The following is a 56,346-nucleotide window of genomic DNA, read 5'->3' on the forward strand; positions in this document are numbered from 1 at the left end:
GCTTCAGCAGTTGCATCGACCCGGTGCGTGACGAGCTGCGACGGCGGAACATTCGCACGGTGCTGGTGGCGGGCATCGAGGCGCATGTGTGCGTGTTGCAGACATGTCTGGATTTGGCGAAGGCGGGTTACGTGTCGGCCGTGGTGGTGGACGCGGTCAGCTCGCGGCAGCCGATTGATCGGGACGTCGCGTTGCAGCGGATGGCGCAGGCGGGTGTGTTGCCGACGACGGTCGAGTCAGCCGTGCTGGAGATGGTTGGTGAGGCCGGCGGCGAGCGGTTCAAGGCCGTGCTTCCGATCGTAAAAAACCAGCCGATGCGGTAGTATTGGGTCGCCACGATGGCTTTGGAGGCACTGGAAGGCCATGTTTGCGACCATATTTCTGTATGTAGGTGTCCTTCTTGTTTTGGCGATAGCGATGGCGGTTGCGTCACGTCGCCGCGTCGTGCCCCACGTGATCGAAGTGGCCGAGGCTGAGGGGCCGTGGTGTGACGAATGTGGCTGCAGCCTGCGCAGCCTGTCCGTACTAGCCTGTCCTGAGTGTGGTTCCGCGGTGGATCAGCCGCAAAGCATTCGTCTTCCACCCAGCGAAGGTCGAAGACGACGGTGGCTGGCGACAGGGCTTGCCGTCGTCATTTTGGTGCCCGTGTGGTACGGGATGCCGACCATTCTGGTTCCGCAGGACTATTGGTTTCGCATTGACGAGGTATGGGAGGTTCCATCCAGCCAGGCATACGAGTCCATCCACTTTATGACTTTCCCTAGGCTGATTACTGCCCATTCATGGGTCGATCCTGCAACCGTCCTCGAGCCGCCGCGCGGCTTGGAAATTTACATCAGGACGTTTACGGGTGATGGCGTGGCATTGGAGCTTCAAGGGCACGAGTGGCGCATTCATCATCGGGACGAAGTGGTTGAAGACGTCGGTCCGGTGTCGGTCGAGGTAGCAGTTGCTCGCCTCTTCCAAATAGCATCGCTCACGAAACCCGAGCCAGATATTGAGGCGGAGATGCAGGAACTGCAACAGTATCTCAAGGCAGTATTGCAGGATCCCGCCGTCGCCTTGCAGCCCCGACAAGCTTCGCATTTTCAGGTAACGACCCGAACGCACATCATCGAAAACAACCGCAGCAGGCCCTTCGTCCTCGGCTTTTTCTGGCTGATCACGCTGCCGATGATGATCTTCATCGGACGCAACGCGTCCAGAGTCTGGCAGGGGGGCGAAGTCTTTCACGTCGGCCAGTTACCAAAAGGGATCACCATCGACCTCAAACAATCGCGATTACAGATGTCTGCACCCCACCAGTAGGCAATCGTTTCCTGAGCAAGCTATCATTTCCCGCATGCCTGACCCCAACCTGCTTGAGTGTTTCGAGAACCCGGCCCCGCAGCACGACTATGTCATTGAGCACTCTGCGGAAGAGTTCACCAGCGTCTGCCCGAAGACCGGCCACCCCGACTTCGGTACGGTGACGGTCCGCTTCGTGCCGGACAAAAAGTGCGTCGAACTCAAGAGCCTGAAGCTGTACTTGCAGGCGTTCCGCAACGAGGGCATTTTTTACGAGGCGGTGACGAACCGCATCGCGGATGACCTCGCGGAAGCGATGCAGCCGCGCTGGTTGATCGTGTACACGGACTGGAAGGGGCGTGGGGGGATTCGGTCGACGATTCGCGTCGATATCGGTGATGTGCCGGATCACGAGCGATAGTGTTCGTCGTGTCGCGCGGCGCCTCCTACGATCCGGCAGGAGGTGCATCATGTGGATGATCATCTTGCGGGCGGTCATTGCGGGGCTGGTTGTGACGACGGTGGTGGAACTGGCGGGGCGGTTGCCGCGGGTGGGGGCGTTGATTCTTACGCTGCCGATCGTCAGCATTATTGCTTTCATCTTTACATGGGCGGCGTATCGCGATGTGACGACGATCGCCCGGCTGTCACGCGAGACGCTGGTGCTCGTGCCATTGGGGTTGCCTTTCTTCGTGCCGCTGGCGTTTGCGGATCGGTTGGGGTGGAATTTCTGGGTGGCGTTTGTGGTGGGGGTGGCGTTGGCGGGGACGTGCATCGGGCTGTGGTTTCGATTCGGGCCGAGGCTGGTGTGAGCCGATTCGGTGCATCGGGGTGATCCCTGTATCATCGGTGAATCATGTTGATTGACCGGGGCAGGGAGACGGCTCATGTTCAAGCATGCGCGGATTTTGGCAGCGATGCTTTGCGTGCTGTTGAGTGGGGTGGCGGCGCCGGCAGAGCAGGTGACGCCGGGGCCGAGCACGTCGGGCGAGTTGGTGGTGGGGACGCGTGAGGTGCCGCCGTTTGCGATGCAGGATGGCAACGGGCAATGGCATGGGTTGGCGATCGAGTTGTGGGAACGCATCGCCGACGCACAGGGATTGCGTTACCGATACGAGTCCCGTGAGTTGGTCGGCCTGCTTGAAGGGCTGACGGACGGCTCGCTGGACGCGGTCGCGGCGGCGGTGACGGTGACGGCCGAGCGGGAGGCGGTGGTTGATTTTTCACATCCGTTTTTCACGACCGGGCTGGGCATCGCAGCGCGTTCGGAGCATCGCGGGCTGATGCGGGGCTTGCTTGCGTTGCTGTCGCTGGAGTTGATTGGCTTGGTGGCGTTGTTGGCGCTGGTGTTGATGGGGGTGGGTGCGTTGGCATGGCTGTTTGAGCGGAAGCGTAACGCTGAGCAATTCCGCGATGGCGCTGCGGGGCTGGGCGACGGCTTCTGGTGGTCGGCAGTGACGATGACCACGGTCGGCTACGGCGATAAAGCGCCAGCCACGGTGGGGGGCAAGCTGGTGGCGCTGGTCTGGATGTTTGCGAGCCTGGTGCTGATTTCGACGTTCACGGCGGCGATCGCGTCGGCCTTGACGGTCAGCCGTATGGAGTCGGTGGTGCAGGGGCCGGAGGATCTGCCGCGCGTGCGGGTGGCGACGGTGGCGGACTCGACGAGCGCGCTGTACCTGGACGATCGACGGATCGCCTATCGTGGGTACGCGACGGCAGAGGAGGCGATCGAGTCGCTCACGGCCGGCCGGGTGGACGCCGTGGTTTACGACCAGCCGATCCTGCAATACATCGTGCTGGAGACGGCGAAGGAGGAGGCCCACGTGCTGCCGAGCACGTTCGCACGGCAGTATTACGGCATCGGGCTACAGCTTGGCAGCGAGATCCGCCAGCCGTTAAACGTCCTGCTGCTGGAGACGTTGGGCTCGACGTGGTGGGCGGATCGGCGGTATCGGTACCTGGGGGAGGAATGAAGATCAGGGCAATGCAGCTTAAGCTGCATTGCCCTGGTGGGGCGTTATGCGGAAGGGGCTTCGGGTTCGCTGATCCAGACCAGGTCCCACGGCTTGTCGGTGGTGATGAACAGCACCACATCTTCGCCATCGCCGCACCAGGCCTGGTGCACCATACGCGCAGGGATGTAGTTGAAACTGCCCGGGCCGAGCGCAACGCGTTTGCCGTCGGGCTCTTCGACAATGAACGTACCCTGTACGACGGTGTGCGTTTCGTTGCCGGTATGCCAGTGGGGCGGTACGTGCATGCCGCGGGGGCAGCGGATGAACAGGCGGGTGGCACCGGTGTTCGGGTCGACGTGGACGATTTTAACCGCGGGCGACTGCTCGGGCGTATCGGGCTGAAACAGTTCCCATGCGATATCGCCGGCGGGAAGGTTGAGCATATGGTCCGCCGGGTCTGGCGGGGCCGGTGGCTGGGCAATGTGGGAGGCGGTGGAGTCGTCAGGGATGCGGTACGGTGTGGTGGTGGGGGGCACGGCCATGATCGGTCCCTCGCGGAGGGGAGTGCGGGCTGCGTTGCCGCGCCTCGCAGACGCGGCTGCGACGATGCGAAATTATATCGACCACCCTGTCGTGGGAAAATCCCCGCCGTGTCACTTTGTACGCCTCGCGATTGGTCGCTATCCTTCATGCACCATGAGCATCCTCATCGACAAAGACACGCGCGTGATCTGCCAGGGCATCACCGGCTCGGCAGGTTCTTTCCACACCAAGGGCTGCCTCGACTACGGCACACAGATGGTCGGCGGTGTCACGCCGGGCAAGGGCGGTCAGAAAGACCCCAACGGCCTGCCGATCTTCAATACGGTCAGTGAGGCGGTGGACGCGACGGGCGCCAACGCTTCGATGATCTTCGTGCCGCCGCCGTTTGCGGGTGACGCGATCCTCGAAGCCGCGGACGCGGGCATCACGCTCATCGTCGCGATCACCGAGGGCATCCCCGTGCTGGACATGATGAAGGTGAAGCAGACGCTGAGTCTGCCGAAGTATCGCAAGGTTCGGCTGATCGGGCCGAACTGTCCGGGTGTGATCACGCCGGGCGACAACGGTGTGGCGGGCACGGGCTGCAAGATCGGCATCATGCCCGGCTACATTCACAAGCCGCCGCACGACGCGGAAGCGAAGCGAAGCGTGGGCATTATCAGCCGATCGGGCACGCTCACCTATGAAGCCGTGTGGCAGACGTCGAGCCTAGGGATCGGACAGACAACGTGCGTGGGCATCGGCGGCGACCCGGTGCGTGGCATGGACTTCATTGACTGTCTCGTGCAGTTCAACGCCGACCCGGAAACGGACGGCATTGTGATGATCGGCGAGATCGGCGGTACGGACGAAGAGGCGGCCGGCGACTTCATCGCCCGCCACGTGACCAAGCCGGTGACGGCGTTCATCGCGGGTCGCACGGCCCCGCCCGGCCGACGGATGGGCCACGCCGGCGCGATCATCTCCGGTGGCGAAGGCGGCGCGGATACGAAGATCGAGGCCCTGCGGAAGGCCGGCTGTCACATCGCGGAGTCGCCCGCCGACCTTGGGCGCACGATGGCCGAGGCGCTGGGCATCTGACTACGCCGATTTGACACATCTGTTGCATAAAACACACGCTCACGCGGGTGGTGTGGATGCTGCCGTCCACTGCTACCGCGTGGCTGTTGCATGCCTTGGCGAACGTCGAGGTGGATCAACTCGACTCTGTCGATCGCCCTGCCCTATAATTGAACCACCGTGACTTCAGGGAAGCTGACGTTTCAGTTTGCCAGGTCGCTGGTCTCACGCGAAACCGCTTGCGTGGGGAATGTCTGGTCGGCTCCAGACGGTATACGTATTGGCCTTTCATGAGTAAGAAAACAGATCTTGTCGAATTGCAGCGCGAAGTATTAAAAGACTTGGAGGCGACGGACGTTCGAGACAGTTTGTCTCTATTGATCCCACCCGACAAATCATGGCAGCCGACTGACTACCTGCCAGACCTCACCGCCCCGGACTGGTATGAACAACTCTCAGCGTTTCGCGAGCCAGCCAAGGGGCTGTCGGACGAAGTGCTTGTCGTGCTCATCGGCGACATGGTCACCGAAGAGGCGCTGCCGAGCTACTCGGTCGCACTGAACAGCATCGCACAGGACTACGAGGGCACGAGCAGCGCTCCGTGGGCACGTTGGCTGCGTGGGTGGACTGCGGAGGAGAACCGGCACGGCGACCTGTTGAACGCCTTCCTCCGTCTCACCGGCCGAGTGGAGATGAAAGCGGTGGAACGGACTGTGCACCACCTGCTGAACAGTGGCTTCAATCCGCGTACACAAGAGGACCTTTACGCGGGTCTTGTTTACACGGCTTTCCAGGAACGCGCGACGAAAATATCGCATAACAACGTCGGCAAGCTCGCCGCCGCCGAGGGCAATGTGGCGTTGGGCAATATCTGCCGACGGATCGCGGGCGACGAGGCTCGGCACGAAGCGTTTTATACGCGCATGATGGATGCGGTCATGGCCCGCGATCCGGAGAACGGGACCATCACGGCGGGCAGCATGTTGCGACGGGTCATCGCCATGCCCGGCCGACTGATGTACGACGGCAAAGACCCTGACTTGTTTGACCACTTTGCGGTGGTCGCGCAACGGCTTGGCGTTTACACGGTTCGCGATTACGCCAGTATCGTTCGCCACCTTGTTGATACATGGAACATTGCCGACCGTGCGTTGACGGGTAAAGCGGCGCGGGCTCAGGAATTTCTCTGCAAGCATGCCGAACGGGTTGAGTCGGTGGCGGAGGACGTGGCGGCGCGGATCGACCAGGAGCCGCGTGTACAGTTCAGTTGGATTTATGACCGTGAGGCATGATGCTCGTCTTGCGATAGACGACACGGCCGACGTGAATGTTGAAGTTGCTGGACTCGTTGCTTACTGCATACGATGATCATCGGGTATTGACGAGGGGGTTGTTTCATGGACATAGCCGAACTGTTCGGCGACGTGGCGCTCGCGTTTCTGCTGCTTGGGTTTCTCATCCTCGCTGGCAAGATCGTGCGCGTCTGGGTGCCGGGGCTGCGGAAACTTTTCATGCCCGTGTCGCTGATTGCGGGGGCGATCGGCATGTTGCTCGGGCCGCAGGTACTCGGCGCGATGACAGGCGATGAGGGGTGGTTCGCGGACGGGCTGTTCCCCGAAAACGTGCGAGCGGTATGGGGCGAGTTGCCCGGTCTGCTGATCAGCGTGGTGTTCGCGGCGATGTTCATCGGCAAGCCGATTCCCTCGCTGGGGCTGATGTGGCAGCGATCGGGGCCGCAGGTGATGTTCGGCCACACGCTCGCGTGGGGGCAGTATGTCATCGGCATCTCGCTGGCGATGTTCGTGCTTTACCCGATCTGGGGCACGAGCCCGTTGGCGGGGGCGCTGCTGGAGATGAGTTTGGTCGGGGGGCACGGCACGGTCGCGGGCATGCAGGGCGCGTTTGAAGAGCTTGGCTTCCCGGAAGGCACGGACCTGGGCCTGGGGCTGGCGACGATCGGCATTCTGGCCGGCGTGATCATCGGGACGGTGCTTGTGAACTGGGCGGCGCGGACCGGGCGTGTGGACCTGTCGCCAGCCGATGAGCCGGGCGATGTGGAGCAGGAGAAACTCGCGGACTTCGATGAGAAGGAAGACGTGGAGCGGAGCATTCCCGAGCCCGAGGTACCGGGGGCCGAAGGCAAAAGCGAAGGCGAGGACAAGCCGGTCGACCCGCTGTCGGTGCATGTGGCGCTGCTGGGTTTGGCAGTGGGGATCGGTTGGGTTTTGCAGCAGGCGCTGTTGTGGGTCGAGAGCGTGGCGTGGGCGTCGTGGTGGGATCTCGATCTGTTCCGTTACCTGCCGCTGTTTCCGCTGGCGATGATCGGTGCGATGATTTTGCAGGTGGTGCTCGAATGGATCGGGTATGACGATCACGTCGACCGCCGACTGGTCAACCGCATCTCCGGCGCGTCGCTGGACATGATCATCGTTTCGGCGCTGGCGACGCTGTCGCTGGCTGCGCTGGGGGCGCATTGGGGGCCGTTGCTGGTGCTGGCGGTGGCGGGCATTACGTGGAACGTGGTGGGCTTTCTCGTGCTCGCTCCGCGGATGATTCCCAAACACTGGTTCGCACGCGGGGCGGGCGACTTCGGGCAGTCGATCGGCATGGCGGCGCTGGGGCTGCTGCTGATCCGGTTGGCGGACCCGCAGGACAAGGCCCGGGCGAGCGAGCGGTTCGGCTACAAGCAGGTGTTGTTCGAGCCGTTGGTCGGCGGCGGGTTGTTCACCGCCGCGAGCGTGCCGCTGCTGGCGCAGTTCGGCGCGGGACCGATGCTCATCGTGGTAACGGTGGTGACGCTTGGGTTCCTCGTCGGCGGGCTGTGGCTGTTCAAGGGTGAAGCCGAGCGATGAGGTAGAGCGGGTTCAACTCAAATGTCGCGTTTAGCCCCGCCGCCTACGGCGGCCCCCCGGAAGCGCCCCCGCGCGGCCGGGGGGCTAAACATGAAGCTTATTGTCGGTTGCCACATTTGGACTGCTTTAGCGACAGCCAGGCGGATCGCATGCGCCTATTCGTTGTCACTGTCACCGTTGTCGTCACTCTCGCCAGCGTTCTCGTCGTTGGCTTGTTCTTCTTCCGGCAGCTTTGCGACGGCCGGCTCTCGGTCGGCCTCCACCGCGTCGATCTTGGCTGAGAGGCGGTCGGGCAGTTCTTCCAGTTCCGGGTCTTCGTAGACGCTGTAGTCTTCCTGTTCCAGCAGCGATTGTGCTTCGCGCCAGTAGCGGACCGCGTCGTCCGGTCGGCCGAGCCGATAGAGCGCATCGCCGAGGTGGTCGACGATCACCGGGTAATCGCCGAAGTCCGCTGCACGTGAACGGCGTAGCCAGACCACGGCTTCCTCGAATCGACCCATCTTGTAGTAGACCCAGCCCAGCGAATCGAGGTACGCGGCGTTGTCCGGCTCGGCGTCCACCGCCCGCTGGATCATCGCCTTGGCCCGTTCGAGGTCGCGGTTCTGCACGGTCCATGTGTAGCCGAGCGCGTTGTTGGCTCGCGCGTGGTCCGGGTCGTGTTCGAGCACTTCCAGCAGCATCGCTTCGCTTGCCTGCTTGTCATCCAGCTGATCCGCGAGCATGGCTCGCTCATAGGTCAGATCCGTGTGATGCTCCGGCAGTTGTTCCGCCAACTCGGTGAGTCGACGGTCGGCGGCCTCGGCATCCTCGGCCTGCAACGCTGCCCGCCAGAGCACGCGAACCAGCGGCATCGGGTCGTCCAAACGATGCTCGGCCGCCAGAGCTTCTTCGATCACCGCCAGTGCACGCTCCGGCCGATCGGTCTGCATATACAGCGACGCGAGGTTACGGGCCCGCGCCTCGTCCGCCGGCTCCAGCGCGAGCAACTGCTCGACGACTTCCAGTACGCGATCGCGATCGCCGATCTGTTGGTAAAAGCGATGCGCCACGCTCAGCAGGCCGACGTCGTCCGGATGCGCTTCGAGCCTGGCTTCGACCAGTGCACGGGCTTCGTCTCGCCGATCGCTGCGAACGTACACTTCGAGCAATTGTTGTAACGCTTCGTGATCGCGCGGGTCTTCGTCGAGCAGTTGCTTCAGCAGCGACTCGGCTTCGCCGCGCTGCCCCTGCGCGTCGAGCAGTTGCGATCGCACGAGCCGGCCGATGCGGCTTTCGGGGATCGTGCCCAGCAGTCGACGCACCAGCCGCGTCCACTGTCGCTGCCAGTCGCCGATCTGTTCCGCCGACGGCGAGCCCGGCGAATACAGGTCGAACAACGCGACGTAGATCCGCTCTTCCTCCGGCCGAACGTTCAACGCATCGAGCAGCGTCCGCTCCGCCGCCCGCCCGTCGTCGGCCATCACCTGCAACTGCGCCTTCTGCAACACAAGATCCGTCGGCGGGCGACGCTGATCACGCATCACCTGCTCCAGCAGCGTCAATGCTTCGTCGGCCCGGTCCGTCTCGGCCAGCACACGCACCCGAAGTAGCACGGGCACGTTGTCCGTGCTGTCTTCCAGCGGCTCGAGCAAACGCGACGCGCGATCAAACTGCTCACGGCTGATCATCAGCTTCGCCAGTTGTAGCCGGGCGAGCATCAACTCATCGTCGCCCGTCATGGCTTGCTCGAACGCGGCTTCGGCTTCACGCGCCCGGCCTGCGATGCCCAACGCCATCCCTTCCAGCACGAGCACCGTCGGCTCGTCGCGCTGATCGGCGGGCATGTCGGCCCATGCATCGAGCAGCACGCCGGTGTCACCTGCCGCGTTGAACAGACGCGACGCCAACACTTCCGCGTGGCTGAACGTCTGGGCGTAGTTCATCGCCTTCGCCGTCATCTTCACCGCTGCGTGAATCGCTTCAGGCTCGGCCTCGGCGGCGCCCTCAGGCAGCAGCCAGTCGTTCAGCAGACGTTCGAACACGCGTTCGTCGGCCGGGTGGCGGGTCAGGTGCCGCGTCAGCAGCGACATCGCCTGCTCGCGCGGCATCAACTCCGCCACAGCCAGCGCCATCGCCGGCGACTCGCCCTCTGCCTCATAAAGCTGCGTAAGCTCATCTGTCAACGCGCTCGCGGAAATGCCTTGCTCGGTGAGGTAAGCCACCAGGTCGAGGCTCGGCTCGTCGCCGCCCGCAGCACGGACGCGTTCAATCGTCAACTGTGTAGCCGGTTCCGCTTCGCCCAGCCGGAGGTATGTGTAGATAAGTCGATGAATCAGCACGGCTTCGTCGGCGAGCCCGCGCCGCGCCGCCTGCTCGTATGCCTTCAGCGCCGCTGCCGGGTCGTCCAACCGGTGGTGCGCATCGCCCACGGCCAGCCAGGTCGAGCCCTGCTGACGGTCTTGCATGTCCAGTTCAGATGTCTGCTCGCGGGTAAGGTCGCCCTCGTCGGTCAGTTTGAGGTATTGCCTGTGCTGCTCGATCGCCGCCGCTGGGTAGCCGGCGTCCAACAGCGCCGCCGCGAGGAGGTAGTGCAACACCGCCAGCGACGGACCGCCGCCCGGCCAGCCGTCGCCCGCGTCCGCAACCGCGAGCGCCCGCGCGAACAGCACCACCGCGTCCTCAGGCTCACCTTGCTCGATTGTCATCCGCCCCAGCACGAACAGGCTGTCCAAGTCGTCCGGGTCCGCCTCCAGCGCCTGGCGGAGGTGCATCGCCGACCGTAGCCGATTGCCGATCGAGCCATACGCCCTCGCTTGCAGGCGCAGCAGGTGAGGTTGGCCCGGCGACCGACGCAGGGCCGCCTCCAACTCGCGGATCGCTTCGTGATAGTTGTTTTCCCGCCAAGCCTGCCGAGCCTTCATGTAGGCCCGTTGCACCGCCACCGGCGGCTCGCTCGGCTGCTCGTCGTCGGCCCGTTCAGCATGGGCTTCGCGTGCCCGCGTGAGGTAGTCCGGCTCGCGCAGCTCCGCAAGCACGTCTTCCAGCGACAGCTGCGCTCGCTTCATCGCTTCGCCGGTCAGTGGCTTGAGTTGCCGCTGCTCCAGGCGTGGCGGCACAGCCACCTCGTCGGATGCCACCAATCGCGTCGGATCGCGTTGGGCACGCTCGTCGCCCGACGGCGACTGGCAGGCCGACATCGCCACAGCCAGCAGCAGTCCGACCGTGAGCCAGAGGGAACCAGGTGTGCGAACGGCAAGCCGGCCTTGCAAGCGAAACGCACCGCACAGTCGAATCGGCCCGCCGCACACACGCATATTCCAGTACCTCCGCGCCCCGTCCGCTTCTCCCGAACGCCGCTGCTCTTCGTACGGCGTTAAGGCACTACTTTGTTCAGTGGATAGCTGAAAATCGCTGTCGCACCCGCCCGACGCAGCGATGGCACGAGCTCACGCTCCACCCGCTCGTCCACCACCACCTCGATCGCCACCCAGGCACCGTCGGCCAGGTCGTTGATCGTCGGCGACTGCTCGGCGGGCAGTATCGCCAGCACCGCCTCCAGGCTTGCCCGCGGCACGTTCAGCTTCAGACCCACCTTCGATCGCGCAGCGATCGCACCTTGCAGCAGCACCGCCAGGTCTTCGATCTTCTGACGACGCGCCGGGTCCGCCCATGCCTGTTTATTCGCGATCAGCCGTGTGGTCGAGGTCAGCAACTCATCAATGACGCGCAGCTTGTTCGCCCGCAGCGATGAGCCTGTCTCAGTCACATCCACGATCGCGTCCACCAGCCGGGCTTTGACCTCAGTCGCGCCCCATGAAAACTCAACCTTCTTCACCGCGATCTGCTGCTGCTCAAAGTACCGCCTGGTCGTGTTGATCAACTCGGTCGCGATAATGCCCCCGGCCAGATCCTCCGGCTTGTGATAGTCCGACTCCTCCGGCACGGCGAGCACCCAACGCACCGGCTTGGCGGTTGCCTTGGAGTAGCTCAGCTCGCAGACCTCGTGCACGTCCGACTCGTTCTCGATGATCCAGTCCTGTCCCGTAATGCCCAGGTCGATCACGCCGTCTTCGACGTATCGGCTCATCTCCTGTGCGCGGAACATCACGGCTGAGAGCTGCGGGTCGTCGATCTCCGGAAAATAAGACCGCGACGAAATATTGATGTTGTAGCCCGCGCGGTCGAACAGATCGACCGTCGCATCCTGCAGACTGCCCTTGGGAATGCCAATACGCAGCAGGGGGCGGCTCCCGTCAGCGGAAGCGGAGGCGGTGTCGGATTGTGGACGTTGAAGCTGGGTCATGATGCATCGCAGTGTCTTCGGCCAGGGGCGCATCGCGGACATTCGCGATCGGCCCGAAGCCTCGTGTTTGCTCTTGTTCGATTCTCAGATTGTAACCACTCCCGCCCGCCCGCGGTCGCAGATCGCCCACTCACACGATCCACACAAACTACCCCTCACCACAACTACCCCACCCCACAAAGCCCAGGGATGGCGATCCCTGGGTCCCCTGGAGGAAAAGCTCACTTCTTCTTCGACCGTCGCCCCGCAGTCGCCGTCCCCTTCTTCGGCAGCGGGCTGGTCGGCGCTTCGTGGGCAGCCTGCTCCACCGACACCGCCGGCGCGAACACTTCCGCTGGCACGTCGTGGTCGTCCGCCCAAGCCTGGAACAGCATATGCGCCTCCGTCGCCTCATCCGCCTTGATATGGCGCTGAAGCCAACTCTCCGCCTGGTCCGTCGGCGTGTCGTGCTCAAGCACTTCCTCATCACCGAGCATCACCACCAGCTTGCGGTCCACCGGCATCGCGTGTCCGCCGAAGCTCAACAGCATCACCCGCCCCGCCACGTAGGGCACCATCCCCGGCAGCGAATCCAGGTAAACACGCTGATCCTTCTTCGCAGCGCTCGCCACGCTGCGCATCTCCATCGAATGCTCGCGCACGTACACCTCGTACATCGCTTCCCGCAATCGCGCCACACGCTCATTGACGAGCGGATACGACGCACCCACCATCTCCACGACTTCACCCTCCAGGCTCACGCGCAGATCGTTCACATCCACGACCGCTTCCATCATGCGCTCGAGCGCCGCGTCCGCCTCTTCCTGCGTGGCTTCCCATAACAGGAACGAGTACACCAGTTCCAGTACGGGGTCGCGCGTCGGCGGTGTTTCCACCTCGTACTCGCTGTGCAGACGCTTGAGCAGGGCGATGAGCTTCTTGCCTTCAGGGGTATCGTTTTTCACAGACGTTCCTCGTTCGATGGCGAAGGTGAGGGATTGGTGTCAGTTTCAGTTTCGGATTCGCCGGGCTGATCGTCGATGTCGCCCGTGCGTTCCGCGGCTCGGCGAATCGCATCATAGATGCCGGCTTGCTTCTTGATCGACTCATCCAGCCGAAAATCCAAATGCGGCACGGCTCGCAGCGCAACACCCTTCTTCACAAAACTGTGAATATGCCGAGAAGCATGCCGCAAGCCAGCCAGCGTCGTCTTCTGCTTCGCCTCCGGCAGCACGGAGACGTACACGAACGCATTGTGCAGGTCGGGACTGACCTTCACGCGGGTGATGCTGATCATGCCCTCGATCCGCGGATCGGAAATCCGCCGATGCAGCACGTCCGCGATCACGCGCTTCAGCGTCGACTCAATTTGTGCAATGCGATGACTCATGGTTTCGTTTCGAGTTCCATGTTTCGAGTTTCGAGTTCGTCTAGTCGGCTTCTCAACGCCCAACTAGAAACTCGGAACTCGAAACTAAAAACTGACTCACTGTCCGCTGAGGATCTCCAACTGGTGATCGCTGAGCACGTAGTCTCGGCCGAAGCGGACCTTGTCCAGCACGCGGTCGAGCATGCTCTGGCAATGGGGCACGCTGGTTGAGACCAGGGCGATGCCCAGCACGGCCGTGCGGTGGACGTCCTGCATGTCGATTTCCGCCACGGAAACCTGGTGCTCGCGATGCAGGCGGTCTTTGAGGCTGAGCACCACCCGCCGCTTATCCTTCAGCGACGCGGCGCCTTCGATGCTCAACTCAATCTGCAATACGCCGATGACCATGGGTTTTTCGGGGCAGTGCAGCTTAAGCCGCACTGCCCTGTTTGGGGGCGTTGATCTTTAAACAAGCTTCCGCTTGATTTCGATAACGTTGTAGCACTGGATCGTATCGCCGATTTTCACATCGTCGAAGCCGGCGAGCTTGATGCCGCATTCCGTGCCCGCACGTACTTCGCGGACGTCGTCCTTTACGCGACGGAGGCTTTCGAGGTTGCGTTCGTCCGTGACGACGATGCCGTCGCGGATGATGCGGGCCTTGGCCGACTTCTGGATCGAACCCTCGGCCACCACGCAGCCGGCAATCGCGCCGACCTTCGAGATGCGGAACACTTCACGCACTTCTGCCGAGCCGACCGCCTCTTCCTTACGCTCCGGCTCAAGCATGCCTTCGAGCGCCTTCGTCACTTCTTCGGTCACGTCGTAAATCACGCGGTGCAGGCGAATGTCCACTTCGCGTTCCTCGGCGATCTCGCGCACCGTCGGCGTGGCGATCACGTGGAAGCCGATGACGATCGCCTCCGATGCATCAGCCAGCAGCACGTCGCTCTCGGTGATGCCGCCCACCGCCGAGTGAATCACGCGTACCGTCACTTCGTTGTTGCCCAGCTTCTCCAGGCTTTCGCGAAGCACGTCTGCCGAGCCCTGCACGTCGGCCTTGAGCACCACACGCAGCTCGCGCGTCTTGCCTGCCTTGAGCTGGTCGGCGAAGTTGTCCAGCGTGACCTTCGTCTTGCTCGCCAACTGCTGATGGCGTTCAACTTCACGGAACTGGCTTGCAGCCTGCTCGGCCGCCTGCAGCGTCGTCGTGATGTAGAACCCGTCGCCTGCGTCGGGCAGGTCGTCGATACCTGAAATTTCCAACGGCGTCGCAGGCCCCGCCTCCAGCACCTGTCGGCCGTGGTCGTCGGTCATATCACGCACACGCCCGTACGCTCGGCCGATCACGATGAAGTCGCCCACCTTGATCTGACCCGACTGCACCAGCACACGCGCCACCGAACCACGGCCCGGCTGCATCTCCGCTTCAATCACTCGGCCGGCCGCGGGGCCGCCAAAGTCGGCAGTCAGCTCCAACAGCTCGGCCTGATAGTCGAGAACCTCCAGCAGGTCGGTCACACCCGTGCCCTTCTCGGCAGAGGTCTTGATGACTTCGGTTTCACCACCCCATTCGACGGGGTTCAGACCATGCTCGGCGAGCTGGCCGTAGATCTTCTGGATGTTGTCTGACGTCGCCTGGGGGACGTCAATCTTGTTCAGCGCGACGATGATCGGCACGCCGGCCGCCTTCGCGTGGTTGATCGACTCGATCGTCTGCGGCATCACACCGTCGTCCGCCGCGACCACGAGCACGACCAGGTCGGTCATATTCGCACCACGGGCACGCATTGAGGTGAACGCTTCGTGGCCAGGCGTGTCGAGGAAGACCACCGTCTTCTCCGCGCCTTCGCTACCTTCGATCGTCACGCGGTACGCACCGATGTGCTGCGTGATGCCGCCAGCCTCGTGGGCCGCGACGTCTTCCTTGCGGATTCGGTCCAGCAGCGACGTCTTGCCGTGGTCGACGTGGCCGAGCACGGTCGCCACCGGCGGCCGGGGGCGAACGTCGATCCGCTCGCGCTTGTCGAACGCTTCCTTGAGCTTGTCAATGGCGGTCTGCTGCTCGCGGACCTCCAGCTCGATGTCGTACTCCAACGCGACCTCCATCGCCGCTTCGGTATCGATGGCGGAGTTGATCGTCGCCATCACGCCCTGCTTGAACAGGTACTTGATGATGTCGGCCGTCTTGATGCCGGTCGCGGACGACAGGCTCTTGATCGTGATCGGCTCGGCGATCTCCACCTTGCCGCCGGTTTCAGCCAGACGCGGGGCGATGTGGCCCTGCTCACGCTTGCGCATGTCGCGCCGGCGCTGCTTGAGGAAGCCCGGCGCACCTTTCAGGCGAGCGTCGAGTTCTTCCATGTCCGCCTGACTGAACTTCGTCGGACCTGTCGGCAGAGCGTCCGCGCTGCGGCCGCGCCGGACGTTGCGCTGCTGACGACGCTTCCCACGCTGCTGGCCGGCGTCCGGCTCACCACCGCCGCCGCCTTTCACGCCACCGCCGCGCGTCGGCCCACGCGAGCGCGTGATGCCTTCCACCGCGCCGGCCGGGGTGAATTCGCCGCCGCCGCCTTCCGGACCACCGGGGCCGCCCGGAGCGCCGGGGCCGCGACGCTGACGCGGCCGACGCACAGGCTCGGGCTTTTCGATTCGCACAACGTTCGGGCCCTTGAGCGTCGCCTGCTTCGGCTTCTGCAACTGCTGGCCCGCCGGCGCGATGATCTTCGGACGATCCGGCACGTTCGGCCGACCCAGTGCTGCCACACCTGGTGGCGGGGCCGCCGCCGGCGTCTCGTCGCCAGCAACGGGCGCTTGCGGCGCTTCCGGGGCGGCGGGGGCATCCGGTGCTTCGGGTTGAGACTGTTCCGCGGCCACGGCCGGCGGCTCTTGCTCAGCCGAAGGCTCGGCCGGGGCTGCGGGCTGCTGCGGCGCGTGCTCTTCCACGGGCGCAGCGGGGGCTTCCTGCGTTGGCGCGGCGGCGGCCGGGGCAGACGGCTGATCGTTGGGCTGCGGCACAGCGGCGGCCGCGGCGTCCGTCTGCTCGTCGACGTCACCATCGGTTTGGGCAGGGCGGTCCACGGTCGCTGTCGCCGTGTCGCTGGGTTCGGCCTGATCGCCACCGTCCGCGTCAGCGCGGCGTCGGCGTGCCGGCTTGCGGGCCTTCTTGAGGTCCACCTTCTCGGCGGTCTCAATGGCTGTGCCGCTCTCGGCCTCGCCGAACCACTCGCGGATCGTCTGGGCCAGGCCCAGCTTCACCGTCGACATGTGGTTCGTAATGCCTGGCACACCCTCAGCCTTGCACTTCTCGACAATTGCCTTGCTCGAGACGCTGAGTTCCTTTGCCAGCTCAAATACACGTTTGGCCTTTGCCAAAACAAGCTCCTCTTGCACCCGGCGTTCAAGCCGGCCGTTGCATCGAATCCATCTCACTTACCGCCGCTGAACACTACCGTCTCACCCGCACAACGCGTGCGAGGGGCGGGTCGGCTGTCCATCATGACAGGCCGACGCTGAATCTATGGTGAACGTCGCGTTACGAACGCTTATCCACTTCTGCCTGATCCTGTGGTGATTCTTCACCCGGAGCCGACTCACCCAGCGTACCCGCGTCCGACGGCGTTTCGTCGGCCAGTGCTTCGCCGGGCTCGCCTTGCTGACGGGCCTTGGTGATTTCCACTTCGTTCGGGTCGCTGCCTTCGGGCTCGGCGCCTTCGCCGACAGGGCCGACTTCGCCGTTCGAAGGCTCTTGCTCATCGCCGGCCGCCGGATCCTGCGCCAGCGCTTCATCACGCGTTTCAGACGCGGTCGCGTCGACGTCGGCCTGGTCCGTGGCGGTGGGCTCTTCCCCACCCGGCGGCACGGCGTCGGCGTCTTCCTGACGCTGTTCGAGCATATCCACAATGCTCGAACCCATATCGCCGCCTTCGGCACCGCCACCCGAGCCGCCTTCCGGCGCCGAGGGCAGTATCTCGCCCAGGATCGCCGCCGCCTGCTGCTCGCCAGGTCGGCCGGCCAATGCCTGCTCGCCCTCGCGCTTGCGACGCTCGGCCTCTTCCTTGTCCTTCTGCTGTTGCTCGGCGACAACCTTCGCCTTCTCGCCCGCGGTTTCGATCATGCGCTGGGCGGTTGCTTCGTCGACGTTGAACGTCTCGATCAGGTACGTCGGGCCAACCTCTTCGATGTCGAACACACTGATCACGCCAAGCGCGGCCAGGCGGTCGATGTGCTCTTCCGTCACGCCTTCGACGCCCTTGAGCGTCTCTTCCAGCGTGTCCAGGCCCTTCGTGTACTCGGCCGGCGTGAGAATATCCACGTCCCACTGCGTCAGCCGCGCCGCCAGACGCACGTTCTGACCACGCTTGCCGATCGCCAGGCTCAACTGGTCTTCATTCACCACCACCGTCGCTCGGCCAAGCTCGAAGCAGAGCGAAATCTCCACCACCTCGGCCGGCTTCAACGCGTTCTGAATCAAGATCTGCGACGACTCGTTCCAGCGAACGATGTCGATCTTCTCGCCACCCAACTCGTCGACGATGTTCTTGATTCGGCTACCACGCACGCCAACGCACGCGCCCACCGCATCGACCTTCGAGTCGATCGAGCTGACAGCGATCTTCGTTCGATGCCCCGCCTCGCGTGCCATCGCCTTGATCTCGATGATCCGCTCGGCAACCTCGGGTACTTCCACCTCAAACAGTCGGCGGATGAAGTCCGGCGCCGCTCGCGAGAGCACGATTTTTACCTGATTGCCCGCCTCACGTACATCGAGGATGAGGCAACGCACACGCTCGCCCGGCTGATGCTGCTCACTGGGGATCTGCTCGCTGCGGGGCATGAAGCCCTCGGCCCGGCCGATGCTGACGACCAGCGCGCCGCCTTCGTAACGCTGAGCCATCCCGGTCACCAGTTCGCCGACGCGGTCGACGAATTCGTTGTAGATGCTGCTGCGCTCGTCCTCGCGGAAGCGCTGGATCATGACCTGCTTGGCGGTTTGTGCGGGGATACGGCCGAGCGATTCGAGCGAGATTTCCTCGTCGCCGCGCCAGATCTTGATGGCCCCGGTCATGCGATCCAGTTCGGCGTGAAATTCTTCGGTATCGATCGCGTTGAAATGCTTACGCGCGGCGGACACCATGGCCTGCTCGATATCGCGGAACAGCACCTCTTTTTCAACGTTGCGGTCGCGGGAGATCGCGTCGATCAGCCGCATCATTTCCTGGCCGTTAATCATGTTTCTACCTGCTTATTTGGTTGTCCTGGTTGCTGAGCAACCTATTCACTTTTCCGTCGACGTCGGCGAGCGGCAAACGTCAGCCCTTGGGCCGGAACACATGGCGAACCGCGTACCACACGTCGGTGCCTGGCCCCTTAAAACGCAAAAAACCACGAGCCGGTTACGCTCGTGGCCTGGGCAGCGGCTCGGGAAGCAGGGGTATCGGCACTTGGCCGATGGCTTCCCAGCCATATCGGATGGCACGGGGCGGCTATTGCATTGCCGCAGCCTCCTTTCGGCATCGCTGCCGATCGGTAAGCACCGGCGTGAGGGTGGCCTCACCAAGATGGGTCGTGTTAGCGCCCATCACGGTGTTGCAATCCCCATACCAAGCTGTCCGCGTTCCTGGCTCATCCGATTTCGCCTCAGGCTACATCATCGGACCCTATGCCCGATGAAGAGACGTTTAAGTCTAGTTGTTAACCCGCTGCTGTCAAGGGTTGAAGGTGGAAGGGCACCGAGCAGTCGGGTAATTCCTCCGGAATCGAGGGGACCGGCCGCGGCCGGGCCGCGTCACCGGCCGGTCCGCTTGCGCTCGTGCGGCCGAGCCTCGCGGAACAGGCGAACGACATACCCGACCAGCGCGACGAGCATTGCCACGAGAAACAGCAGTGAAAAGCCGAGGCATAGCCATTCGAAGAAGGTCATGATCAATACACTCCCGCTTCACAGGCAATCTCAGGCAAGGGTGTTACCGACGCACAGCGCCGACCGTCGCCTTGCTGTTGCCGGTGGGCGTGCCGGCCTTTTCGTCGAGCAGTTCGCGTACGCGACGGGCGATGCCGGTGGCGTCGATGCCCGCCTCGGCGAGTTGTTCGCCGCGGCCGCCCTGGTAGATCCAGTCGTCAGGCAGGCCCAGTCGATGCACGCCGCGCGTGTCCAGGCCGACTTCGTGACAGGCTTCCAATACACACGTGCCGAAGCCGCCGACGACGGAATGGTCTTCCACCGTGAGGATCGGCACGCCCGCCTTGATGAGCTTGCCGACCAGGTCGATGTCGACCGGCTTGGCGAAGCGAGCGTCGTACACCGCCACGGAGTAGCCCTGCTCGGCCAACTCTTCGCGGGCGGCGAGGGCGTGGTTCGCCGGGAAGCCATAGGCGAGGATCGCCAGGTCGCTGCCTTCCGCGAGGCGGTTGGCTTTGCCTAGTTCGAACGCCGGCGTGTCGGGCTGAATCGGCGTGGGCACGCTGTCACGCGGGTAGCGCAACGCGCTGGGGCCGACGTCATGGGTTCGCATGAATTCCAGCGCTGCGGCAAGCGTCGGCTCGTCCATCGCGGCGGTGAGCACCATGCCGGGGAACACGCGCAAAAAGTTGATGTCGGCAAAGCCGTGATGCACCGCACCGTCGCCGCCGACCAGCCCGGCCCGGTCGAGGCAGAACCGCACGGGCAGCTTCTGCAACGCGACTTCCTGAAACACCTGGTCGAACGCTCGCTGGAGGAACGTGGAGTAAATTGTCGCGAACGGCTTCATGCCGCTCTTGGCCATGCCCGCACACATGTCCACCGCGTGCGACTCGGCAATGCCCACGTCAAACGCGCGGTCGGGAAACTGCTGCATCAGCTTCACCACACCCGTGCCGTCGGGCATGCCGGCGGTGACGGCGGTGACCTTCTCGTCCTTTGTCATCACCTCGGTCATCAGGTCTGCGTACGCGCTGGTGAACGCCCGCCCGCCTTTTTGCACCTCAACCCGGCAGCCGTCGATCTTGAACGGCTTAGGCGAGTGGAACGTAGTCGGGTCGCCGGTGGAGAAGTCAAAGCCCTTGCCTTTGATCGTCTTCACATGCAGCAGCATGGGGCGGTCGAGGTCTTTGATTTCCTCAAACATGTCGATGAGCGAAGGCAGGTCGTGGCCGTCGACGGGCCCGACACACAGCAGGCCGAAGTGCTCGAACATGTGCTCGCGGGCGAGGGCGGCTTTGGTCATCTCGCCCATGCGGTGATAGATTTCTTCGAGCGTTTCGCCGCCGGGCAGATGCTTGAGCACGCGATGGGCGGTGGTCTTGAATTCCTTGTAGGTCTGGCTGGCACGGAAGCGATCGAAGTAGCCGGCGACGGCCCCTTGCGGTTCGTTGATGCTCATGCCGTTGTCGTTGAGCACGACGAGGAACTGCCGTTTGAGTGTGCCGGCGTTGTTGAGCCCTTCCATGGCGACGCCGTTGACGATTGACGAGTCGCCGATGAGCGAGACCACGCGTCGGCCGTGGTCGGGGGTGTACTCGCCGACGAGTTGATCGCCGCGCGCCATGCCCACGGCCGTGGAAATGGCCGTGCCAGCGTGCCCGACGCTGAACAGGTCGAAGTCGCTTTCGCGCGGCTCGGGGAAGCCGGCCATGCCGTCGCGCTGGCGGAGCTTGCCCAGCAGGCCCAGCCGACCGGTGAGCAGCTTGTGCGGGTAGCACTGGTGGCCGACGTCGAACAGCAGGCGGTCTTGCGAGAAGTCGAAGACGTAGTGCATTGCGATGGTCAGCTCGACGACCCCGAGGTTTGGCGCGAGGTGGCCGCCGGTCTTGGAGACCTGGTCGCAGATGGCGTTGCGAATTTCCTGCGCCAGTGTGGGCAGTTTTTCGCGCGGCAATTGCTTGAGGTCTCGCGGGCCTCGGATTGTGCTCAGCAGTTCATACGACATTCGTGGCCTTTCCCTTCGTTCCGCGGTCTGACGGAACCTTTGGTCTGATCGCTTCCATGCACGGGTGAGTTGGCCCCTCAGGGTCACCCGTTGGAGGTGCATCGGCTGGCGTCATTGTAGACGGTTCGGGCCGAGCGTCCCATCATCATCCTCGCAAGGCTGGTGTGGGGCGTTATTTCTCACGCACCGCCATGTAATCGCATAACTCGCGTAACGGCTCGGCCGACGCGCCAAGGTCGGCCAAAGCCGCGTGCGCCGCGTCACGCAGGCGGGCGACCTCGGCCCGGCTGGCATCGATGCCCATGACGCCGGGGTAGGTGAGCTTGCCCTGGTCGGCGTCCTTGTTGGCGGTCTTGCCCAACTGCTCGGTCGATTGCGTGACGTCCAGCAGATCGTCGATGATCTGGAACATCAGGCCGACCGACTCGGCGTAGTGCGTAAGGTTGTTCAACTGCTCGGCCGACGCGCCGCCACAACGCCCCCCCATCCGGCAGGCGCACCGCAACAGAGCGCCGGTCTTGTGGCGGTGAATCAACTCCAGGCGCCTGGCAGGGGGCGTGTCGGCGTCGAAGGCGGGCAGCGTGTCGTAGATCTGGCCGGAGATCATGTCCGTCGTGGCCGTCGACAACTCGCGGGCAACGGCTCGGCTAAGGGCCGCGTCGTCAATGCCCGAGGCGATCGCTTCAAACGCCAGCGAGGTCATCGCGTCGCCGGCGAGGATCGCCATCGCCTCATTCGTGTGCTTGTGCAGCGTCGGTCGGCCGCGGCGGAGGTCGTCATCATCCATCGCAGGCAGGTCGTCGTGCACCAGGCTGAAACAGTGGATCAATTCGATCGCCGCGGCTGCGGGCAGCGCCGCCCGCTCGTCGCCGCCCACCGCTTCGCAGCAGCGCACCACCAGCACGGGGCGCAAGCGTTTGCCGGGGCCGAAGAAGGCATACTCGATGGCCGACTTGAGGTTGGTCGGCATCGCCCGCTGCTGGAGGAATGTGCGCGCCCAGTCCTCGACAGCGCCGGCCGGGGAGGTCAGTTTCGCCAAATCAAATTGGTGCACTTGCGTTTCGCCGTTGCTCATCGCCGCCCTCGTCCCCAAAATCGAGCCCACCGACCAAACCCGAAAAGTATAGAAGCACCGACCCGCGACTACAATTTTACGCCTGCCCCAGCACCCAGTCCGCCACGGCCTGTGCACCGTCGCCAGGCGGGTCGCGATCCAGCGCGGCTCGCATCTCCATTAGCCGATCGTCCGCCGTCAGCATCGGCCCGAGCAGGGGGGCTAATTCGCTCACGTTCGCTGTAGGTTCGACCCGGTCTCGCAGCAGCACGGCCCCGCCGGTGTCGACCATCGGCTGGGCGTTCAGCCGCTGATGCTCATCCTTGTGATACGGATAAGGCAGAAAAACGCTGGGCACGCGATTGGCCCACGCTTCCGCGACCGAGCCGGCCCCGGCCCGCGTGATCGCCAGGTCAGCCGACCGCCACGCCAGGCCCATCGTGTCGCAGAACGCCAACACATTCGCCTCGATCCCCGCCGCAGCGTACGCCTTCGCCACCTCGTCGCGCATCGACTCGCCGGCCAGGTGCATCACCTGCCACCGCTCGCGAAGAGCGCTTCGCACCGCGTCATGCTCGCACAATGCCATCATCGCCCGGTTGATGCTCACCGCTCCCTGCGAGCCGGCTGTGACCAGCAGCGTCCGCCGATCGGGAAGCAACGAAAGCTCGCATCTCGCCTGCTCGGGCTCAACATCGCCGCGCACGGCAGTGCGTCGCAAGGGCAGCCCGACACGCTCCGCCCCCCGCAGCGACGCATGCTCATACACGCTGAACACCTTGTCCACCTGCCCGGCCAGCCACGCGTTCGCCCGGCCCGGCACCGCATCGAGATTCACCAGCGCCACCGGCACGCTACAGGCTTTCGCCGCCCGCACCGCCGGCCCCGATACGAACCCGCCCGTCGCGACCATCACAGTCCGCCCCAAAGCCGAGGGCTGAGCACCGCGAAGCCCCGGATTGCCCCCATTTCTGGCAATCACCCCCCGCACCTGCCGCTTTGCCTCGCCGAACCCGCTCAAAAACCGCCACAACACCCTCGGCCGCAGGCCGAACGGCTCCGCTACAATTGACGTCCATTCAACACCAAGTCCGTCTGCGATCTGCCCGTCCAGCGGCCGTCGCGACAAGATGAAATGCCCCGTCACCCTCGATTTCTCCGGTTCCCCCGCGTCCGCTTCGCGCAGCCGCTCCAGCACCGCAGCATTGGGAAAGATATGTCCGCCCGTGCCTCCGCCGGCCAACAACACCGTCAATTGATCCGTCATGTGCGGCCCATCTCATCCTCGTCAGCCCGGCTCGACTTCCACCGGCGTCAGTTCCAACGCGTCAAATTCATCGTGCGCCTGCTGCTCGTAGTTCGCATTGTCCAGTGCCGCGACGAGCCCGAGCCCGAAGGCGGTGAGAATCCACCCCGTTCCGCCGGCACTGACCAGCGGCAGGGCGATGCCCTTCGTCGGCACGACCACCGTCACCACCGCGATATTCAACGCTGCCTGCAACCCGACGATCAGCAACGCTCCGAGCCCCACCAGCCGGGCGAACGTGTCGCGGCAGTCCTTCACGATGCCTAGGCCGACCCACAGGATCACCAGGTACAACGCCACCACCAGCCCGGCGCCGGCGAGGCCCAGCTCTTCGCAGATCACAGCGAAGATGAAGTCGGTCGTATCTTCCGGCAGATAGCCGAACTTTTGAATGCCATTCCCTAGCCCTCGGCCGGTCAGCCCGCCTTGAGCGATCGCCAGCATCGACTGGATCGAGTGATAGCCCGCGCCTGCCGGGTCCTGCCAGGGGTCGAGGAAGGTGGTCAGCCGTGTGACGCGGTAGGGGCTGTGGATAATCATCGCGACCGCTGCGATGATCGCCGGCGGAGCCATCATCGCCATGTGCCACAGCTTCGCGCCCCCAGCGATCAGCAGGCAGATTGCCACCACGCCAATCAGCGCCGCCGTCCCCCAGTCTTCGATGACCACCAGCGCACACGCCACCGCAATCAGCAGCAGCGCCGGCAGCAGGCCATGCCAGAACCGATGCATCACCCCCCGCCGACGCGCGCACCACCACGCGATCGCCAGCACGATGGTCCACTTGATCAACTCCGACGGCTGAAACGTCAGTCCCCACGAGGTCGGCCCGAGGTGCAGCCAACGACTGGCCCCCTTGACCGACACGCCCACGCCCGGAATCAGCGTCGCGGCGGTCAGTCCGAGCGCGACCAGCACGATAAGCCACAGCGGGTTCGTCCAGCCGTGATGCCGGAACAACTCGCGGACGTTGATACGGCTGGCCAGCAGCATCACCGCGATGGCGATGCCGGCGTAGAGGGTGTGCCGCGTCATGAACATGCCCAGCAGCCCTTGCTCCGTGACCGGCTGTCGGCCGACGTGCAGGCTCGCCGAGTGCACCATGACCACCCCGATCCCCAGCAGGGCGACGACAGCAAGCTGGACAATGTGCGCAGGGCGTAGCATGGAGGATTTATCGGTCAGTGCACTGGGTGTTTGTGTAATAGTTTTTGCCCTGGCAAAGATGGCCTCGCGTTGGGGGTGGACGGCCGGAGAAATTCCGGATGCACGTTCGGGGGAAATGCCTGAACAAAGCTTGCGTTCATGCCCTCAAGTGATATAGTCGCAAGTGTGTAATGGTGGCTCTCGCCTTACATTGGACATGCTTGTGACTTTTTTTGAGGGGGAGGGGCCCGGGGCAAGCCGTGCTTGCGGCTTGTTTGGAGGAGGTTTCTGGGAGGCAAATACACCACGCCGTAGCTTTTCCGTCGGGTGATCAACCCGTCGCGGTGGGCTGTTCGTTTGTCTCTGGCCAAGTCAGCGGCTTGGCTGGCAGCCGGATCAGGCTTTATGTCCATCATGGCGAATCGCAGCGGCGTGCGTGTTGGTTTGATCGCGTTTGTATGACTTGATCCAAAGTCTTTGTACCCGGTGAACACGGTGTTCGCCGAGCAGGCTATCTTTGCGCCCGTTGTAAACAACGGGGCAAACCACGCCGGTTGTGAAGCAATCGGTAATCCTCATTTTGAGGAAAGGAAGAGAAATGCAGAAGGCTACTTTGATTTCGGCGCTGGCAATGGGTTCGGCAATGGTCGCAACATCGCAGGTTCATGCCGACGTGAACATTACGTTCGATGATCCAGTGGTTACCAGTAGTAATCAGGCACCTGGGGTGTGGTACACCGACCGTGCTGCTCCGGCGGGCTTTGAAGTCGTGCAGTTCAATGGCGAAAACGTGCTGAAGCAGTCAATTGGCGCCGGCGACGCCGACGCCAATGGCTTCCGCAACACGCAGGGGCGTAAGTATGACCTCACGCCTGGCACCTTCTCGGTGTCCATCGACTTGTACGTGCCGGACGACTGGGCCTCGACCGACCGTCGTATGGCCGGCTTCTGGGGCACAATGTTCGACAACTCGGGTGACGTTGCGTCCTACCCGATCATCGAGTTCAACTCGGGCACAGCGGGGTACGAGTCTACAACCGACGACCCGACCAACGCCGGCTCACCTTCGCCGCGTTTTCGCGTGTGGGATTCCCAAAGCGGTTGGGCAGATATGGGTCTGCCCACCGGCTTCGCTTACGATACATGGCATACGCTCGAAATGACCCTCGCAGGTGGGCAGATTATTTACACCGTCGGTGATCTCGAGGTCGCGGTCACAGCTGGTGATGCCGACTATTTCGGCAACATTATCCTCCAGGGTTACAACACCCACGCCGACTTCAGCTCGGGTGTGAGCTACGACATCTATTGGGATAACTTTTCTTCGGTCGTCCCGGAACCTGCCAGCCTTGCGCTGCTGGGCATGGGTGGGCTCGCCTTGGTGCTTCGCCGTCGACGTGCGAATGCCTGATTGCTCATTGCGACATCACGCTTAATTACCACGGGACTGGCGTTATCGCGCCGGTCCTGTTTTTTTGTTTGAAGTGGGCAGTGGTCATCAGTCGCGAGGTCGGCGTTGGTTGGTTGCCGACCTCACCCGCCTGCCGAGCCAGAGCATGACGAGCATTGCCGCGATGAGGAACATCACGCCGGCGATGCCATACTGCCACCAGGCCGCGTCGGCCCAGCCGCGGCCGGTGACGCGGCTGGTGATGGCGAAACTCAGTTCCGCAGCGAGTAGGCCGATGATACAACCGAGCACCGCGCCGAGGGCGTAGGCGGGCCAGGTGGTCGCGGGTTTGGGGGTGGGCGGCGGCATTGGGTTATGAATGGCGGAAGCCCACGGCGTGACGCCGTGGGCTTCGGTGTGGTTGGGTTGATCGAGCTTGCGATGTTTATTCGGGCTTGTTGTCTTCGCCGGAGACGTTGGGTTGTGATTTTTCGATGACGTCGTCGACGAGGCCGTAGGCCTTGGCTTCCTGTGCGGAGAAGAACTTGTCGCGTTCGGAATCTTCTTCGATCTGTTCTTTGGTCTGGCCGGTGTGTCGTGCGAGGATGCCGTTGAGTTCGTCTTTGGTTTTGAGGATTTCCTCGGCTTGGATCTGGACGTCGGAGGTTTGGCCGTAGACCCCGCCGTAGGGCTGGTGGATCATGACCTTGGCGTGGGGGAGGCTGTAGCGTTTGCCCTTCGCGCCGGCGGCGAGGACGACGGCTCCGCCGGACATGGCTTTGCCGATGCAGTAGGTGGCGACTTCGCAGTCGAGGAACTGCATGGTGTCGTAGATCGCGAGGGTGTCGTCAACGGCCCCGCCGGGCGAGTTGATGTAGAGGTTGATGTCGACGCCCTTTTTTTGGTTCTGCAGATAGAGCAGCCGCATGATGATGCCGGTGGCGGAGGCGTGGTTGATCTCGCCGACGAGGAAGATGACGCGATTTTCCAGCAGCAGCTCGTCAATGGTCATCTCGCGGTATCGGCCGATGGGTGGCGCTGCCATCGCCATCGACATCGGGTCGAGCGAGCCGGTGGGCTGCTGAAACATCGGCATGCCTGTTGCGCCTGGCATGGGCGGCAGGTCAGAGAGGCTGTGGGGGGTGGATTTGGTGCTCATGTGGCGGTATGTCATGTCGTGCGTGCTCAGATCGTGATCTACAAGGTTCAGGTCGGCCCACATGATAACTGTGCGCGCGAGAGATGGATAGTTGGGGGGGTGGGTTTGTGGTTTCTGGTTTAGGGTTTCTCGTTTCTGGTTGGGGAAGCCGAGCCCTGAGCGAGTCCGCGAGCGAAGGGCCGGATCTCGTTGGCAGGACAATCACTAACCAGAAACCAGAAACCACGACCCTACTCCCCCAACATGGGGCGATTGCCTACAATACATGTCGTCACGGGGGGAATGAAGAACGGTAGACCTTCACTGGAGTCTGGCAGCGCGCAGAACATGACCGAGCACCTTTCTTATCGATCGGGGCTGGAGCCGGCCGTTGCGTCCAGTACGCACGACGTGCAGGCCAGCCGGGACTTTGCCATCGAGACCGCCCGCCTCTTGGCCGACTCGCACTGCGAGGATGTGGTCATCTTTGACGTGCGCGGTTTGAGCGATCTGGCAAACTACATCATCATCGCCTCAGGCACGAGCGATCGGCAGATCAAATCGCTGGCCGGCCACGTCAACGAACTTGCCCGCGAGCATGGCTTTGTCCGCTACGGGTCGGACCGGGACGCGGCGAGCACCTGGCTGGCGTTGGATTATGTCGATTTGATGGTGCACCTCTTCGAGCCGGCGACGCGGGCGCACTACGACATGGAAATGCTCTGGGGCGATGCGCCACGCGTGTCCTGGCATCGTGGTTGAGCGGCGCTGGCCGGGATTTTCCTGATGCAGGCATCGGGCTCAGCATGTTGCGCTGCCGCGAAGTTGAAGTTCCACCATCCAGTTCATCTGGCCTCGCGTATATCGGGGTAGAACGGTGGATGACGCTGCAAGTCACCACCAACCTCGTATGAAAGGAGCATCAGATGAACTGGTACAAACTTTGCAAATCATTCGGTCGACGCGGGCTGTTGAGCCTGGCACTGGTTGCGGCATTCGGCATCGGCGGCGTGTCGCTGACCGGCTGCAACACGACGGAAGGCGCTGGCCAAGACATTGAGGCGGCCGGTGAAGGCATTCAGGACGCGGCGAACTGACGGGGTCGCTGCGCGGCGTGCGTGGCTGGCCCGAGGGGGTTGGCCACGGCGGATGTGATTGTGGCGCGCGTCCTCCTTGCAGGGCGGGGCGCGCGCCATTTTGTTTCAACGAACATTTAGCCGTCAATGCCGAGAAGAGCTTGTCAGAGGCGGAACGGGAGGGTGTCTGATGGGGCTTCTTGGTTGGGCATTGGTATTTCTGGTGGTGGCGATTGTCGCTGCAGTGTTCGGGTTTGGCGGGATCTCATCCGCGGCTGCGGATATTGCCCGAATTCTGTTTTTCGTCTTCATCGTGATTTTCCTGGTCATGCTGGTCGCCGGTCTGCTCGGCGCTGCTCCATTGCCAGTTTAAGCGGTGTTTCGACCGTGTAATCACCGACGGTTGATTTGGGAGATTGAGTGAATATGGCCGTTGATATTCGGCCGACCGTGCTCGGAGGGAGATGGAGCTGAGGGAGAGAGCTTACTGACAAGTAAGGAGGGGGGTAGTAGGGGAGGACTTGTCAGCTTGCCGCTTGGACATTTATGTCCCGGCGGCATTTTTTTTGCGCGGAGGTGGGCTTGTGCCTCAGTTAGACGCGTTGTTCTGGGGGATATTCCAGTCCGCGTGGGGGCAGCCACCTCGATTGATTGGGGGCCTCATTTCACATCATTGAGTTGGTGTCGGGCATGGCGTGCCCCTACGGTTGCCTGCGTGTGTAGCGCGACGGCCGGCGGGCGTGACACGAAGCCCGCCGACATGAGACGTAGGACGCGATCTCTATCACAATCTGGCAAAGGAACTCAAATGCGACATTTGATCGAGACAAACAAATTGACGATCTGGCTTTCGCGCACATTGACAGTGCTCGCGGCGGGAGTGCTCAGCTTTTCAATGCTGGTCGGCGTCACCGGCTGTGAGACGACCGAAGGTGTTGGCCGCGACATTGAGGCGGCGGGTGAAGGCATACAGGAAGGCGCGGATCGCGCGGACCCCGGTCCGCCTGACCAATGGTAATGCGCGATCGTAAATGCAGGCTGATCGGGCCTGCTTGTGCAGGATGAGTTGACGTCCCGAAGCGGTGCGGCTGCTTCGGGACGCTTTGCCTTGATTACGCCCAACGTGTCGGAGGCCTTGCCATGAGCATGCAGGACAAGCTCGGGGTGTGCCAGTGGTTTCACTACCAGGACCGAGAGGCGGTGCACCGGACGGTGGCGACAATGCGGGCGTTGGGATTGACGCATCTTCGCACGGGCGTGTCGTGGGCCGACTTTCATCGGCCGGAGGGGGAAGCGTGGTACGACTGGCAGATGAACACGCTTGCGGAGGCTGGGTTGAAGGTGCTGTTGTCGGTCTGGCATACGCCGCCGTCGATTGCGGAAGGGGGCACGTGTGCGAGCCCGCCGAGGCGACTGGCGGACTATGGCGATTTCATCGGGCAGTTGATTGACACCTGGCCTGACGGCTTCGAGGCGGTGGAGCTTTGGAACGAGCCGAACAACCTGCTGAAGTGGGACTTCGAGCGATTCGACCCGAACTGGGAAAAGTTCGGCGAGATGGTGGCCGGCGGCGCGAAAGCCGCGAAGCAGCGTGGCAGGAAGACCGTGCTCGGCGGCATGATGCCGGTGGACGCGAGTTGGCTGCAACTGCTGGACAGTCACGCGGCGCTGGACGACGTGGACGTGATCGCGATCCACGGCTTCCCCGACATGTGGTGGCCGGACCACCCGAACTGGGACTGGTTCACGCATTGGCAGGGCTGGGCGCACAAGATTGAGCAGATTGCCAGTGTGGCCAACGGTCGTCCGGTGTGGATCAGCGAAACGGGGCTGGCGACATGGGACGTCCGCCGCGAACGGCCGAGCCGGTTCGATCTGCAAGTACGTCGTCTCACGCTTGCCGCGCAAGCCCCGGCCGAGCGGGTGTACTGGTATTGCCTGTTTGATCTTGACCCGCAACGGCACGCGATCGAGGGGTTTCACGTTGACGAAAACGAGTACCACCTGGGCCTGCTGACGCACGCGGGCGAGGCCAAGCCGGCATACGAACGCATGCGCGAGTTGCTTGCAGACGAGGTTGAGCCGGTTGATGTGCCCGAATCCGACGTAAGTTCCGTTCGCCAACCTTCGCAATGAGGCGGTGGTGGGCGGATGGGCGGAGGGGCGCGTGTGGGATCAGTCGGCTTCGAGTTCTTCGCGTCTTGAGAGCTGACGGGTGTTGGCGGTCAGCAGCGTATCGCCGCTGCCATCGAAAGCGCGGACGAACTGGTCGATGTCGGTGGCACCGAGGAGAATCGTGCCGCCGCCTTGCTGATCGTTGATGACGCGTTCGCCTTTGCCGAGGTGGACGACGACGGAGGGGTTGACCGCCGAGCCAGGCGTTTCAGCGCGGGATGCGTCGGCGGGTGTGGTGTTGAGGCGGGCGAGCGCTTCGAGCATGCGCGTGCGGTGGGGGAGGCTGTGGTGCATGGGGAAGCTTGGGCAGGTCGCGCCGCGCGCGGCGAGGCCGACCTGGTAGCCGTGGAAGTGCGCTTCGCAGACGAGCGAGGCGGTGAGGCAGACGGCCCGTTCAAGGCGTGTGTGGCGGTCAGCGTGGTCGGGAGCTGAGCCGGGTTGGCTGTTGCCGTTGCTGTTGCCGGGAGCGGTGGTTTCGGCATCGCGTTGGAGGTCGAGCAGGATCATCATGCGCGGCGGACTGGGTTGGGTCATCTCGCGCGAGACGAGCACGCCCGTGCGGGCGGAGCGTTTCCAGTCAACCATCTTGAGGCTGTCGCCGGGGCGGTAGGCTCGCAGGCCGAAGAAGTCTTCCGTGCCGCCGCCGCGTTCGCGTTGCTTTCGGCCGGAGGGGTCGTGGTGGGCGAGCGAATAGACCATCCGCCGATTGACGCGATAAAGGTGGGGGTAGATCAGCGTCTCAGTCTGCTGCTCGAAGGTGACGACCTTGTAGAGGATGCCAAACGGGAAGCCGGTGGCCAGGATCATCTGCTCGAACTTCAACTCGCCGCGGCGCAAGGGCCAGCAGGGCGCCTCCGCCTGGATGGTCTGGTTGGGGCCGATGTGCAGCACCCAGCCGAACGGCCGGGCCTTGAGCAGCGGCGGCGACATTGCGATCGGCCCGGTGCGCTTCCAAGCTCGCCAGCCCCGGCCCCACGTTTCCATAATCGTCAGGCTGAACACCGGCAGCCAGGAGCGGTTGGTCAGGTGGTAGCGGATGATCAGCGGATCGCCCGCGACACCGTGCGACGGAAGCAGACGCTGTACGCGGATGTTCCGCAGCATCTGCCAGCTCAGCAGGGCGGAGACGACCAGTCCGCCGGTCATCAGCCCGAAGGCCCAGAACAGCAGGTTGGCTTGCGTGTAGATCGCCGCGGCGATGATGACACCGGAAACGATCAGATAGATCAGCCCGCCGGAGCCGAGGTGGATCCGGCTGCGTCGCCGCTTCGCGTTGAGTGTTGCACCGATGGCCATTGCTTCAGATGCCAGGTGTCATGAGGTAGTCGGCAATCTGACCACCTGACCCCTGAACTCCGCCTCACCTTCCCATATAGGGTTCGCCGAGCCTCAATGTCTCATCGATCACGTCGCCGCGGCGCGGGCTCACGCGGTCCGTGCCTTCCGCGAGCACGATCAGCAGGCGTCGGCTGGATCGCGGGAGGCGGATCGTCTGGTACGCCGGCGTGAAGCCCTGCTGCCGGGCGAGCACCTCGACGTCATGTTCGAGAAAGCCAGCGCCGAACTCGTCGACGGGCACGTTGAACCATCCGTCCGAGTCGCTTGCGCCGCTGCCGATGCTTTTCGCTGAAAGGCGCTCCGGGTCGAGTGTCAGGGCGATGCGCGCCTGGGGCACGCCGGGCTCGTTCAGTCGCGGGTCGTCCGCGGAGACGATGTAAATGCCTGAACTCGGGCCTTCGATCACCTTGCCTTGAAGCTGATAGCTCGAACAGCCCGTTGCCAGCAGGGCGCAGCATGTCAGGAGCAAAGCACCAGAGGTCCTTTGCCACAGTTGGCTCAGCCCCTCGCGGTGTCGTGTGTGCATCCGGCTAGCTCCATGTTGCTTTGTGTTGTGTGACTGAGTGAATCAGCTTTTGGGTTGAAGCTCTTCGACCTTGGGCAGGTCTTTCAGCGTGGCGAGGCCGAACACTTCGAGAAACTGTTTGGTCGTGCCGTAGAGGATTGGCCGACCGATTTCGTCCGCGCGGCCGACGATCTTGATCAGGTGCCGGTCCATCAGGCTTCGCAGCACTTCGCCCGCCGCGACGCCGCGGATCGACTCGATCTCCGCGCGAAGGATCGGCTGCTTGTAGGCGATAATCGCCAGCGTTTCGATCGCGGCGGGGCTGAGCTTCGACTCGTTGCGCTTGCGGTGCAGGTTGGCGAGCACGTCGGCGAACTCCGGCAGGGTCATGATCTGCCAGCCGCCGGCGACCTGCTCGATACGAAAGCTGCGGCCGGTCTGTTCGTAGACCTCGTTGAGTTTTGCGATGGCGTCGTTGATCGCCTTGGCGGGGGCTTCGAGCGCTTCGCCGAGCTTGGCGGCGGTCATGGCCCGGTCCGCGGTGAGCAGCGCCGCCTCGACGCGCGACGGCAGTGCTTCGAGCTGCTCGTCGGTCAACGTCGGCTCGGGGGCGGGGGGCTTTGCCTTCGGCGCCGCCTCGGGCTCGGCCGGTGGCGCGGCGTCATTGGGTTGATCGACCTGTTGATCTGCGTGTTCAACCTCGCTCATAAGGGCATTGTAACACCGGACCGCGATGATGGCGTGGTGCGCTGCTTGTCACTGCCCTTGCTCCGAAGTTACTTAAAATTGCATATCGCCGACCGCAGAAAATCGAAAGCCACCATTGTGCCCATATACTCCATCCCGTACACTCGGGATAGTCGATACATATCGCATTGGTGGGAGGCTGGGCACACACGTTTGGCTGGCAATGCGGTGTTGCACGGGGACTCGTAACAGACATCATCGGAGGATGCTTTCGTGAACAACATGTTTTATCGTGCGCTCAGCGCGCCCCTTTTGGCCGGACTTCTCGCAACCTCGGCCAGCGCCTCGACGGTTTATAATGTGGACTTCACCGCCACCATTGATCGCAGCATCGGTTGGCCTGAAGACCACGAATATTCGATCTCGATCGGTGACCAGTTCCATGGCACGTTGCAGTATGACGCTTCGTATCTCGTCGGTGGTGAGGACTGGGAGCGGCTTGCACTCGGCCAGGGTTTCAACTCCCTGAGCTTTGACTTCTTCGGCACGACATACGATGAGACGGATCACTCGTACGCAGATTTTCCTCCAGATCTTTTTTTCTCCAGTGATGGGGAATTGATTGACATGGGTTACGGTGTGATCGTCGATTCGTCTATCCGTTTCGGGTTCGGTGAAGGTTTCGGGGTTTTCGGTGAAGGCAATGAATTCGCGATATTGGGCGATGTCGAGTTCTTCGTTCAGTCCAACGACATTCCAGAAGATCCGACCATCATCCCCTTGCCCGCAGCGGTGTGGGGCGGCATGGCGTTGTTTGGCATGCTTGGCGCTGGCGGCGCGATCCGCCGCCGATTCGCCGGGCAGACCGAGCCGGTGTGATCCCGCGACTCACACTTTTTGAAATTTAAAACGACGGCGGCTGATGTCATGTCAGCCGCCGTTTTCATGCACCCATCGGGCCGCGTCGCACAGTGGCCGCGAAGGGCGTAACATCTTGGCAATGACTACTCAGACCACCAAGACGCTTCACGTCGGCCCCGTGCCCGTGGGCCCGGATCAGCCGTTGACGATTATCGCTGGCCCCTGCGTTGCCGAGTCGCGCGACCTCTGCCTGACGATCGGCCACGCGCTGCGCGACCGCTGCCAGCAACTCGGGCTCGGCTACATCTTCAAAGCCAGCTTCGACAAGGCCAACCGCAGTTCCATCGCATCCGACCGTGGGCCGGGCATCGACGAAGGCCTACGACTGCTGGAAGATGTGAAGGACGAACTAGGCGTGCCCGTGACGACCGACGTGCACGAATCGCAACAGTGCCGATCCACCGCGACGGTGGTGGACTTGCTACAGATCCCCGCCTTTCTTTGCAGGCAGACCGACCTGCTTGTCGCCGCGGCGGAAACCGGCAGAGTGGTCAACGTCAAGAAAGGCCAATTCCTCAGCCCGCAGGAAATGGGCAACGTCGTCCGCAAGCTTACGGAAGCGAAAGCCAAGGGCATCATGCTCACCGAACGCGGCACGTTCTTCGGCTACAACCGCCTGGTCAACGACTTCGTCGGCCTTGGCGACATGATGGGCCTCGGCCAACCCGTCTGCTTTGATGTGACTCACTCCACACAGCAGCCCGGCGGGGCGGGGACGAGTTCGGGCGGTCGGCCGGAGTGTGCGCCGCTGCTGGCCCGCTGCGCCGTGGCAGCGGGGGTGCATGCCCTGTTCATTGAAACACACCCGGAACCGGCGAGTGCCAGGTCGGACGCGGCGACCATGCTGCCGCTCGACCGCACGCTCATGCTGCTGGAAGAGCTTAATCGGCTGCATCACGCGATGGGGTCGATCCGTATCGGCGGCTCGGCATGATGGGCTTGCTGGGGTAATGGAGGAGGGGGCGGTAACACGGCAACGCGGCTTCGATTCCGCAACCATTTAGCCGCGGGCCTTGGCCCGCGCGTTCGGGCCGTAGAGTCGAAGAGCGCGGTGCAAGCACCGCGGCTAAATGTTGCAAGTGCTAAGCCGTGTTGTTGAATTACGGTGGATCAGCCTTTAGTGCACGGCGGGTCAGCATGCCGGCCGCGGCCAGCATGCAGATGGCGATGGGATAAGTGACCAGCAGGCCTGTCGCGACGCTGCTGGCGCCGGGCTGATCGCTACGCCACACCGAGTAGTCGAGCAGGATCATCGTCGCCCAGACGCCCATGCCCGCCATGATCAGGCCCATCGCCGCCAGTAGCGCCGCCGCGATGAGCCGAGCCGCCCGGCTGCCGACTGGTCGACTCGGCTTGGGCCGTTGCGGCGCGGTAGCCGACGAGGCTTTGGGCGGGGCGTGTGGTAGCGATGCCTCGGCGCGAGGTTCAACTGCTGGCTTGCTGGGGGGGCGTTGCGGCGGGGCGTGTTCGCCGGTGGCCATTTGTCGAAGGGCGTCGGATAAACCGTCTGGCATGGGGGGCTCCAGAAGTGCCAGCGTACGAAGATGAACATGGTAGGACATTGCCCCCGGCCGAGCCAGAGCGGGCTGCGTGCGGCTGAACGGCGACGGTCTGGTGCTTTGACCGGTGTCATGGTGGCCTTTATGCTGCGGGTCTGCCGATCCTAAGCGGGTTGGAGGGCGTATGTGGGGGTGACGCTTCTGTCCGGCGAGCCGCTTGCCGTACAATAATCTGGATGGGGTCTGTGAAGCTGAAGCAAGCGAGATAAGGGCCGGGTTTCGTTCATGGAAGGTTCTCATAAGTCGCACCCACCACCGAGCAACTTTCGCCAGTTCTTTTTCCGAGGGCTGGCCATCCTGTTGCCGTCCGTGTTGACGATCTGGATTCTGCTGGCGGCGTACCAGTTCGTGCAGAACCGTATCGCTGCGCCGATCAATTCGGGGGTGCAGGAAGTCATCGTCCATGTGACGCCCTGGCCGGCGGTGTCGGAGACGCAGATCGAGGAGCACCGGGCGGACGTGCGTGCCGATCGCGACCTTCGGCAGGCGTACGACTCGGCGCGTAATCCGGAGGCCTGGCTACACCGTGATGCCCGGCGGGTTCAGCTTGACCGGTGGTGGCGCAGCTACGCGTTTCCGATGGACCTGATCGGGCTGATTATCGCAATCGTGCTGATTTACATGGCGGGCCTGCTGCTGGGCTCGTACATCGGTCGACGACTGTACGCGCGGGGCGAGGCGATGGTGAACCAGGTCCCGCTGGTGGGACGGGTGTACCCGGCGGTGAAGCAGGTGACCGACTTTTTCGTTGGCCAGGACCGCGAGAAGGTGACGTTCAACCGTGTTGTGGCTGTGGAGTATCCGCGTAAGGGGCTCTGGAGCGTGGGGTTGGTGACCGGGGACACGATGAGCGCGATCCAGGCCGTGGCGGGCGCGGACTGCATGACGGTGTTCATTCCCAGTTCGCCGACACCGTTTACCGGTTATGTCATCACCGTGCCCAAGAGTGATACGGTAGAATTGCCGATTACAGTAGAGGACGCGATGAAGTTCGCGGTGAGCGGCGGCGTCCTGATTCCACCGAACCAGATGATCGTGCGGTCGGAGGCCGGTCAGGTGGAAGGTGAAGCTTCGTCCAGTTTGCCTTCGCCGCAGCAGAAGGCCGGGCGTAAATCCGGCAAGGCTCAGGCTGCATCAGGCGACGGCGAGGCGCAGGATGCGGTTGTGGATAAGCCGCAGGGCCGTACGCCATAGGCTCGAATCGGTCGGGGGACGGAAGTTCATGAATCGGCTCACTGTGGCCGATTCGTAAAAGGGTGGCATGGGTTGATGATTGACCCCTAGCCTGCGGAGTAAAAATTATGGAAATTATTGTCAGCGGCAAGCACATTGAGATCACCGACCCGATTCGCGACTACGCTATCGAGAAGGCGGGCAAGATGCCGCGCTATTTCGACCGCGTGCAGGCGATCGACGTTGTGGCCGACAAGCGCGAAAACCACCAGTATGAGGTGGAAATGATCGTGCATGTGGAACATCACGAAGCGTTCGTTGCGAAGTCAAAGGGTGAAGATCTCTACGGCTGCATTGACGAGACGGCGGACAAGATGGAACGTCAACTGACCGACCACAAGGAAAAGATTCAGGATCGCAAACGTCAGCCCTCGCGCTGAGCGGTGCGGCGAAGTGATAAAACCGCTACATTGTTCAGGCTGTCGCGGGGTGGCGGTGAGGGGCGATGGCGTTGTAAGCGGCCCTGCCGGGGCAGCTGTGCTGGACGTAGCAACTTACGAAGTGAGGACTGAACGATCATGAAGTGGCACGATTTTCTCGTGACGGATGCGATCATCGCTGACCTGAAAGCCACCGACCGCGATGATGCGATCATCGAAATGATCGATGCGCTGATCGCCAACGGCGCTGCCCCCGCCGACCTGCGTGACGACTTGATTCAGCAGATCGTCGAACGCGAGAAGCACGGCTCGACGGGCTTCGGCAAGGGCGTCGCCGTGCCGCACGTGAAGCACGAGCGCATCGAGAAGATGGCTGCGGGTATCGGTGTCAGTCAAAAGGGCGTTGACTTCAACGCGCTGGACAAGGCGCCGGTGTACTCGATCGTCCTGCTGCTTTCACCCAAGGACAAGCCGGACGAACACCTTCAGGCGATGGAGAACATTTTCTCCAACCTGCAGAAGGACACGTTCCGCCGCTTCCTTCGCCAGTCGACGACGCGCGAGGAAATCGAAGATCTGATTCAGGAAGCCGACGCCCAGCAACTGACTGGCTGAGTGTTGGCGGATAGCCCTCCGCCTTCCCCCGCCTTGCGGAGCATTATTGACGTGCAGACTGCCGAGGCCAAAGTGACGATCCAGAACCGTCTTGGCCTGCATGCCAGGCCGGCGATGTCGTTCGTGGACATGGCCAGCGGCTTCGGCTCGGACATCCGCGTCCGCAAAGGCAAGCAGGAAGTCGATGGCAAGAGCATCATGCAGATGATGATGCTCGCCGCCACGCAGGGCACGCAACTGGACATCTCCGCTCAAGGCCCTGATGCAGAGCAGGCCATCCACGCTTTGTGTGAACTGGTCGACAGCAAGTTTGATGAAGAATGACTTTCTTTCAAGCGTGAGGGGAAGCGCGATGCCTTCGTCGCCCAAGTCACCGTGGCGACTTCGCCCTGCTATGGCAGGCAACCGTGGTCAGCTTCACAACCGCCCTCGGCAGTCTTGTGCTTTTACTGCTTGTCCTGCCACTGAGCACGATTGGCCCGACGTCGCGAACCGTTCGTGTACACATGCATTCCGGCCACGTGAATGAACCGGGTTACTGGGCGATCGAAATTCTCACCCATCTTTTCATCGGATCTCTACTCGTGGGCGTGGCAATGCTTTTCCTGGCATATTCGATGACCTCACGGCGGTAGTGATCGGCTTTCACCTCTGCGTTGGCGGCACGAACCCGTCAATGGTCAATTCGAATCCGCTGAGCGCCGTGGGCGTGAACGGGTGATTGGTAATCAGCCGCAGCTTGTGCAGGCCGAGATCGCGAAGGATCTGGCAGCCGATGCCGTACGCGCCTTTGTTCATCGGCGGCATCATGCCGGGCGTGGGGTGTGAATCACCAAGTTGCACGTGTTCCGCCGCGTCGTCGGCCTCGCGCTTCGTGCGGTAGGCGGTCTGTAGCCGTTTGAGCAGGCCTTTGCCCGCGCCCTCGTGGCGGAGATAGACGATCGCGCCTCGGCCGGCCTGCTGGATCATCCGCATCGACTGCCGCAGCGTTTGGCCAGAGGGTTGCGTCACATCTTCGAACACGTCGCCGAGCAGGTTCTGGCTGTGCATCCGCACAAGTGTTGGCTGGTCGCTGGTGATGAGGTTGCCCGCCGCGTCGAGCTGCCCCACATCGCCGCAGGTCAATGCGATGTGCGGCAGGGGGTCGACCAGCGACCGGTAGGCGATCAGATTGAAGTGGCCAAACGCTGAGTCGAACGGCAGCGTCTCGATACGCTCGACGAGTTGCTGGCGTTCCAGGCGATGGTGCACCACGTCGGCGACGGAGCACATTTTCAGGCTGTGCTTTTTGCACAGTGCTTCGAGTTCGGGCCGACGTGCCATCGTGCCGTCTTCGTTCATGACCTCGATGATGACCGCGCCGGCGCGCAGGCCCGCCAGCTTGCACAGATCGACCGAGCCTTCGGTCTGCCCGGCACGGACGAGGCAGCCGCCGTCGCGGGCGCGCAGCGGCTGCATATGTCCGGGCCGATCGAGGTCGACGGGCTTGGTGTTGGGGTCGATGAGGGTTTTGATGGTGATCGCGCGGTCGGCAGCGCTGACGCCGGTGGTCAGGCCGAAGCGGGCGGCGGCGTCGACGGTGATGGTGTAGGCCGTGCTGCGCTGGCTGGTGTTGATGCGGGCCTGCGGCTCGAGTTGGAGGTCATCGCAAATCTCGCCCTCAAGCGCGACACACATCATGCCCCGGCCCTCGCGAAGCATGAAATTGACCAGCTCCGGCGTCACGTGCTCTGCGGCGCAGACGAGATCGCCCTCGTTCTCGCGCTTCTCGTCGTCGACGAGCACGATCATGCGGCCGGCCTTGAGGTCGCTCAAAATATCTGCAATTGAATCCAATGTGAGCACTTCCGGTATCAAATGACGCCCGGCGGCGGAGGTATGCCTCTGGCGAGCGTCGCCTGTTTCGCTATCGGCAATCGTAAAGGGTCCCATCATATCGGCTTCTGCGTTGAGCCGTCGTGCTGGCCGGGTGATGAGGTGGTCGCGCCGTGCCCTCTTGCCGAGGCAACGCAGGCCATGGTAATCGGACCTGCCGCCCCATTGATCGGCCGACATTGGGGCGGGATTGTTGAAATGACCGATGGGGCATATCATGAGGATTGGACTTTCACGAAACTGCCCCGGTTTTTCCCTCGGGACGAGGTATGAATACACCGCCTTCCTCATCCAACGACGCGGCCAGCGTGCACCAACGGGTGAACGCCGTGCTGAACCGCATTCGCCCGGCGGTGCAGTCCGACGGCGGCGACCTGGAACTGGTCGAAGTCACGGACGAGGGGGTGGTCAAGATTCGGCTGCACGGGGCGTGCGTGGGCTGCCCCTCCAGCTCGATGACGTTGCAGATGGGTATCGAACGCAACGTCCGCGAGAAGGTGCCCGAAGTTGTCGCCGTCGAGCAAGTGCCTTAAGCCGGCTTGTCCGTTGGTCGATGCTATCGGGGGCGGGAACGGCGGTAGGGGACCATGCTCCATCAATCTTTGCTGCGTCAGGCCGGTGTTCGCCGGGCGCACGGATCAATGTGGGCCGGGTTGTGTACAGGGATGTTCCATCGCGTCAACCCGACGCGATCGCACGGCGACAGGAGGTTGAACCCGCATGCTCGCATTGACCCGACGCGTCGGTGAAGAAGTTGTCATCGGCGACCCGAAAAATCCAATCGGCGTGATCCGCGTGGTTGAAGTCCATGGCGACAAGGTTCGCCTCGGCTTTGACTTCCCGCATGACGTGGAAATCAACCGCCGCGAGCTCGCCGAGCAGAAGGCACGCAACCCCGAGGGCAAGCCCCGTGACGAAGGGGCGAGGAAGTAACAGTCTGCCGTATTGATGGTTGATTGGCGATCTGGCGTGCGGCCGACCGCACTTAAACTCACTCGCCAATCGAAGATCACCCCACCTCCGCCTGCTCGAAGTACCTTCCCCACAACACCGACAACCGTTCCACCTCGGCGGGGTCGAGTTTCGACTTGTCGGACCAGATCGCCAGCTTCAACGCATCATGGGCCGGGCTCGGCTGCTGCGAGAGCAGGGTGACGTCGCTGAGCGCTGCCTTCATGAGCGAGATGTTGGCCGTCGTCGCCCGCTTGAGGTTGCCCATGATCTCTTCGAGCAACGCCTGCACCGGCTGGTCGGAAGTGTGTGGCCGCCAGCAGTCATAGTCGGTCGGCATCGCGATCAACGCATACGCCAGTTCCGCTTCCCGCGCGAGCTTCGCTTCGGGCATGCAGGTCATGCCGATCAGGTCGCCGCCCATTTGCCGATGCATATGCGACTCGGCCTTGGTCGAAAAGGCAGGCCCTTCCATGCAGACGTACGTCCCGCCGTCGTGCACTTTCACATCACTGTCAAGCCGCTTCGCCGCGGCGAGCAGCCATTGTCGCATCACCGGACAGAACGGTTCGGAAAACTCCACGTGCACAGCCGCATGCTCGTAAAACGTCTTCGCGCGGCGATGCGTGCGGTCGATGACCTGGTCGGCAATGACAAGTTGGCCCGGCTGGATGTGTTCCTGCAACGAGCCGGTTGCGCCGCTGGCGAGCACGTGTGTGACGCCGAGGCTTTTCAACGCGTGGATGTTCGCGCGGTAGGGCACGTGGGTGGGGTTGAACACGTGGCCGGGCCCGTGGCGCTGAAGGATGGCGATCTCCACCCCATGCCATTGCGTGAGTGTGATGGGCGAGCTGGGCTTGCCGAACGGCGTGTCGAGTTCGCGTGTTTCGCCGGCTTCCGCGCCGAGCGCGTCGCCGAGGCCGGTGCCGCCGATGATGCCGATTCGCAGGGGGGTATCAGTCATGCCCGGCATGATAACCGCCGCACGCGCAGACGTCAGAGTGCTCCGGTTAACGTTCCGCGTCGATGCCCGGCGGGAGTTTGTCGGGCATGGTCAAATCATCGCTTTCCAGCGAGGCAACGGGGTACGTGCAATAGTCGACGGCGAAGTAGCCGCTGGGACGATGGTTCCCGCTTCGACCGACGCCGCCGAACGGCAGCTTGCCGCTGGCGCCGGTGGTGGGGCGGTTGAAGTTGATCAGGCCTGCGCGGACACGTTGGTAGAAATGGTCGTAACGATCGGTGTTGTTGGATAGCAGACCCGCGACGAGGCCGTAGGCCGTGCGATTGGCCTCGGCGATGCCGGCTTCGAAGTCGGGCACGCGGATCAATTGCAGCAGGGGGCCGAACAGTTCGTTGTCGTCTCGTTGCTTCATGGGCGTAACGTCGAGCAGGCCTGGCGAGAGCATGGCGTTTGAGTTGCCGTTGAGTCGGCGCATCTCGACGATCGGCTGAGCGCCGCCATCGATCAGCGCTACTTGCGCGTTGAGCAAGTGATCCGCCGTGGCTGATGAAATCACCGGCCCTGCGAAGGGTTCGGGGTCGTCGGTGTACGCGCCGATGCGCACGCGGCCGATCATGTCGGTCAACCGTTCAACGAAGCGATCGCCTGCCTCGTCGTTGACCACGATCAGCCGACGGGCGCAGGTGCATCGCTGTCCCGCCGTCGCGTAGGCCGACTGGATGGTCATGTATGCCGCTGCGTCCAGATCGTTGACTTCATGCACCAGCAGCGGGTTGTTGCCGCCCATCTCCAGCGCGAGGATTTTCTCCGGCTTGTCGACCATGGCATATCGCAGCGCCACACCCGTGCCCAGGCTGCCGGTGAACAGCAGGCCGTCGTGGCCGGTGTGCTCGGTCAGCGCGATGCCAGTCTCTCGGCCGCCTTGCACGAGGTTGACGACGCCTTCGGGCAGACCGGCATCGAGCCAGAGTTCAACCATGCGTTGTGCGGTGAGCGGGGTGTGCTCACTGGGCTTGAATACGACGGTATTACCTGCGAGCAGGGCGGGTACGAGGTGGCCGTTGGGCAGATGGCCGGGGAAGTTGAACGGGCCGAACACACCGAGCACGCCGTGTGGCTTGTGGCGTGTGACGCCCCGTGCCGTGCCGAGATCAACTTCGGCTTCACGAAGTCGATCATGATACGCTTCGATTGTCGTGGGCACTTTGGCGAGCATCGTGCCGACCTCGCCGGTTGCTTCCCAGCGTGGTTTGCCTACTTCCAGGCTGATTGCCTCAGCGATTGCCTCGCGATGCGTTTCGAGTTGTTTGCCAAAGTTTCGCAACAGCACGATGCGCTCATCCAGCGGCCGCGCGGCCCATGCGGGGGCGGCGCATCGAGCCGACGCGATGGCTGTGGCTACTTCAGCGTTGGTTGCCGCTCGGCCCTGCCACACGATCTCGCCCGTCGCGGGGTTCAATGATGCGAACGGCTGGCCTGAGCCGACTTGCCATTGGTTGTCTATCAAGTGGCTGTGCATGATCGCTCCGCGTCGCTTGTCGGCTAACGGGACGCTCGATTCTAGGCCGCCCCCGTCGGCTCGGGCGCGTGCAGCGGCAGGTGACGTACGCTGTCGCCCGGCTCGACTTCCAACGCCTCGGCGATTTCGCGTCGCAGCACCAGGCCTTGCCCATTGGTCGCGTATGCGGTGTGGCATGCGCGAAACGCCCGCCGTGTGTTGCTGATCAGGTGCATCGGACCTTCCACCGCGTCGTCCGTTATATCGCGCACCTGCGTCAGCTGACTGTCGCGCACCGTGCGGATCGCGTCACGCTCGCAGCGCAGGACGGGGCCGGCCTCGAAAATATCAACCATGCCACTGAACTGAAACCCTTCCAACTCAAGAATGCGCTTGGCCGGCCGCGTCTCGTCGTGCACTTGGCCGATCACCGCCTGCGCTTCGGGCGGAAGGAGGGGGATGTAGATCGGGTGTTTGGGCATCAGGTCGCCGATGAACTGTTTGTTCACAATGCTCAGGTAGTCGGCCTTGGGAAAATCGAGGTCGAAAAAGTGCTTTCCCACCGCGTCCCAGAACGCAGAGCCGCCCGCGCGATCGATTACGCCTCGCATCTCCGCGATCACCACCGGATCGAACAGGCTCGCATGGTCCGCCATGAAGAGAAACCGCACCAGCGACAGCGCTCGCCCGTTGCCGTGGCGACGGTGGTCAGGGTGCAGGAACAGGCTGCCGATCTCGCAAGGCCCATCATGGTCGAGCAGCAGGTGCAGTGTCGGAATTTCCTTGCGTACGCCGAGCGTTTGCGATTCGTGCACGCTTGTCTCAATGCGGTACGCATAGAACGGCTCGAAGCCGCCGACTTTCGACACCATGCCGCTCGTGCCGACGATTTTGTGAGTCGATAGGTCTTCCATCACGAACAGGTACGACTCGCCGCGCGGTGGATCGGATTCGAGCTTTTCAAATCCGCGAAGCGAATCGCGCACTCGCCGTTCGAGCATCGCCCGGTCGCGTGGCAGCGTGGTGAGGCCGAAGCCTGTGTGATGCGCCAGCGTCACCAGGTCGTCCACGTCTTCAAGTATGACCGGCCGAATCAGCAGCATGCACGTCGACTCCTGCTGATATTATCGGCGAATTCCAGGTGCAAAGTCGACATCCGCCAACGGTTATTGCCGCGATCCGTGTCGCCTGCGTGGTGATGCACGCTGATTGTCAGCGATCCAACCACGTTTCGCGAAGGGAAATGGTTGTGGCGGTGGGGTGCACATCGAAGTCCCAGACGTCACTGAGATATCCCGTAATCTGGTCATTCAGATACAAAAACAGCACCGGCGACTCGCTGGCGATCAGCCGCTGCACATCGCGATAGATGCTCGCGCGTTCGTCGCGATCGATCGTTCGTCGGCCACGCTCGAGCAGGTCGTCCAGCGTGCCGTTGGTGTAGCCCTGCTGGTTGTATTGACCGTCGGAATGGAAAATCGGATAGGTCCACTCGTCCGGATCGAACAGGCCCACCCAGCCGACCACGGTCATTTCGAAATCGCCATCACCGAGTCGGCTGAAGAAGGTGGCCCGCTCGATGCTGCGCACAGTGACGTTGATGTTCAGCGGCCGAAGCATGTTCGCGACCACTTCCGCAGCGCGAAGCTGTGACTGGTTTTCTGTGTTGACGATCATCTCCACGTCAAAGCCGTCGGCGTAATCGGTCTCGGACAGCAGTGCCCGCGCCTTCTCAAGGTCGGCCTGCTCGTACATGACCTCGTCGAGGTAAGCCCAGTGATCGGGCGGCAAATGGCCAGCGGTCAATGGCGTGGCGTAGCCGAAGCGGGCGGCGCGGTTGATGGCGTCGCGGTCGATCGCGTGCGCGATCGCCTGCCGTACGTGGGCGCTGGCCAGCGGGCCGCGCTCCGTGTTGATGCCCACATACTCCCAGAACGTGCCCGGCGTCGACTCGATCACCACATGTGCTTCGTCGATGATGCGCGCAAGCTGCTGCGTCGGCACGTCGAGCACCACATCAACCTCCCGGTTCGCCAGAGCGATCACCCGGCTGGGCTCTTCCGGAATCGGTCGATACACCACACGCGCCAGCCGCGGCAGACCGTCGACGTAGTAGTTCGGGTCCGCTTCGAGCACGAGCCGATCGTCCCGCCGCCACTCGACCAGACGGAACGGCCCCGAGCCCGCGTCGGCACGCGAGAGGTCGCCGTCGTTGGCTTCCACCACCTCCCGGTCGACAATCGCGTACGTCGGCAGTGCGAGGTAGTTCAGCAGCGCAGCATTCGGCTCTTCGAAATGCACTTCGAGCGTATACGTGTCCACCACGTCCATGGAAGCCAACCCCACCAGTGCCGTGCCGGTTTCCAAGTCGATCAGACGTTGGAGCGAATACGCCACGTCTTCCGCTGTGACGTTGCGCCCCGACACGCCGAAGTACGCATCTTCGCGCAGGCGGAACCGATACCTTCGGCCGTCGTCGAGCTGCTCATACTCGGCCAGCAGGTCCGGCTCAATCTCGGGATACTCACGCGACAGTCGCATCAGCGTGCTGTACATGTTCTCGGTCAGGCGACGCGAGCCGGCGTCCTGCGCCTGATGCGGATCAAGCGTCGAGCCGTCGGCCTGGATCGCAATGGTCAGCTCGCCGCCCGTTTGCGGATCGGCCGGCCGCTGGGCTTCACGTTGCGTATCGTCGAACTCGATTTCAACATGCTCAACGCCTCCGTCGCCGCAGGCGGACAGAAGCAAAGCGAACATCAGCAGCAGCAGGGGGGAATGATGTTTCATGATATCGCGTGGGGTGAGTCAACTTTCAATATTAGCCGCGAAGCACCGCGGAGCGCGTCCGCCTTGCGCACGCCCCGAGCAAATTCCCCAATAAAACCGCGATCGTCAGTCGTGCTGTCTCTCCGGCACAGGCGGGGCTTCGGTCGGCTGATCGGGGAAGCCTTTGAGCGGGCCGAGTTCCATGCGGTCGCGTTCGACGGCGGCCGGGCTTTGCATGTACAGGCTGATCAGGTCGGTCAGCGCATTGAGCGAGTCAAGATGCGTGCGTTCCCAGCCGTGCGAGGCATCGACGCCGAAGCAGATCAGGGCCGTGCGAATGTCGTTGCCCGCCTCCACCGCCGAGGCCGCGTCGCATCGATAAAACTTGAACACGTCGCGCCCGTGTGGAATGCCGTGCGACCGGCAAAGCCCCAGTAGCTTGCGCGTCAGGTGATAGTCGAACGGCCCGGAGCTGTCTTTCATCGCGATGGTGACGTTGTGCTCGGTCGAGCTCTGGTTCGGCGCGGGTGTGGCGTTGTCGATACTGACCATCTCCGCCACGTCGCGATGCAGCACCGCGGACGCACCCGAGCCCACCTCTTCGAAGATGGTGAACAGCAGGTGGCAGTCGATCGGCAGTTCGATGCCCGCTTCAAGAATCGCCTTGCTCGCGGTGAGCAGACAGGCGACGCCGGCCTTGTTGTCCAGGTGGCGAGAAACGATGAAGCCGTTGTCCGTCACCTCCGGCTGGGGGTCGATCGCGACGAAGTCACCCACGCCGATGCCAATTTCCGCAACGTCGACCGCGCGGCTGACGTGTTCGTCCAGGCGGATCTCCACGTTGTCCCATGCGACCGGCTGTGTGTCGATTTCCTTGTCATACACGTGGCCCGAGGCCTTGTTGGGCAAGATCGTGCCGCGATGGTTGCCTTCGTCGGTGAATATCGTGACACGAGCGCCTTCTGCGAAGCGGCTCGACCACGTGCCGATCGGCACCACGCTCACGCGGCCGTCGGGCTTGACGTGCTTGACCATCGCTCCCAGCGTGTCGAGGTGGGCGACCACCGCGCGGTTGGGTTTGCGCTTGCGGCCGGGCACGGTGGCGCGGATTGCGCCGCGTCGCGTGAGTTCGAAATCCACGCCGAGGCGTTGCAATTCCTCGCCGACGAAATGCACCACACTGTCGGTGTATCCCGACGGACTGGGGATCGCGAGCAGCTTCAGCAGCGTACTGATGAGGTAGCCGCGATCCACGGGCAGCTTGTTGAGCTCGGGGGCATGGCGGGGCGTTTGGGCAGCGGTGCGTGAATTCATAGGCATTCGTCGTTCTAAGGTCTGTCAATCAATGAGGCACGGTCTGGGGAAACAGGAAGTCGAGGAATTTTTCAGCCGTGGGCTGCGGCTCGTGATTGGCCAGCCCCGGCCGTTCGTTGGCTTCAATTAGATGATACGCGCTACCCGCCACGTCCGGAACCATCAGGTCCAGGCCCACGACGGGAATCTCCAACGCCTCGGCCGCCGCGAGCGATGCCCGCGCGAGGTCCGGGTGCAGTTGGTCGGTCACGTCATGGATCGTGCCCCCGGTGTGGAGGTTGGCTGTCTTGCGGACGCGGATCGACTCGCCCAACGGCAGCACGTCGTCCATCTCATGGCCGGCCAGCTTCACGCACCGCTTCGTCTCGTTGTCCAGCGGCACTTTGCTTTCGCCGCCCGTCGCCGCGGCTCGTCGGCGGTTGTATTTGTCAATCAGTTGCAAGATCGTGTGCTGACCCGTGCCGGTGATCACCGGCGGCTTGCGTACCGCCGCCGCGATCACCTCGTTGTCGATCACGATCACACGCAGGTCTTCGCCTTCGACGAACTGTTCGAGCAGCACGTCTTCACACACCGAGCGGGCCAGATCGACCGCCTTGTCGACCTCTTCAGGCGTGCTGATGTCGACGCTGATGCCCGCGCCCTGTTCACCTCGAGCCGGCTTGACCACCAGGCGCTCACATTGGTTGAGAAACGCGTGGTTTTGCTCACGCTCACCCGCCGGCTGATTGGCGGGCACTTTCAGGCCCGCCTTGCCGAGCAGCCGCTGCGTAACGCGCTTGTCATCACATCGGCTCATCGCGATCGCGGTCGTCAGGTCCGTCAGCGATTCCCGGCAGGTGACGGTTCGGCCGCCGAGGTGCATCCGAAAGTACGCAGCGTCCGCGTCGAGCACTTCCACGGTCACGCCGCGCCGCCGCGCTTCATCGATGATGATCGTCGCGTACGGGTTCAGTTCCTTCTCAGGCTTGGGCGGCGTAAACAGCGGCTCGTTGATCGGGTTCTTGTGCTTGACACAAAACACCGGCACGCGTTTGAACCCGAGTTTTTCGTAAAGGGCGATCGCTTGCGAATTGTTATGCATCACCGAAAGGTCGACGTACCCTCGGTCGCGTGTGAAAAAGTGTTCAACGAGGTGGCGTACCATCCACTCGCCGACGCCGGGCACCTGGCTTTGCGGGTCGACGGCGAGACACCACAGGCTCGCACCCTTTTCCGGATCGTTGAACGCTTCGACATGGTCGACGCCGGTGACCGTGCCGATGACTTGCCCGGTATCCTCCGACTCGGCGATGAGGTACGTCCGCAGCCGCGATGCGTTTTTATCCAGCATGAAGTCGGGATTGCAGGTGACCATATGCCAGGTCGCGTAAATGCGATTAACCGCTTCCGCGTCTTTGCGGGTGCGGATACGGCGGATGGTGAACCCGCGCGGCAGTCGACTGCTCGGCCGATAGTTGTGGGCGAGGATGCGGTAAGTATGTGACGGGTCCATAAACAGCCGATGCGGCGCCATGGACAGCACGACATGTGGATCGCGCAGGTAGAGCGCAACGTCACGCTTGCCCTTTGATTCGCCGCAGAGCTCGTCCACCAGGTGCTGGTTGGACTGGAATGTGTGGCCGAACAACAGTCGGCCCCACCCCATGTCGACCCAGGCGTCGGCCTTCATCTGCTTGACGTCCGGCGCGGTGGGCTTCTGCCAGTTGCGCAGCGAGGGTCCGCTGGCTTGGCCGAGGCGATGCGTGCCTTCTTGTGCGTGTCGGCGTGACATGTGGTTCAACCTTCGGCTGAAGGGGTAAGGGCTCCTGCACCCGTGCCCGCTTATGAAATTCCGTGCTTCTGCAACCAGTACTCCAGCAGCGTCACCTGCCACAGCTTCGAGCCGCGCAATCGTGTGATATGCGACTCAGGGTCAGCCAGCAGCGTGTCGACGTAGTCCGCATCAAAAATATTCCGATCGCGCGCCGCCGGCTGGTTCAGGATGTCCTTCACCCGATCCAGGTACGGGCCTCGCAGGTACTTTAGCGCGGGTACAGGGAAATAGCCCTTCGGCCGATCAATGACTTCCCACGGAATCACATCCCGGGCCGCTTCTTTGAGAATGTACTTGCCCCCATCTTTCACTTTCAGCTCCGCCGGGATCCGCGAGGCGAACTCGACGAGCTGATGATCCAGAAACGGCACGCGCGCCTCCAGGCCCCACGCCATCGTCATGTTGTCCACCCGCTTGACCGGGTCGTCCACGAGCATGATGGTCGTGTCGATGCGCAGCGCCTTGTCGATCGGCAGATCCGCGCCTTCCTGGGCGAAGTGCTTTTCGACGAACGCCCGGCTGTGGTCTTCGCCATACATGCTCGGGTGCACCGCTTCCTTGAACTCATTGTGGTCGCGGTCGAACAGGGCGTTCGCGTAAGCCTCGGCGGGGTTGTTGCCCTTGTACTTCATCATGGGCGGATACCAGTGATAGCCGCCGAAGATTTCGTCCGCGCCCTGGCCGGACTGCACGACCTTGACGTGCTTGGAGACACGTTCGCTGAGCAGGTAGAACCCGATCGCGTCATGGCTGACCATGGGTTCGCTCATCGCGGCGACGCAGCCGTCCATGTTGTCGAGCGTGCCCTTGGCGTCAACGACAATTTTGTGGTGTCGCGTTTCGAACCGCTTGGCGACCACGTCGGAGTACTTGAACTCGTCACCTTCTTCTTCGTCGACGCTTTCGAAGCCGATGGAGAAGGTTTCGATGTGCTCCTGGCCGTGCTTGTGCAGCAGGCCGACTACAAGCGAGGAGTCGAGTCCACCGGACAGCAGCACGCCCACGGGCACGTCGGCAATCATGCGACGGTCGACGGCTTCACCCAGTTCATGCAGCAGGCGACGCTTCCAGTCTTCCTTGGAGTATTTGCGTTCTTCAGCGTCGGGGTTGAAGTTGGGCGTCCAGTATCGCCGGGCCGTTCGGCTGCCGTCGGGCTCGACCATCATCGTCGTGGCGGGCGCGAGCTTGCGGACGCCCTTGAGGATCGTGTACGGCGCGGGCACGACGGCATGGAAAGTCATGTAGTGGTGCAGGGCAACCGGGTCGATGCTCGTGTCAACACCGCCCGGCGCGATCAGCGCGGGCAATGACGAGGCGAAGCGGAAGTTGGATGCGTTGCGCGTGTAGTAAAGCGGTTTGATGCCCAGGCGGTCACGGGCGAGGAACACTCGGCCGGAGTCGCGCTCGGCGACAGCGAAGGCGAACATGCCGTTAAACCGCTCGACGCAGTTTTCGCCCCATGCATGGTAGGCCTTAAGGATGACTTCCGTGTCAGAGCGCGAGAAAAACTGATAGCCCTTCTTTTCCAGTTGCTTTCGCAAGTCGGGGTAGTTGTAGATGCACCCGTTGAACACGAGGGCCAACCCGAGTTGACTGTCGATCATCGGCTGACTCGCGGCATCGGAGAGGTCGATGATTTTCAATCGCCGATGGCCGAGCGCAACGCCTTGTTGGAGGAACATGCCGCCGCTGTCGGGCCCGCGCCGGTGCATCCGGTCGGACATGTTGGCCACGAGCGTCGCGGAGGAAGCATTGCCGTTGGTAGAGAGTTCGCCGCAGATACCGCACACGTTGGTGTCAGTCCTTTCTGGTGAACGCCCGTGATTCGCCGCTGCAGTGGCGGGCCGGGCGCGAGAGTATTGATTGCAACGCTAACGCCGACCGCGGCGGGCGTTGACACTGCCAGCCGAGGCACGAGAGGGTTGCGAAAGTGAATACGGTGGGTTGGCCTTGCACGGATGTTGACCGTGTCGGGCGTGGCGGCAACCTGCGATTGCGCCTTGTCTGTCGCATCGGACCCACCTCGGCGTTTGCTTCCGCCGCCGACGCTGACGTCAGGCCGGGGCATTCCTGCACAAGGCGCTGACGTATCATCAAAAGCGAAAAATCACTCGAAACGAATCTCATTGTAGCGGCCAAGCCGAGCGCATCAAATTGTAAAGCTGGTTCAAAACATGGGTTCGCGCGATACCATACACGTCAAACCTGCAATAAACCCCATGAGGCTCATGGCTTTCAGTCGTGTGCCCGTGGTAGGAAAGCGCGGATCAATCGCATGTATTGCACGCTCAACAGCACACCCACCGCCGACGTTGGCCACACTTCGCAGGCCGACGTCGTCCTGCTTACGGCCGCCTGTCGCGGCGCTGCGCTGCTGCCAGCGAAGCATCGTATGCCGTTGACCAGCATCGGCTACTGCACGCGACTGCTGGATATCCTGTTCGCAAACGATCTCCAGAACCATTAGCATCGGTAGCTGCGATTGACATGCTCGCCTTTACCGTACGCAAACTCGCGATCTCACTGTTCACGCTCTTCGGCGTCGCCGTCGTGCTGTTCATACTTGTTCGCGTCGTGCCAGGCGACCCGGCGGATGCGATCCTCGGCCAGTTTCCCACCGACGCCGAACGTCAGCGAATCCTCGAACAGTATCGTCTCGACCAATCGCTCCCGGTCCAGTTCGGCGTCTGGCTTCGCGAAGCCGTGCAAGGCGATCTCGGCTATTCCTGGTACACCCGCGAGCCGGTCACGCGCAGCATCGCCGACGCCTTGCCGATCACGCTGCAACTGGCGCTGATGGCGCTGGCTTTCGCACTAATCGTCGGCATCCCGCTTGGCATCCTCGCCGCGATCCGGCGAGGCAAGCTGCTCGACTACCTCTGCTCGGGCTTCGGGGTGCTCGGCGTGTCCATCCCTAATTTCTGGCTCGGCGCGATGCTCATCCTCATCTTCGCCTTCTACCTGCGCATCATGCCCTCCGCCGGTGTGCCCCGCTTTACTGAAGACCCACTGGGCAACCTGCAAGCCATGATTTTGCCCACCCTCGCGCTGGGCACTGCCGTGGCCGCTGTCGTTATGCGGATGACCCGCTCGTCCATGCTCGAAGTGCTCAATCAGGATTATGTCCGCACCGCCAAAGCCAAGGGCCTCGCCCCCAACATCGTCGTGACCCGACACGCGCTGCGAAACGCGCTGATCCCCATCCTCACCATCACCGGCATCCAGACCGGCTACCTGCTCGGCGGCTCAGTGGTCATCGAGCAGGTCTTCGGCTTGCGCGGCGTCGGGTGGCTGGTGTTCAACGCCGCAACCAACCGCGACTATTTCCTGCTTCAGGCGGTCGTCCTGTTCATTGCCGCTGTGTTCATCACCATCAACCTCGTGGTCGATCTTGTCTACGGCCTCGTCGACCCACGCATGAGAAAAACCTGACCATACACGCCCCGATAAAGCCCACGGATGGCCATCCGTGGGCTTTGCAGCACAACACCCATGTTCACCTTCCTCACCAACCTGTTCGCCAACAAAGCCGCTGCCGTTGCGGCTGCGCTGCTGGCGATCGTGGTAGTGCTTGCCCTCGCTGCCCCGCTGATCGCACCGTACGGGCCCGATGATGCCAACTACGAAGCCATCCGCGCCGCACCCAACGCCCAGCACTGGCTCGGCACGGACAACCTCGGCCGCGATATCCTCAGCCGTATTATTTACGGGGCACGCATCTCCCTCCAGGTCGCGGGCATCTCCGTCAGCGCCGCGCTGCTTGCAGGTATGCTGCTGGGCCTGCTCGCCGGCTACTTCGGCGGGTGGCTCGATGAAATACTCTCACGCATCATCGACACGATGTTCGCCTTCCCCGACATCGTCCTCGCGCTGGTCATCGTTGCCGTGCTCGGCGGCGGCGAAGGCACGCAGGCGAACCTCACCCTCGCCATTGCGATCGTCTACACGCCGATCTTCGCCCGCATCGCACGGGGGGCCGTGCTCTCCGTCAAGGGCCAACCCTTTGTCGAAGCCGCCATCGCCTTGGGCACGAGTCACACGCGCATCATCCTTCGCCACATCACCCCCAATATCCTCGCACCGCTGACAGTACAGGTGACGCTCTCGCTCGCGTTCGCCATCCTCGCCGAGGCGGCGCTGAGCTTTCTCGGCCTCGGTGTCGAACAGGGCAAGCCTTCGTGGGGACGAATGCTGCTTCAGGGCCGGGACCTGATGCCCGACGCATGGTGGGTGGCTGTGTTCCCCGGTGTCGCTATTACATTGACGGTGTTGAGTTTCAATCTGCTCGGAGACGGCCTGCGCGACGCCCTTGACCCCCGCCACACCCGCGCCCGTTGAACAGGCCGCTTAAGTACATCGACGGCGAGTCGATTGGCGTCGCATGCTCAATACGCCCAGACCGATCAGCATCACAGCGATCCCCTGCGGTGCGGGCACGGCGATGTTGTCGAAGTGCGGATTCTCCCGTCCCGGCGTCACCTTCACCTTCCCGTAGGCGGATTGCAAGATGCCTTCCGCATCCGGCGAGCCGACAAGCCACTGCTTCGCCGTTGGCTTCGCGTCAAACCCCTCCGGCCGAACGAGCACCCAACCATCATTCGTATCCACCACCGGATGTTCCTCATCAGGTGTCGCCGCCTGCCCGTTCGCCGCCAGCGTCATCGCGTCGCGCAAAATCGCATCGCCGATCTGAACCGAGCCATAGTCCGGATTCAGCGGGTTACCACCTATCTGAGGCAACTCGGTCCAGCCTTCGTAGACATGGATACGACGTGGTCCGGCAATGTTCAGCTGCGTGTGTTTGCCGTTCGTCAGCTGGCCCAGATCGAGCGTCACGTCGCTCGCTGGATCGATCACCACATCGGCCCATTTCACGCTTGGCCAATCGCCGTCCCCGATCACGTGTACCGGTTGGGTCGCCGTAAAGCGGACCACCTGGAGCACATTGCCCAAGCGGTCGGTACTGCCGGCGTCCATGATGACCATTTCGACCTTGCTCAGGCCGTGCAATCCGCTGATTTCAATGGCATTGGGCATGTCGAGCCCGCTCTGGCCGCCGAGGAAGACTTCGCTCAGCCACGCGGCCTGGGCCGACCCCGGCGCGATGAGCAACATGAGCACGCAACAATAATGGATCAGTCTTGGCAAACGGACGCATGGCACGGGCGGACCCCTCTAAACCCCGGCAATGACACTCCGAACGTGAATCGCCATCTCGACTCCAGCAGGCTAGCCTGCTGCCGACAGAGGCTAGTTTAACAATTCGGGAAGGTCGTTCCAGATTTGTTGCGGTAATGCTCATCCCACGTGCCCCCGGCCCCCGGCGGTATTTCCACATGCCCGGGCCACTCCGTATCATGGCCCGCGACCGATACGCCGGAGCCGACCCATGAGTGACACCAATACGGCCGATCAAACGGCTCAGCCCGACGCGACGAATGCGGCTGACGAGGTCGGCGTCGCGTCGCGGCAGGAAGAACTCCACGAGGCGATTGGACAGCTGACGGAGTCTTCCGTCGCATGGTTGGCAGACTACCCCTGGGCGCAGAGCCTGATCGTCATCACAGTGGTCGTGTTTCTCGCGTGGGCGGTGCATCTGATCGTTCGGCGGTACGTTATAACGCTCATCGGGCTGCTGATGGGGCGGGTGCCGAACTGGTGGGCCGGCGTCGTCCGCGATCAGAAAGTGTTCCACCGACTGGTCCCGCTCGTACCGATCATCATCATTCACAGCGGGGTGGCGTTCGTGCCCCACCTGTCTGCTGAGGTGGTTGGCTTCGTCCAGCGCTTGACGTTGGCGATCATCGTACTGCTGATCGCTCGCGCCTTCGCCGGCGTGCTGACGACCATCAACGTCATCTACAGCCGATACCCCATCTCCAACGGCCGACCGATCAAGGGCTACCTCCAGGTCGTCAAGGTCGTGCTCTACATCGCCGCCGGCATCCTCATCGTCGCGGCGCTCATGAACGAATCGCCGCTGATCTTCCTGACCGGCCTCGGCGCGATGAGCGCCATCATCATGCTCATCTTCCGTGACACGCTGCTCTCGTTCGTCGCGGGCATCCAACTGGTCAACAACGACCTCGTCCGCGTCGGCGACTGGATCGAGATGCCCCAGTTCGATGCCGACGGCGACGTGCTCGACATCCAGCTCAATGTCGTCCGTGTCCGCAACTGGGATAAGACCATCACTTCGATCCCCACGCACAAGTTTCTGGAACACTCGTTCAAGAACTGGCGCGGCATGTTTGAAGCCGGCGGCCGACGTATCAAACGCCCCGTCTACGTTGACATGACCACCATCCGCTTCCTCACGGAAGATGAAATCCGCAAGTTCAGCCGATTCCTGTTGCTCAAGGATTACATCAAACAAAAGACTCAAGAGCTCGACACGTACAACCAGACGCACTGTCCGGAAGATCATGCGGACGTCATTGCCAACGCGCGACACCTGACCAATGTTGGCACGTTCCGCGCTTATATCTGCGAGTATCTTCGCAACCACCCGCTGGTCAATCAGGACATGACCATGCTCGTCCGTCAGCTCGACCCGGGACCGCATGGCCTGCCCATCGAGCTGTTCGTCTATATCAAAGACACCCGCTTCGTCGTCTACGAGGGAGCGCAGTCCGACATCTTCGATCACATCCTCGCAATCGCCTATGAATTCGGCTTGCGCGTGTTCCAGGAACCGACCGGCCACGATCTTCGCCAGCTGCGACCCACGCGGCGCCGCGCCGCCATCGCCGCCGACGCGACCCAGGGCAACGGCGTGTGAGCGCCTCATCGCAGCGGCCGTTTGAAGATCAACATGGTCTCGTCCGTCGTGACCAGTTCCCAGCCTTCTTCGCCGAGGCGGGACAGGTGTTCTTCAAGCTGCTGATACTCTTCATCCCGTCCGCGGAATGAAAAATCTTCATCGAGCACATGGTGAAATGCCACCACCTTATACGCCCACCTGGGAGCATCTGCCGCCTCGTCCGCATTCGCAGTGGCGTACCACGTACCCAACATCCCTATCACTACCAGCAACATCACACCGGCTGCATGTCGCATCGCTTGCTCCTTAAACAGAGGTTTGTGGGCTATCGTGCATTGTAGTCTCGGGATGTTACGATGCTGCGTATGACCGACCGCCTTACCCAACTGCGCAAGCTTTACGACGTTGACCCCAAAGATCCGTTCGTCTCCTACGGCATCGCGCTGGAGCATGCCAAGCAGGGCGAAACCGACGAAGCGCTTCGTTGGCTCGATCAGACGCTCACGATCGATGCGCAATACTGCTACGCCTACTTCCAGAAGGGGCGACTCCTCTCTGAGGTTGGCCGGGATGAAGAAGCGAAAGCCGCGTTGCGCGAAGGCGTTCAGCAGGCTCAGCAAGCCGGCGACGCCCATGC

The 56,346-nt window shown here is 62.8% G+C and carries 56 protein-coding genes (2 of these 56 cut by a window edge); 27 read left to right on the forward strand and 29 right to left on the reverse strand.

The window, feature by feature from the left end; translation table 11 throughout:
- From ACERK3_02705 to ACERK3_02725, 5 genes are all read left to right on the forward strand, one after another.
- Nucleotides 1-323 carry the 3' portion of an isochorismatase family protein gene (locus tag ACERK3_02705; protein MFA9477198.1) on the forward strand. 244 nt of this gene lie to the left of the window's left edge, so 323 of the gene's 567 nt are visible here — the last part of the coding sequence; its start codon lies beyond the left edge, outside the window; it ends in the stop codon at nt 321-323.
- Nucleotides 324-363: 40 nt separating this feature from the next.
- Nucleotides 364-1,308, forward strand: a complete 945-nt coding sequence (locus tag ACERK3_02710; protein ID MFA9477199.1) for a hypothetical protein — start codon at nt 364-366, stop codon at nt 1,306-1,308.
- 34 nt (nt 1,309-1,342) lie between these two features.
- Nucleotides 1,343-1,708: a preQ(1) synthase gene (gene queF, locus ACERK3_02715; protein MFA9477200.1), complete on the forward strand. Its 366-nt coding sequence runs from the start codon at nt 1,343-1,345 to the stop codon at nt 1,706-1,708.
- Nucleotides 1,709-1,757: 49 nt separating this feature from the next.
- Nucleotides 1,758-2,099 carry a hypothetical protein gene (locus ACERK3_02720; GenBank protein ID MFA9477201.1) on the forward strand — a complete coding sequence of 114 codons (342 nt, stop codon included), beginning with the start codon at nt 1,758-1,760 and terminating at the stop codon, nt 2,097-2,099.
- Nucleotides 2,100-2,174: 75 nt separating this feature from the next.
- Nucleotides 2,175-3,263 (forward strand): transporter substrate-binding domain-containing protein, encoded by a 1,089-nt coding sequence (locus ACERK3_02725; GenBank protein MFA9477202.1) that lies wholly within the window; start codon nt 2,175-2,177, stop codon nt 3,261-3,263.
- A 44-nt stretch (nt 3,264-3,307) separates the two neighbouring features.
- On the opposite strand, the gene ACERK3_02730 is transcribed toward ACERK3_02725, so the two are convergent.
- Nucleotides 3,308-3,787 (reverse strand): cupin domain-containing protein, encoded by a 480-nt coding sequence (locus ACERK3_02730; protein MFA9477203.1) that lies wholly within the window; start codon nt 3,785-3,787, stop codon nt 3,308-3,310.
- A gap of 154 nt (nt 3,788-3,941) precedes the next feature.
- Between ACERK3_02730 and sucD the strand changes: the two genes are divergently transcribed.
- The 3 genes from sucD (at nt 3,942) to ACERK3_02745 (ending at nt 7,699) form a co-directional block, all read left to right on the forward strand.
- Entirely contained in the window at nt 3,942-4,868 is a 927-nt protein-coding gene (gene sucD / locus ACERK3_02735; protein MFA9477204.1) for a succinate--CoA ligase subunit alpha, read from the forward strand.
- A gap of 269 nt (nt 4,869-5,137) precedes the next feature.
- The gene (locus tag ACERK3_02740) at nt 5,138-6,139 is read left to right on the forward strand and encodes an acyl-ACP desaturase (protein MFA9477205.1); all 1,002 of its coding nucleotides are present in this window, start codon (nt 5,138-5,140) and stop codon (nt 6,137-6,139) included.
- Between the two features lie 105 nt (nt 6,140-6,244).
- A complete protein-coding gene (locus ACERK3_02745) occupies nt 6,245-7,699 on the forward strand; it encodes a sodium/glutamate symporter (protein ID MFA9477206.1) in 1,455 nt (484 codons plus the stop codon).
- A 155-nt stretch (nt 7,700-7,854) separates the two neighbouring features.
- Here the strand turns inward: ACERK3_02745 and ACERK3_02750 are convergent, their stop codons facing one another.
- From ACERK3_02750 to ACERK3_02805, 12 genes are all read right to left on the reverse strand, one after another.
- The gene (locus ACERK3_02750) at nt 7,855-10,947 is read right to left on the reverse strand and encodes a tetratricopeptide repeat protein (protein MFA9477207.1); all 3,093 of its coding nucleotides are present in this window, start codon (nt 10,945-10,947) and stop codon (nt 7,855-7,857) included.
- A gap of 104 nt (nt 10,948-11,051) precedes the next feature.
- Entirely contained in the window at nt 11,052-11,981 is a 930-nt protein-coding gene (gene hisG, locus ACERK3_02755; protein ID MFA9477208.1) for an ATP phosphoribosyltransferase, read from the reverse strand.
- 221 nt (nt 11,982-12,202) lie between these two features.
- On the reverse strand, nt 12,203-12,925 hold the full coding sequence (locus ACERK3_02760; protein MFA9477209.1) for a hypothetical protein: 723 nt from the start codon (nt 12,923-12,925) through the stop codon (nt 12,203-12,205).
- On the reverse strand, nt 12,922-13,350 hold the full coding sequence (gene rbfA, locus ACERK3_02765) for a 30S ribosome-binding factor RbfA (protein ID MFA9477210.1): 429 nt from the start codon (nt 13,348-13,350) through the stop codon (nt 12,922-12,924). Before rbfA ends, ACERK3_02760 begins: the two co-directional genes overlap by 4 nt.
- 96 nt (nt 13,351-13,446) lie before the next feature.
- Entirely contained in the window at nt 13,447-13,737 is a 291-nt protein-coding gene (locus tag ACERK3_02770) for a DUF503 domain-containing protein (GenBank protein ID MFA9477211.1), read from the reverse strand.
- 57 nt (nt 13,738-13,794) lie between these two features.
- Complete coding sequence (infB, locus tag ACERK3_02775) at nt 13,795-16,704, reverse strand: translation initiation factor IF-2 (protein MFA9477212.1); 2,910 nt, start codon at nt 16,702-16,704, stop codon at nt 13,795-13,797.
- A gap of 160 nt (nt 16,705-16,864) precedes the next feature.
- Nucleotides 16,865-18,562, reverse strand: coding sequence for a transcription termination factor NusA (gene nusA, locus ACERK3_02780; GenBank protein MFA9477213.1), 1,698 nt, complete (start codon nt 18,560-18,562; stop codon nt 16,865-16,867).
- Between the two features lie 555 nt (nt 18,563-19,117).
- A complete protein-coding gene (locus tag ACERK3_02785; protein ID MFA9477214.1) occupies nt 19,118-19,252 on the reverse strand; it encodes a hypothetical protein in 135 nt (44 codons plus the stop codon).
- Nucleotides 19,253-19,295: 43 nt separating this feature from the next.
- A complete protein-coding gene (dxs, locus tag ACERK3_02790; GenBank protein ID MFA9477215.1) occupies nt 19,296-21,239 on the reverse strand; it encodes a 1-deoxy-D-xylulose-5-phosphate synthase in 1,944 nt (647 codons plus the stop codon).
- Between the two features lie 172 nt (nt 21,240-21,411).
- The gene (locus tag ACERK3_02795) at nt 21,412-22,314 is read right to left on the reverse strand and encodes a polyprenyl synthetase family protein (GenBank protein ID MFA9477216.1); all 903 of its coding nucleotides are present in this window, start codon (nt 22,312-22,314) and stop codon (nt 21,412-21,414) included.
- Nucleotides 22,315-22,390: 76 nt separating this feature from the next.
- Complete coding sequence (locus ACERK3_02800) at nt 22,391-23,560, reverse strand: glycosyltransferase (protein MFA9477217.1); 1,170 nt, start codon at nt 23,558-23,560, stop codon at nt 22,391-22,393.
- A 21-nt stretch (nt 23,561-23,581) separates the two neighbouring features.
- Nucleotides 23,582-24,766 carry an FtsW/RodA/SpoVE family cell cycle protein gene (locus ACERK3_02805; protein MFA9477218.1) on the reverse strand — a complete coding sequence of 395 codons (1,185 nt, stop codon included), beginning with the start codon at nt 24,764-24,766 and terminating at the stop codon, nt 23,582-23,584.
- A 535-nt stretch (nt 24,767-25,301) separates the two neighbouring features.
- On the opposite strand from ACERK3_02805, the gene ACERK3_02810 reads away from it, so the two are divergent.
- Nucleotides 25,302-26,156 carry a PEP-CTERM sorting domain-containing protein gene (locus tag ACERK3_02810; protein ID MFA9477219.1) on the forward strand — a complete coding sequence of 285 codons (855 nt, stop codon included), beginning with the start codon at nt 25,302-25,304 and terminating at the stop codon, nt 26,154-26,156.
- 87 nt (nt 26,157-26,243) lie between these two features.
- Here ACERK3_02810 and ACERK3_02815 read toward each other — a convergent pair whose 3' ends face one another.
- Entirely contained in the window at nt 26,244-26,504 is a 261-nt protein-coding gene (locus ACERK3_02815) for a hypothetical protein (protein ID MFA9477220.1), read from the reverse strand.
- A gap of 76 nt (nt 26,505-26,580) precedes the next feature.
- A complete protein-coding gene (locus ACERK3_02820; GenBank protein ID MFA9477221.1) occupies nt 26,581-27,180 on the reverse strand; it encodes a ClpP family protease in 600 nt (199 codons plus the stop codon).
- A gap of 441 nt (nt 27,181-27,621) precedes the next feature.
- Between ACERK3_02820 and rsfS the strand changes: the two genes are divergently transcribed.
- From rsfS to ACERK3_02845, 5 genes are all read left to right on the forward strand, one after another.
- Nucleotides 27,622-28,035, forward strand: coding sequence for a ribosome silencing factor (gene rsfS / locus ACERK3_02825; protein MFA9477222.1), 414 nt, complete (start codon nt 27,622-27,624; stop codon nt 28,033-28,035).
- Nucleotides 28,036-28,199: 164 nt separating this feature from the next.
- Complete coding sequence (locus ACERK3_02830; GenBank protein ID MFA9477223.1) at nt 28,200-28,370, forward strand: entericidin A/B family lipoprotein; 171 nt, start codon at nt 28,200-28,202, stop codon at nt 28,368-28,370.
- 169 nt (nt 28,371-28,539) lie between these two features.
- Nucleotides 28,540-28,722, forward strand: coding sequence for a DUF1328 domain-containing protein (locus tag ACERK3_02835; GenBank protein ID MFA9477224.1), 183 nt, complete (start codon nt 28,540-28,542; stop codon nt 28,720-28,722).
- Between the two features lie 435 nt (nt 28,723-29,157).
- Nucleotides 29,158-29,367, forward strand: coding sequence for an entericidin A/B family lipoprotein (locus ACERK3_02840; GenBank protein ID MFA9477225.1), 210 nt, complete (start codon nt 29,158-29,160; stop codon nt 29,365-29,367).
- A gap of 122 nt (nt 29,368-29,489) precedes the next feature.
- Nucleotides 29,490-30,485, forward strand: a complete 996-nt coding sequence (locus ACERK3_02845) for a hypothetical protein (protein MFA9477226.1) — start codon at nt 29,490-29,492, stop codon at nt 30,483-30,485.
- A gap of 39 nt (nt 30,486-30,524) precedes the next feature.
- Here the strand turns inward: ACERK3_02845 and ACERK3_02850 are convergent, their stop codons facing one another.
- From ACERK3_02850 to scpB, 3 genes are all read right to left on the reverse strand, one after another.
- The gene (locus ACERK3_02850) at nt 30,525-31,820 is read right to left on the reverse strand and encodes a DUF58 domain-containing protein (GenBank protein MFA9477227.1); all 1,296 of its coding nucleotides are present in this window, start codon (nt 31,818-31,820) and stop codon (nt 30,525-30,527) included.
- Between the two features lie 64 nt (nt 31,821-31,884).
- On the reverse strand, nt 31,885-32,388 hold the full coding sequence (locus tag ACERK3_02855) for a hypothetical protein (GenBank protein ID MFA9477228.1): 504 nt from the start codon (nt 32,386-32,388) through the stop codon (nt 31,885-31,887).
- A 42-nt stretch (nt 32,389-32,430) separates the two neighbouring features.
- Nucleotides 32,431-33,075, reverse strand: a complete 645-nt coding sequence (gene scpB / locus ACERK3_02860) for an SMC-Scp complex subunit ScpB (GenBank protein ID MFA9477229.1) — start codon at nt 33,073-33,075, stop codon at nt 32,431-32,433.
- A 252-nt stretch (nt 33,076-33,327) separates the two neighbouring features.
- On the opposite strand from scpB, the gene ACERK3_02865 reads away from it, so the two are divergent.
- Nucleotides 33,328-33,933 carry a hypothetical protein gene (locus tag ACERK3_02865; GenBank protein ID MFA9477230.1) on the forward strand — a complete coding sequence of 202 codons (606 nt, stop codon included), beginning with the start codon at nt 33,328-33,330 and terminating at the stop codon, nt 33,931-33,933.
- A 121-nt stretch (nt 33,934-34,054) separates the two neighbouring features.
- Nucleotides 34,055-34,909 carry a 3-deoxy-8-phosphooctulonate synthase gene (gene kdsA / locus ACERK3_02870; protein MFA9477231.1) on the forward strand — a complete coding sequence of 285 codons (855 nt, stop codon included), beginning with the start codon at nt 34,055-34,057 and terminating at the stop codon, nt 34,907-34,909.
- A 166-nt stretch (nt 34,910-35,075) separates the two neighbouring features.
- On the opposite strand, the gene ACERK3_02875 is transcribed toward kdsA, so the two are convergent.
- Entirely contained in the window at nt 35,076-35,489 is a 414-nt protein-coding gene (locus ACERK3_02875; protein MFA9477232.1) for a hypothetical protein, read from the reverse strand.
- A 270-nt stretch (nt 35,490-35,759) separates the two neighbouring features.
- Between ACERK3_02875 and ACERK3_02880 the strand changes: the two genes are divergently transcribed.
- The 4 genes from ACERK3_02880 to ACERK3_02895 all read left to right on the forward strand — a co-directional run bounded on the left by ACERK3_02880 (nt 35,760) and on the right by ACERK3_02895 (nt 38,086).
- Complete coding sequence (locus tag ACERK3_02880) at nt 35,760-36,728, forward strand: DUF502 domain-containing protein (GenBank protein ID MFA9477233.1); 969 nt, start codon at nt 35,760-35,762, stop codon at nt 36,726-36,728.
- A gap of 107 nt (nt 36,729-36,835) precedes the next feature.
- Nucleotides 36,836-37,147 (forward strand): ribosome hibernation-promoting factor, HPF/YfiA family, encoded by a 312-nt coding sequence (gene hpf / locus ACERK3_02885; GenBank protein ID MFA9477234.1) that lies wholly within the window; start codon nt 36,836-36,838, stop codon nt 37,145-37,147.
- A gap of 138 nt (nt 37,148-37,285) precedes the next feature.
- Nucleotides 37,286-37,762: a PTS sugar transporter subunit IIA gene (locus ACERK3_02890; protein MFA9477235.1), complete on the forward strand. Its 477-nt coding sequence runs from the start codon at nt 37,286-37,288 to the stop codon at nt 37,760-37,762.
- 51 nt (nt 37,763-37,813) lie between these two features.
- Nucleotides 37,814-38,086: an HPr family phosphocarrier protein gene (locus tag ACERK3_02895; protein ID MFA9477236.1), complete on the forward strand. Its 273-nt coding sequence runs from the start codon at nt 37,814-37,816 to the stop codon at nt 38,084-38,086.
- A 321-nt stretch (nt 38,087-38,407) separates the two neighbouring features.
- Here ACERK3_02895 and ribB read toward each other — a convergent pair whose 3' ends face one another.
- The gene (gene ribB, locus ACERK3_02900; protein MFA9477237.1) at nt 38,408-39,697 is read right to left on the reverse strand and encodes a 3,4-dihydroxy-2-butanone-4-phosphate synthase; all 1,290 of its coding nucleotides are present in this window, start codon (nt 39,695-39,697) and stop codon (nt 38,408-38,410) included.
- 209 nt (nt 39,698-39,906) lie between these two features.
- Here ribB and ACERK3_02905 point away from each other — a divergent pair, with 209 nt between their 5' ends.
- Nucleotides 39,907-40,170: a NifU family protein gene (locus ACERK3_02905; protein MFA9477238.1), complete on the forward strand. Its 264-nt coding sequence runs from the start codon at nt 39,907-39,909 to the stop codon at nt 40,168-40,170.
- A 187-nt stretch (nt 40,171-40,357) separates the two neighbouring features.
- Entirely contained in the window at nt 40,358-40,570 is a 213-nt protein-coding gene (locus tag ACERK3_02910) for a carbon storage regulator (GenBank protein ID MFA9477239.1), read from the forward strand.
- Between the two features lie 76 nt (nt 40,571-40,646).
- Here ACERK3_02910 and mtnP read toward each other — a convergent pair whose 3' ends face one another.
- From mtnP to ACERK3_02945, 7 genes are all read right to left on the reverse strand, one after another.
- Complete coding sequence (gene mtnP, locus ACERK3_02915) at nt 40,647-41,552, reverse strand: S-methyl-5'-thioadenosine phosphorylase (GenBank protein ID MFA9477240.1); 906 nt, start codon at nt 41,550-41,552, stop codon at nt 40,647-40,649.
- A gap of 46 nt (nt 41,553-41,598) precedes the next feature.
- Nucleotides 41,599-43,071: a succinylglutamate-semialdehyde dehydrogenase gene (astD, locus tag ACERK3_02920; GenBank protein ID MFA9477241.1), complete on the reverse strand. Its 1,473-nt coding sequence runs from the start codon at nt 43,069-43,071 to the stop codon at nt 41,599-41,601.
- Nucleotides 43,072-43,112: 41 nt separating this feature from the next.
- A complete protein-coding gene (locus ACERK3_02925; GenBank protein MFA9477242.1) occupies nt 43,113-44,153 on the reverse strand; it encodes an arginine N-succinyltransferase in 1,041 nt (346 codons plus the stop codon).
- Between the two features lie 109 nt (nt 44,154-44,262).
- Nucleotides 44,263-45,837 carry an ABC transporter substrate-binding protein gene (locus ACERK3_02930; protein MFA9477243.1) on the reverse strand — a complete coding sequence of 525 codons (1,575 nt, stop codon included), beginning with the start codon at nt 45,835-45,837 and terminating at the stop codon, nt 44,263-44,265.
- Between the two features lie 105 nt (nt 45,838-45,942).
- On the reverse strand, nt 45,943-47,130 hold the full coding sequence (locus ACERK3_02935) for an osmoprotectant NAGGN system M42 family peptidase (protein ID MFA9477244.1): 1,188 nt from the start codon (nt 47,128-47,130) through the stop codon (nt 45,943-45,945).
- 28 nt (nt 47,131-47,158) lie between these two features.
- Nucleotides 47,159-48,904, reverse strand: coding sequence for an N-acetylglutaminylglutamine synthetase (ngg, locus tag ACERK3_02940; protein MFA9477245.1), 1,746 nt, complete (start codon nt 48,902-48,904; stop codon nt 47,159-47,161).
- Nucleotides 48,905-48,954: 50 nt separating this feature from the next.
- The gene (locus ACERK3_02945; protein MFA9477246.1) at nt 48,955-50,736 is read right to left on the reverse strand and encodes an N-acetylglutaminylglutamine amidotransferase; all 1,782 of its coding nucleotides are present in this window, start codon (nt 50,734-50,736) and stop codon (nt 48,955-48,957) included.
- A gap of 485 nt (nt 50,737-51,221) precedes the next feature.
- Between ACERK3_02945 and ACERK3_02950 the strand changes: the two genes are divergently transcribed.
- From ACERK3_02950 to ACERK3_02960, 3 genes are read left to right on the forward strand one after another with little or no spacing between them, the layout of a single operon-like run.
- Nucleotides 51,222-51,413: a hypothetical protein gene (locus tag ACERK3_02950; GenBank protein ID MFA9477247.1), complete on the forward strand. Its 192-nt coding sequence runs from the start codon at nt 51,222-51,224 to the stop codon at nt 51,411-51,413.
- Between the two features lie 20 nt (nt 51,414-51,433).
- Nucleotides 51,434-52,378, forward strand: a complete 945-nt coding sequence (locus tag ACERK3_02955; protein ID MFA9477248.1) for an ABC transporter permease — start codon at nt 51,434-51,436, stop codon at nt 52,376-52,378.
- A 60-nt stretch (nt 52,379-52,438) separates the two neighbouring features.
- A complete protein-coding gene (locus ACERK3_02960) occupies nt 52,439-53,284 on the forward strand; it encodes an ABC transporter permease (protein MFA9477249.1) in 846 nt (281 codons plus the stop codon).
- A gap of 9 nt (nt 53,285-53,293) precedes the next feature.
- On the opposite strand, the gene ACERK3_02965 is transcribed toward ACERK3_02960, so the two are convergent.
- A complete protein-coding gene (locus tag ACERK3_02965; GenBank protein ID MFA9477250.1) occupies nt 53,294-54,061 on the reverse strand; it encodes a hypothetical protein in 768 nt (255 codons plus the stop codon).
- Between the two features lie 274 nt (nt 54,062-54,335).
- Here ACERK3_02965 and ACERK3_02970 point away from each other — a divergent pair, with 274 nt between their 5' ends.
- Nucleotides 54,336-55,727 (forward strand): mechanosensitive ion channel family protein, encoded by a 1,392-nt coding sequence (locus tag ACERK3_02970; protein MFA9477251.1) that lies wholly within the window; start codon nt 54,336-54,338, stop codon nt 55,725-55,727.
- A gap of 5 nt (nt 55,728-55,732) precedes the next feature.
- On the opposite strand, the gene ACERK3_02975 is transcribed toward ACERK3_02970, so the two are convergent.
- Nucleotides 55,733-56,005, reverse strand: a complete 273-nt coding sequence (locus tag ACERK3_02975; protein MFA9477252.1) for a hypothetical protein — start codon at nt 56,003-56,005, stop codon at nt 55,733-55,735.
- Nucleotides 56,006-56,074: 69 nt separating this feature from the next.
- On the opposite strand from ACERK3_02975, the gene ACERK3_02980 reads away from it, so the two are divergent.
- On the forward strand, nt 56,075-56,346 hold the 5' portion of the coding sequence (locus ACERK3_02980) for a tetratricopeptide repeat protein (GenBank protein MFA9477253.1). Its footprint extends 40 nt past the window's final position; only the first 272 of its 312 coding nucleotides appear in the window; the start codon lies at nt 56,075-56,077; its stop codon lies beyond the right edge, outside the window.

The sequence above is a fragment of the Phycisphaerales bacterium AB-hyl4 genome, from assembly GCA_041821185.1.
Taxonomy (GTDB): domain Bacteria; phylum Planctomycetota; class Phycisphaerae; order Phycisphaerales; family Phycisphaeraceae; genus Natronomicrosphaera; species Natronomicrosphaera hydrolytica.

Bases quoted from the DNA above. Each gene is read 5' to 3' on its own strand.
- ACERK3_02710 (MFA9477199.1), top strand. From the start codon at position 364: ATGTTTGCGACCATATTTCTGTATGTAGGTGTCCTTCTTGTTTTGGCG.
- queF (MFA9477200.1), top strand. From the start codon at position 1,343: ATGCCTGACCCCAACCTGCTTGAGTGTTTCGAGAACCCGGCCCCGCAG.
- ACERK3_02720 (MFA9477201.1), top strand. From the start codon at position 1,758: ATGTGGATGATCATCTTGCGGGCGGTCATTGCGGGGCTGGTTGTGACG.
- ACERK3_02725 (MFA9477202.1), top strand. From the start codon at position 2,175: ATGTTCAAGCATGCGCGGATTTTGGCAGCGATGCTTTGCGTGCTGTTG.
- ACERK3_02730 (MFA9477203.1), bottom strand. From the start codon at position 3,787: ATGGCCGTGCCCCCCACCACCACACCGTACCGCATCCCTGACGACTCC.
- sucD (MFA9477204.1), top strand. From the start codon at position 3,942: ATGAGCATCCTCATCGACAAAGACACGCGCGTGATCTGCCAGGGCATC.
- ACERK3_02740 (MFA9477205.1), top strand. From the start codon at position 5,138: ATGAGTAAGAAAACAGATCTTGTCGAATTGCAGCGCGAAGTATTAAAA.
- ACERK3_02745 (MFA9477206.1), top strand. From the start codon at position 6,245: ATGGACATAGCCGAACTGTTCGGCGACGTGGCGCTCGCGTTTCTGCTG.
- hisG (MFA9477208.1), bottom strand. From the start codon at position 11,981: ATGACCCAGCTTCAACGTCCACAATCCGACACCGCCTCCGCTTCCGCT.
- rbfA (MFA9477210.1), bottom strand. From the start codon at position 13,350: ATGAGTCATCGCATTGCACAAATTGAGTCGACGCTGAAGCGCGTGATC.
- ACERK3_02770 (MFA9477211.1), bottom strand. From the start codon at position 13,737: ATGGTCATCGGCGTATTGCAGATTGAGTTGAGCATCGAAGGCGCCGCG.
- nusA (MFA9477213.1), bottom strand. From the start codon at position 18,562: ATGATTAACGGCCAGGAAATGATGCGGCTGATCGACGCGATCTCCCGC.
- ACERK3_02785 (MFA9477214.1), bottom strand. From the start codon at position 19,252: ATGACCTTCTTCGAATGGCTATGCCTCGGCTTTTCACTGCTGTTTCTC.
- dxs (MFA9477215.1), bottom strand. From the start codon at position 21,239: ATGTCGTATGAACTGCTGAGCACAATCCGAGGCCCGCGAGACCTCAAG.
- ACERK3_02795 (MFA9477216.1), bottom strand. From the start codon at position 22,314: ATGAGCAACGGCGAAACGCAAGTGCACCAATTTGATTTGGCGAAACTG.
- ACERK3_02800 (MFA9477217.1), bottom strand. From the start codon at position 23,560: ATGACGGATCAATTGACGGTGTTGTTGGCCGGCGGAGGCACGGGCGGA.
- ACERK3_02805 (MFA9477218.1), bottom strand. From the start codon at position 24,766: ATGCTACGCCCTGCGCACATTGTCCAGCTTGCTGTCGTCGCCCTGCTG.
- ACERK3_02815 (MFA9477220.1), bottom strand. From the start codon at position 26,504: ATGCCGCCGCCCACCCCCAAACCCGCGACCACCTGGCCCGCCTACGCC.
- ACERK3_02820 (MFA9477221.1), bottom strand. From the start codon at position 27,180: ATGGCAGCGCCACCCATCGGCCGATACCGCGAGATGACCATTGACGAG.
- rsfS (MFA9477222.1), top strand. From the start codon at position 27,622: ATGACCGAGCACCTTTCTTATCGATCGGGGCTGGAGCCGGCCGTTGCG.
- ACERK3_02830 (MFA9477223.1), top strand. From the start codon at position 28,200: ATGAACTGGTACAAACTTTGCAAATCATTCGGTCGACGCGGGCTGTTG.
- ACERK3_02835 (MFA9477224.1), top strand. From the start codon at position 28,540: ATGGGGCTTCTTGGTTGGGCATTGGTATTTCTGGTGGTGGCGATTGTC.
- ACERK3_02840 (MFA9477225.1), top strand. From the start codon at position 29,158: ATGCGACATTTGATCGAGACAAACAAATTGACGATCTGGCTTTCGCGC.
- ACERK3_02845 (MFA9477226.1), top strand. From the start codon at position 29,490: ATGAGCATGCAGGACAAGCTCGGGGTGTGCCAGTGGTTTCACTACCAG.
- ACERK3_02850 (MFA9477227.1), bottom strand. From the start codon at position 31,820: ATGGCCATCGGTGCAACACTCAACGCGAAGCGGCGACGCAGCCGGATC.
- ACERK3_02855 (MFA9477228.1), bottom strand. From the start codon at position 32,388: ATGCACACACGACACCGCGAGGGGCTGAGCCAACTGTGGCAAAGGACC.
- scpB (MFA9477229.1), bottom strand. From the start codon at position 33,075: ATGAGCGAGGTTGAACACGCAGATCAACAGGTCGATCAACCCAATGAC.
- kdsA (MFA9477231.1), top strand. From the start codon at position 34,055: ATGACTACTCAGACCACCAAGACGCTTCACGTCGGCCCCGTGCCCGTG.
- ACERK3_02875 (MFA9477232.1), bottom strand. From the start codon at position 35,489: ATGCCAGACGGTTTATCCGACGCCCTTCGACAAATGGCCACCGGCGAA.
- ACERK3_02880 (MFA9477233.1), top strand. From the start codon at position 35,760: ATGGAAGGTTCTCATAAGTCGCACCCACCACCGAGCAACTTTCGCCAG.
- hpf (MFA9477234.1), top strand. From the start codon at position 36,836: ATGGAAATTATTGTCAGCGGCAAGCACATTGAGATCACCGACCCGATT.
- ACERK3_02890 (MFA9477235.1), top strand. From the start codon at position 37,286: ATGAAGTGGCACGATTTTCTCGTGACGGATGCGATCATCGCTGACCTG.
- ribB (MFA9477237.1), bottom strand. From the start codon at position 39,697: ATGATGGGACCCTTTACGATTGCCGATAGCGAAACAGGCGACGCTCGC.
- ACERK3_02905 (MFA9477238.1), top strand. From the start codon at position 39,907: ATGAATACACCGCCTTCCTCATCCAACGACGCGGCCAGCGTGCACCAA.
- ACERK3_02910 (MFA9477239.1), top strand. From the start codon at position 40,358: ATGCTCGCATTGACCCGACGCGTCGGTGAAGAAGTTGTCATCGGCGAC.
- mtnP (MFA9477240.1), bottom strand. From the start codon at position 41,552: ATGACTGATACCCCCCTGCGAATCGGCATCATCGGCGGCACCGGCCTC.
- astD (MFA9477241.1), bottom strand. From the start codon at position 43,071: ATGCACAGCCACTTGATAGACAACCAATGGCAAGTCGGCTCAGGCCAG.
- ACERK3_02925 (MFA9477242.1), bottom strand. From the start codon at position 44,153: ATGCTGCTGATTCGGCCGGTCATACTTGAAGACGTGGACGACCTGGTG.
- ACERK3_02930 (MFA9477243.1), bottom strand. From the start codon at position 45,837: ATGAAACATCATTCCCCCCTGCTGCTGCTGATGTTCGCTTTGCTTCTG.
- ACERK3_02935 (MFA9477244.1), bottom strand. From the start codon at position 47,130: ATGAATTCACGCACCGCTGCCCAAACGCCCCGCCATGCCCCCGAGCTC.
- ngg (MFA9477245.1), bottom strand. From the start codon at position 48,904: ATGTCACGCCGACACGCACAAGAAGGCACGCATCGCCTCGGCCAAGCC.
- ACERK3_02950 (MFA9477247.1), top strand. From the start codon at position 51,222: ATGTATTGCACGCTCAACAGCACACCCACCGCCGACGTTGGCCACACT.
- ACERK3_02955 (MFA9477248.1), top strand. From the start codon at position 51,434: ATGCTCGCCTTTACCGTACGCAAACTCGCGATCTCACTGTTCACGCTC.
- ACERK3_02960 (MFA9477249.1), top strand. From the start codon at position 52,439: ATGTTCACCTTCCTCACCAACCTGTTCGCCAACAAAGCCGCTGCCGTT.
- ACERK3_02965 (MFA9477250.1), bottom strand. From the start codon at position 54,061: ATGTTGCTCATCGCGCCGGGGTCGGCCCAGGCCGCGTGGCTGAGCGAA.
- ACERK3_02970 (MFA9477251.1), top strand. From the start codon at position 54,336: ATGAGTGACACCAATACGGCCGATCAAACGGCTCAGCCCGACGCGACG.
- ACERK3_02975 (MFA9477252.1), bottom strand. From the start codon at position 56,005: ATGCGACATGCAGCCGGTGTGATGTTGCTGGTAGTGATAGGGATGTTG.